This is a genomic window from Parapusillimonas sp. JC17, from assembly GCF_052180245.1.
GTDB lineage: Bacteria > Pseudomonadota > Gammaproteobacteria > Burkholderiales > Burkholderiaceae_B > Parapusillimonas.
On sequence record NZ_CP197474.1, the window covers coordinates 3449982 to 3504606 of the forward strand.

The 54625-nt window shown below is 61.8% G+C and carries 56 protein-coding genes, 1 tRNA gene and 2 pseudogenes (1 of these 59 running past the window's edge); 28 read left to right on the plus strand and 31 right to left on the minus strand.

Annotated elements, in window-relative coordinates:
* Positions 1 to 53 precede the first annotated feature (53 nt).
* A complete protein-coding gene (locus ACSBPU_RS16645; protein ID WP_442593012.1) occupies positions 54 to 554 on the plus strand; it encodes a GNAT family N-acetyltransferase in 501 nt (166 codons plus the stop codon).
* A gap of 39 nt (positions 555 to 593) precedes the next feature.
* Here ACSBPU_RS16645 and ACSBPU_RS16650 read toward each other — a convergent pair whose 3' ends face one another.
* Positions 594 to 1487 carry a DMT family transporter gene (locus ACSBPU_RS16650; RefSeq protein ID WP_442598384.1) on the minus strand — a complete coding sequence of 298 codons (894 nt, stop codon included), beginning with the start codon at positions 1485 to 1487 and terminating at the stop codon, positions 594 to 596.
* A 12-nt stretch (positions 1488 to 1499) separates the two neighbouring features.
* On the minus strand, positions 1500 to 2549 hold the full coding sequence (locus ACSBPU_RS16655; protein ID WP_442593013.1) for an NAD(P)-dependent alcohol dehydrogenase: 1050 nt from the start codon (positions 2547 to 2549) through the stop codon (positions 1500 to 1502).
* Positions 2550 to 2655: 106 nt separating this feature from the next.
* On the opposite strand from ACSBPU_RS16655, the gene ACSBPU_RS16660 reads away from it, so the two are divergent.
* Complete coding sequence (locus tag ACSBPU_RS16660) at positions 2656 to 4527, plus strand: ABC transporter ATP-binding protein (protein ID WP_442593014.1); 1872 nt, start codon at positions 2656 to 2658, stop codon at positions 4525 to 4527.
* Between the two features lie 43 nt (positions 4528 to 4570).
* On the opposite strand, the pseudogene ACSBPU_RS16665 reads toward ACSBPU_RS16660, so the two are convergent.
* Positions 4571 to 5627 (minus strand): annotated as a pseudogene (locus ACSBPU_RS16665) (MFS transporter).
* Entirely contained in the window at positions 5620 to 5994 is a 375-nt protein-coding gene (locus ACSBPU_RS16670; protein WP_442593015.1) for a hypothetical protein, read from the minus strand. Before ACSBPU_RS16670 ends, ACSBPU_RS16665 begins: the two are co-directional and overlap by 8 nt.
* 38 nt (positions 5995 to 6032) lie before the next feature.
* Here ACSBPU_RS16670 and ACSBPU_RS16675 point away from each other — a divergent pair.
* Positions 6033 to 6614 (plus strand): annotated as a pseudogene (locus tag ACSBPU_RS16675) (LysR substrate-binding domain-containing protein); the annotation flags it as partial.
* Between the two features lie 90 nt (positions 6615 to 6704).
* Here ACSBPU_RS16675 and ACSBPU_RS16680 read toward each other — a convergent pair.
* Together ACSBPU_RS16680 and ACSBPU_RS16685 are read right to left on the minus strand one after the other, a co-directional pair.
* Entirely contained in the window at positions 6705 to 7541 is an 837-nt protein-coding gene (locus ACSBPU_RS16680; protein ID WP_442593016.1) for an isocitrate lyase/PEP mutase family protein, read from the minus strand.
* Positions 7542 to 7640: 99 nt separating this feature from the next.
* A complete protein-coding gene (locus tag ACSBPU_RS16685) occupies positions 7641 to 8867 on the minus strand; it encodes an MFS transporter (protein ID WP_442593017.1) in 1227 nt (408 codons plus the stop codon).
* A gap of 197 nt (positions 8868 to 9064) precedes the next feature.
* On the opposite strand from ACSBPU_RS16685, the gene ACSBPU_RS16690 reads away from it, so the two are divergent.
* Complete coding sequence (locus tag ACSBPU_RS16690; RefSeq protein ID WP_442593018.1) at positions 9065 to 9733, plus strand: 7-cyano-7-deazaguanine/7-aminomethyl-7-deazaguanine transporter; 669 nt, start codon at positions 9065 to 9067, stop codon at positions 9731 to 9733.
* 27 nt (positions 9734 to 9760) lie between these two features.
* On the opposite strand, the gene ACSBPU_RS16695 is transcribed toward ACSBPU_RS16690, so the two are convergent.
* From ACSBPU_RS16695 to ACSBPU_RS16730, 8 genes are all read right to left on the minus strand, one after another.
* Positions 9761 to 10531 (minus strand): class I SAM-dependent methyltransferase, encoded by a 771-nt coding sequence (locus ACSBPU_RS16695; protein WP_442593019.1) that lies wholly within the window; start codon positions 10529 to 10531, stop codon positions 9761 to 9763.
* Positions 10532 to 10633: 102 nt separating this feature from the next.
* Entirely contained in the window at positions 10634 to 11485 is an 852-nt protein-coding gene (locus ACSBPU_RS16700) for a class I SAM-dependent methyltransferase (protein WP_442593020.1), read from the minus strand.
* A gap of 92 nt (positions 11486 to 11577) precedes the next feature.
* Complete coding sequence (locus tag ACSBPU_RS16705) at positions 11578 to 12984, minus strand: 3-deoxy-D-arabino-heptulosonate 7-phosphate synthase (RefSeq protein ID WP_442593021.1); 1407 nt, start codon at positions 12982 to 12984, stop codon at positions 11578 to 11580.
* A 14-nt stretch (positions 12985 to 12998) separates the two neighbouring features.
* Entirely contained in the window at positions 12999 to 13967 is a 969-nt protein-coding gene (locus tag ACSBPU_RS16710; RefSeq protein WP_442593022.1) for a tripartite tricarboxylate transporter substrate binding protein, read from the minus strand.
* A gap of 40 nt (positions 13968 to 14007) precedes the next feature.
* Positions 14008 to 14439, minus strand: a complete 432-nt coding sequence (locus ACSBPU_RS16715; RefSeq protein WP_442593023.1) for a nuclear transport factor 2 family protein — start codon at positions 14437 to 14439, stop codon at positions 14008 to 14010.
* Positions 14439 to 15536 carry a class I SAM-dependent methyltransferase gene (locus ACSBPU_RS16720; RefSeq protein ID WP_442593024.1) on the minus strand — a complete coding sequence of 366 codons (1098 nt, stop codon included), beginning with the start codon at positions 15534 to 15536 and terminating at the stop codon, positions 14439 to 14441. Before ACSBPU_RS16720 ends, ACSBPU_RS16715 begins: the two co-directional genes overlap by 1 nt.
* The gene (locus ACSBPU_RS16725; protein WP_442593025.1) at positions 15533 to 15739 is read right to left on the minus strand and encodes a hypothetical protein; all 207 of its coding nucleotides are present in this window, start codon (positions 15737 to 15739) and stop codon (positions 15533 to 15535) included. Before ACSBPU_RS16725 ends, ACSBPU_RS16720 begins: the two co-directional genes overlap by 4 nt.
* Before the next feature lie 277 nt (positions 15740 to 16016).
* Positions 16017 to 16412: an acyloxyacyl hydrolase gene (locus ACSBPU_RS16730; protein WP_442593026.1), complete on the minus strand. Its 396-nt coding sequence runs from the start codon at positions 16410 to 16412 to the stop codon at positions 16017 to 16019.
* A 400-nt stretch (positions 16413 to 16812) separates the two neighbouring features.
* On the opposite strand from ACSBPU_RS16730, the gene ACSBPU_RS16735 reads away from it, so the two are divergent.
* The 3 genes from ACSBPU_RS16735 to ACSBPU_RS16745 all read left to right on the plus strand — a co-directional run bounded on the left by ACSBPU_RS16735 (position 16813) and on the right by ACSBPU_RS16745 (position 18860).
* Positions 16813 to 16886: transfer RNA gene (locus tag ACSBPU_RS16735), tRNA-Cys, on the plus strand.
* A gap of 225 nt (positions 16887 to 17111) precedes the next feature.
* The gene (locus tag ACSBPU_RS16740; RefSeq protein ID WP_442593027.1) at positions 17112 to 18152 is read left to right on the plus strand and encodes a sensor domain-containing diguanylate cyclase; all 1041 of its coding nucleotides are present in this window, start codon (positions 17112 to 17114) and stop codon (positions 18150 to 18152) included.
* Positions 18153 to 18200: 48 nt separating this feature from the next.
* Positions 18201 to 18860: an O-methyltransferase gene (locus ACSBPU_RS16745; protein ID WP_442593028.1), complete on the plus strand. Its 660-nt coding sequence runs from the start codon at positions 18201 to 18203 to the stop codon at positions 18858 to 18860.
* Positions 18861 to 18926: 66 nt separating this feature from the next.
* Here the strand turns inward: ACSBPU_RS16745 and ACSBPU_RS16750 are convergent, their stop codons facing one another.
* Positions 18927 to 19727, minus strand: coding sequence for an outer membrane protein (locus ACSBPU_RS16750; protein WP_442593029.1), 801 nt, complete (start codon positions 19725 to 19727; stop codon positions 18927 to 18929).
* A 200-nt stretch (positions 19728 to 19927) separates the two neighbouring features.
* Here ACSBPU_RS16750 and ACSBPU_RS16755 point away from each other — a divergent pair, with 200 nt between their 5' ends.
* From ACSBPU_RS16755 to ACSBPU_RS16780, 6 genes are all read left to right on the plus strand, one after another.
* Positions 19928 to 20587 (plus strand): ABC transporter permease subunit, encoded by a 660-nt coding sequence (locus ACSBPU_RS16755; protein WP_442593030.1) that lies wholly within the window; start codon positions 19928 to 19930, stop codon positions 20585 to 20587.
* Positions 20588 to 20631: 44 nt separating this feature from the next.
* Complete coding sequence (locus tag ACSBPU_RS16760) at positions 20632 to 21258, plus strand: DUF2946 family protein (RefSeq protein ID WP_442593031.1); 627 nt, start codon at positions 20632 to 20634, stop codon at positions 21256 to 21258.
* Between the two features lie 55 nt (positions 21259 to 21313).
* Positions 21314 to 21904, plus strand: coding sequence for an NUDIX hydrolase (locus tag ACSBPU_RS16765; protein ID WP_442593032.1), 591 nt, complete (start codon positions 21314 to 21316; stop codon positions 21902 to 21904).
* A gap of 66 nt (positions 21905 to 21970) precedes the next feature.
* Positions 21971 to 22666: a leucyl/phenylalanyl-tRNA--protein transferase gene (gene aat, locus ACSBPU_RS16770; RefSeq protein ID WP_442598386.1), complete on the plus strand. Its 696-nt coding sequence runs from the start codon at positions 21971 to 21973 to the stop codon at positions 22664 to 22666.
* 40 nt (positions 22667 to 22706) lie between these two features.
* A complete protein-coding gene (locus tag ACSBPU_RS16775) occupies positions 22707 to 23426 on the plus strand; it encodes an arginyltransferase (RefSeq protein ID WP_442593033.1) in 720 nt (239 codons plus the stop codon).
* A gap of 19 nt (positions 23427 to 23445) precedes the next feature.
* The gene (locus tag ACSBPU_RS16780) at positions 23446 to 24483 is read left to right on the plus strand and encodes a quinone-dependent dihydroorotate dehydrogenase (protein ID WP_442593034.1); all 1038 of its coding nucleotides are present in this window, start codon (positions 23446 to 23448) and stop codon (positions 24481 to 24483) included.
* Between the two features lie 138 nt (positions 24484 to 24621).
* On the opposite strand, the gene ACSBPU_RS16785 is transcribed toward ACSBPU_RS16780, so the two are convergent.
* Complete coding sequence (locus ACSBPU_RS16785) at positions 24622 to 25203, minus strand: TIGR01841 family phasin (RefSeq protein ID WP_180066392.1); 582 nt, start codon at positions 25201 to 25203, stop codon at positions 24622 to 24624.
* A 344-nt stretch (positions 25204 to 25547) separates the two neighbouring features.
* On the opposite strand from ACSBPU_RS16785, the gene ACSBPU_RS16790 reads away from it, so the two are divergent.
* The gene (locus ACSBPU_RS16790; RefSeq protein ID WP_442593035.1) at positions 25548 to 26525 is read left to right on the plus strand and encodes a tripartite tricarboxylate transporter substrate binding protein BugD; all 978 of its coding nucleotides are present in this window, start codon (positions 25548 to 25550) and stop codon (positions 26523 to 26525) included.
* An 88-nt stretch (positions 26526 to 26613) separates the two neighbouring features.
* Here ACSBPU_RS16790 and ACSBPU_RS16795 read toward each other — a convergent pair whose 3' ends face one another.
* From ACSBPU_RS16795 to ACSBPU_RS16805, 3 genes are all read right to left on the minus strand, one after another.
* Positions 26614 to 27450: an IclR family transcriptional regulator gene (locus tag ACSBPU_RS16795; protein WP_442593036.1), complete on the minus strand. Its 837-nt coding sequence runs from the start codon at positions 27448 to 27450 to the stop codon at positions 26614 to 26616.
* A 63-nt stretch (positions 27451 to 27513) separates the two neighbouring features.
* Entirely contained in the window at positions 27514 to 28317 is an 804-nt protein-coding gene (locus tag ACSBPU_RS16800) for a competence/damage-inducible protein A (protein ID WP_442593037.1), read from the minus strand.
* A gap of 25 nt (positions 28318 to 28342) precedes the next feature.
* Positions 28343 to 29137 (minus strand): EI24 domain-containing protein, encoded by a 795-nt coding sequence (locus ACSBPU_RS16805; RefSeq protein WP_442593038.1) that lies wholly within the window; start codon positions 29135 to 29137, stop codon positions 28343 to 28345.
* Positions 29138 to 29195: 58 nt separating this feature from the next.
* Here ACSBPU_RS16805 and ACSBPU_RS16810 point away from each other — a divergent pair, with 58 nt between their 5' ends.
* On the plus strand, positions 29196 to 29576 hold the full coding sequence (locus ACSBPU_RS16810) for a thioredoxin family protein (protein ID WP_442598388.1): 381 nt from the start codon (positions 29196 to 29198) through the stop codon (positions 29574 to 29576).
* 65 nt (positions 29577 to 29641) lie between these two features.
* Here ACSBPU_RS16810 and ACSBPU_RS16815 read toward each other — a convergent pair whose 3' ends face one another.
* The 3 genes from ACSBPU_RS16815 to ACSBPU_RS16825 form a co-directional block, all read right to left on the minus strand.
* A complete protein-coding gene (locus ACSBPU_RS16815; protein ID WP_442593039.1) occupies positions 29642 to 31012 on the minus strand; it encodes a DEAD/DEAH box helicase in 1371 nt (456 codons plus the stop codon).
* Between the two features lie 169 nt (positions 31013 to 31181).
* A complete protein-coding gene (locus ACSBPU_RS16820; protein WP_442593040.1) occupies positions 31182 to 31523 on the minus strand; it encodes an AzlD domain-containing protein in 342 nt (113 codons plus the stop codon).
* A complete protein-coding gene (locus ACSBPU_RS16825; protein WP_442598390.1) occupies positions 31520 to 32233 on the minus strand; it encodes an AzlC family ABC transporter permease in 714 nt (237 codons plus the stop codon). The genes ACSBPU_RS16820 and ACSBPU_RS16825 overlap by 4 nt, the downstream gene beginning before the upstream one ends.
* 121 nt (positions 32234 to 32354) lie before the next feature.
* Here ACSBPU_RS16825 and ACSBPU_RS16830 point away from each other — a divergent pair, with 121 nt between their 5' ends.
* Genes ACSBPU_RS16830 through ACSBPU_RS16845 form a run of 4 tightly spaced genes read left to right on the plus strand, consistent with a single transcriptional unit; the run spans position 32355 to position 35101 of the window.
* Positions 32355 to 33275, plus strand: coding sequence for a branched-chain amino acid transaminase (locus ACSBPU_RS16830; protein WP_442593041.1), 921 nt, complete (start codon positions 32355 to 32357; stop codon positions 33273 to 33275).
* Positions 33276 to 33318: 43 nt separating this feature from the next.
* Positions 33319 to 33528 (plus strand): zinc-finger domain-containing protein, encoded by a 210-nt coding sequence (locus tag ACSBPU_RS16835; RefSeq protein WP_180066408.1) that lies wholly within the window; start codon positions 33319 to 33321, stop codon positions 33526 to 33528.
* A 52-nt stretch (positions 33529 to 33580) separates the two neighbouring features.
* Positions 33581 to 34000, plus strand: a complete 420-nt coding sequence (locus tag ACSBPU_RS16840; protein WP_180066410.1) for a nuclear transport factor 2 family protein — start codon at positions 33581 to 33583, stop codon at positions 33998 to 34000.
* A gap of 9 nt (positions 34001 to 34009) precedes the next feature.
* Positions 34010 to 35101, plus strand: a complete 1092-nt coding sequence (locus tag ACSBPU_RS16845) for a YheT family hydrolase (RefSeq protein ID WP_442593042.1) — start codon at positions 34010 to 34012, stop codon at positions 35099 to 35101.
* A 120-nt stretch (positions 35102 to 35221) separates the two neighbouring features.
* Here ACSBPU_RS16845 and ACSBPU_RS16850 read toward each other — a convergent pair whose 3' ends face one another.
* The 4 genes from ACSBPU_RS16850 to ACSBPU_RS16865 all read right to left on the minus strand — a co-directional run bounded on the left by ACSBPU_RS16850 (position 35222) and on the right by ACSBPU_RS16865 (position 38771).
* Positions 35222 to 36736, minus strand: coding sequence for a M48 family metalloprotease (locus ACSBPU_RS16850; RefSeq protein WP_442593043.1), 1515 nt, complete (start codon positions 36734 to 36736; stop codon positions 35222 to 35224).
* 7 nt (positions 36737 to 36743) lie between these two features.
* On the minus strand, positions 36744 to 37607 hold the full coding sequence (locus ACSBPU_RS16855) for a cytochrome c oxidase assembly protein (protein WP_180066414.1): 864 nt from the start codon (positions 37605 to 37607) through the stop codon (positions 36744 to 36746).
* A gap of 28 nt (positions 37608 to 37635) precedes the next feature.
* Entirely contained in the window at positions 37636 to 37971 is a 336-nt protein-coding gene (locus tag ACSBPU_RS16860) for a hypothetical protein (protein WP_180066416.1), read from the minus strand.
* Positions 37972 to 38333: 362 nt separating this feature from the next.
* Positions 38334 to 38771, minus strand: a complete 438-nt coding sequence (locus ACSBPU_RS16865; protein ID WP_442593044.1) for an NINE protein — start codon at positions 38769 to 38771, stop codon at positions 38334 to 38336.
* Positions 38772 to 38913: 142 nt separating this feature from the next.
* Between ACSBPU_RS16865 and ACSBPU_RS16870 the strand changes: the two genes are divergently transcribed.
* From ACSBPU_RS16870 to ruvA, 6 genes are all read left to right on the plus strand, one after another.
* Positions 38914 to 40083, plus strand: a complete 1170-nt coding sequence (locus ACSBPU_RS16870) for an FAD-dependent monooxygenase (RefSeq protein WP_442593045.1) — start codon at positions 38914 to 38916, stop codon at positions 40081 to 40083.
* A 75-nt stretch (positions 40084 to 40158) separates the two neighbouring features.
* The gene (dusB, locus tag ACSBPU_RS16875) at positions 40159 to 41169 is read left to right on the plus strand and encodes a tRNA dihydrouridine synthase DusB (RefSeq protein WP_442593046.1); all 1011 of its coding nucleotides are present in this window, start codon (positions 40159 to 40161) and stop codon (positions 41167 to 41169) included.
* Between the two features lie 33 nt (positions 41170 to 41202).
* Complete coding sequence (locus ACSBPU_RS16880; RefSeq protein WP_180066425.1) at positions 41203 to 41442, plus strand: helix-turn-helix domain-containing protein; 240 nt, start codon at positions 41203 to 41205, stop codon at positions 41440 to 41442.
* Positions 41443 to 41466: 24 nt separating this feature from the next.
* Positions 41467 to 43059, plus strand: coding sequence for a bifunctional phosphoribosylaminoimidazolecarboxamide formyltransferase/IMP cyclohydrolase (gene purH, locus ACSBPU_RS16885; protein ID WP_442593047.1), 1593 nt, complete (start codon positions 41467 to 41469; stop codon positions 43057 to 43059).
* On the plus strand, positions 43059 to 43604 hold the full coding sequence (ruvC, locus tag ACSBPU_RS16890; RefSeq protein ID WP_442593048.1) for a crossover junction endodeoxyribonuclease RuvC: 546 nt from the start codon (positions 43059 to 43061) through the stop codon (positions 43602 to 43604). The genes purH and ruvC overlap by 1 nt, the downstream gene beginning before the upstream one ends.
* Before the next feature lie 27 nt (positions 43605 to 43631).
* Positions 43632 to 44213 (plus strand): Holliday junction branch migration protein RuvA, encoded by a 582-nt coding sequence (gene ruvA, locus ACSBPU_RS16895; protein ID WP_442593049.1) that lies wholly within the window; start codon positions 43632 to 43634, stop codon positions 44211 to 44213.
* Positions 44214 to 44339: 126 nt separating this feature from the next.
* Here ruvA and ACSBPU_RS16900 read toward each other — a convergent pair whose 3' ends face one another.
* A complete protein-coding gene (locus ACSBPU_RS16900) occupies positions 44340 to 45305 on the minus strand; it encodes a threo-3-hydroxy-L-aspartate ammonia-lyase (RefSeq protein WP_442593050.1) in 966 nt (321 codons plus the stop codon).
* A 157-nt stretch (positions 45306 to 45462) separates the two neighbouring features.
* Between ACSBPU_RS16900 and ruvB the strand changes: the two genes are divergently transcribed.
* Positions 45463 to 46566, plus strand: a complete 1104-nt coding sequence (gene ruvB, locus ACSBPU_RS16905) for a Holliday junction branch migration DNA helicase RuvB (protein WP_442593051.1) — start codon at positions 45463 to 45465, stop codon at positions 46564 to 46566.
* A 40-nt stretch (positions 46567 to 46606) separates the two neighbouring features.
* Here the strand turns inward: ruvB and recQ are convergent, their stop codons facing one another.
* The 3 genes from recQ to ACSBPU_RS16920 form a co-directional block, all read right to left on the minus strand.
* Positions 46607 to 48430 (minus strand): DNA helicase RecQ, encoded by a 1824-nt coding sequence (gene recQ, locus ACSBPU_RS16910; protein WP_442593052.1) that lies wholly within the window; start codon positions 48428 to 48430, stop codon positions 46607 to 46609.
* A gap of 2 nt (positions 48431 to 48432) precedes the next feature.
* On the minus strand, positions 48433 to 49503 hold the full coding sequence (locus ACSBPU_RS16915; RefSeq protein ID WP_442593053.1) for a hypothetical protein: 1071 nt from the start codon (positions 49501 to 49503) through the stop codon (positions 48433 to 48435).
* A 115-nt stretch (positions 49504 to 49618) separates the two neighbouring features.
* Positions 49619 to 51400 carry a ClcB-like voltage-gated chloride channel protein gene (locus tag ACSBPU_RS16920; RefSeq protein WP_442593054.1) on the minus strand — a complete coding sequence of 594 codons (1782 nt, stop codon included), beginning with the start codon at positions 51398 to 51400 and terminating at the stop codon, positions 49619 to 49621.
* A gap of 108 nt (positions 51401 to 51508) precedes the next feature.
* On the opposite strand from ACSBPU_RS16920, the gene ACSBPU_RS16925 reads away from it, so the two are divergent.
* Together ACSBPU_RS16925 and ACSBPU_RS16930 are read left to right on the plus strand one after the other, a co-directional pair.
* Complete coding sequence (locus ACSBPU_RS16925) at positions 51509 to 52210, plus strand: response regulator (protein ID WP_180066443.1); 702 nt, start codon at positions 51509 to 51511, stop codon at positions 52208 to 52210.
* Positions 52211 to 52213: 3 nt separating this feature from the next.
* On the plus strand, positions 52214 to 53623 hold the full coding sequence (locus ACSBPU_RS16930) for a HAMP domain-containing sensor histidine kinase (protein WP_442593055.1): 1410 nt from the start codon (positions 52214 to 52216) through the stop codon (positions 53621 to 53623).
* Positions 53624 to 53676: 53 nt separating this feature from the next.
* On the opposite strand, the gene ACSBPU_RS16935 is transcribed toward ACSBPU_RS16930, so the two are convergent.
* Positions 53677 to 54625, minus strand: partial view of a cytochrome d ubiquinol oxidase subunit II gene (locus ACSBPU_RS16935; RefSeq protein ID WP_442593056.1) — the 3' portion only. Its footprint extends 101 nt past the window's final position; the window shows 949 of its 1050 coding nt (coding positions 102-1050); the start codon falls outside the window, past its right edge — the gene reads right to left on this strand; it ends in the stop codon at positions 53677 to 53679.

Below are 54625 nucleotides of genomic sequence, written 5' to 3' on the forward strand. Positions count from 1 at the left end.
CAATCTAGGCGATTTCTTCTGGATCGCTACAATGCCACCATCTATGCATCAGCATGGATGGCAGTTTTACCTACAAACCAAGAATGATCAAAGAGGCAAAAATGAATGGCTATTCAATCAGGGCGGTAAAAAGCAGTGATCGGTCCCAGTGGGACAAGCTGTATGCCGGGTACGCTGCATTCTATGGCGTTGATCAAAGCTCCGAAATGCGTGACATTGTCTGGTCCTGGCTGCACGACGACCTCAAGGAAACCTGCGGGTTGGTTGCCGAAGGCAATGACGGAAAATTGATCGGCATCGCCCATTTCCGGCCGTTCGCCCGCCCTCTTTCGGCAACGACCGGCTGTTTTCTTGATGATCTCTTCGTTCTGCCCGATGCGCGGGGAGCCAAGGTCGCTGATGCCCTGATCCACCGGATTCGCGAAATCGCGGCCGAAAAAGGGTGGTCTATGGTCAGGTGGATCACGGCCGACAATAATTACAGAGCGCGGGCCGTCTATGACCGCCTTGCCGTCAAGACCAGCTGGGTCACCTACGACATCAAAATCGAGTAAGCGTCCATTGATCCTTTCATTCAAATCCGTCGCAAGCGATCACTTTCGTCTACTCAGCTTTCGCCCGCTAAACTCCGCCAAGCCAATCCCCACAAGAATCATCGCCAAGGCCGCTGCGTGATAAAGGTGAAATTGCTCGCCGATCAGGCTGACCGCCAGCAATGCTCCCCATACGGGCAACAAGTTGATGAACAGGCCCGCCCTGTTTGCGCCGATCAACTCTACGGCCCGAATGTAGAACACTTGGCTGATCAGGGATGGAAAGATGATGATGTAGGCGATCGCCGTCCAGCCACGCATATCCGGAAGCACGGTCTTGCCATGAACCGCTTCCACGGCCAGCATGGGTAGGGACGCCAGCGTCGCCCCCACGCACAAAATGAATATCAGGCTCGTCCAGTGGATCTGGGGCTTGCTGCGCAGCGCGGCGGTATAGATGCCGTAGGCGATGATGGCAATAAGCATCAGCGCGTCGCCGAAGTTGATGCCAAGCTCGATCAAGTTGATCCATTCGCCGCGCACGGCGATGACGATCACACCCATGAAAGACAATGTGAAACCGATCGCCTGCCCCCATCCGATGCGGCTGGAAAAGAGAACAAAGCTTGCCGCGAAGACGAATAGCGGCATGCCGCCTTGGAGGATGCTTGCGTTGATGGCGGTGGTATAGACGAGCGCGTAATAAAGCGCCACGCTGAACACTGTGAAGCCCACTGCGCCGAGCAGCAGCAGATAGGCCAGCTTTGGCCGCATCGCCGGCCAATCGGCGGCAATCTGCTTTCTTTTGAATAGGTACAGCAACGCCATTACGCCCGCCCAGCGAACCGCGACAAGAATCATCGGTGAGGCATGTCCGACCGCCCACTTGCCCGCAATCGAATTACCGGCCCAGAAGAGCGTTGTCAGCGCCAGGAGCGCATAGGCTTTATAGATGACGGTCCCCGGTCAGGCAGCAAGACTGGCGCAATCAATCACGAATCGGTATTTGACCTCGCCTTTCAGCATGCGATCGTAGGCGTCGTCGATTTCCTGGGCGCGTATCATTTCGATGTCCGCGACAATACCGTGCTGCGCGCAGAAGTCCAGCATTTCCTGCGTCTCGGGGATTCCGCCTATCATCGACCCCGCCAGGCTGCGGCGCTTCATGATCAGGTGGAACACGCCGGGGGAAGGGTGCGGCGAAGACGGTGCACCCACCAGCGCCATCGTGCCGTCGCGTTTTAGCACTGCAAGGTATGCATCCAGGTCATGGGCTGCGGCGACGGTATTGAGGATGAAATCCAGGCTCTTTGCGTGCGCCGCCATTTCACCGGCATTGCGCGAGACCACGACCTCGTCGGCCCCCAGCGCCCTGGCCGCTTCACGCTTGGATTCGGAAGTGGTGAATGCCACCACATGAGCGCCCATCGCGTGAGCCAGCTTGATTCCCATGTGGCCCAGGCCGCCGATGCCGACGACGCCAACCTTCTTGCCCGGCCCAACTTTCCAGTGGCGCAGCGGCGACCAGGTAGTGATGCCCGCGCACAGCAAAGGGGCAACGGCCGCCAGTTGCGCCTTGGGATGGCGGATGCGAAGCACGTAGCGTTCATGCACCACGATTTTCTGGGAATAGCCGCCCAGTGTATGGCCGGGCGCATCCGGGGTCGCGGAATTGTAGGTGCCGACCATGCCGTCGCAGTAGTTCTCCAGGCCGGCGTCGCACTCTTCGCAATGCTGGCAGCTGTCGACGATGCAGCCTACTCCGACGAGATCGCCGATTTGGTAGGCCGAGACGTGGTCGCCCACGGCGGAGACATGGCCGACGATTTCGTGGCCCGGCACGCATGGGAAGCACGTGCCAGCCCATTCGGCGCGCACTTGGTGAAGATCGGAATGGCACACGCCACAATAGGCGATGTCAATCTGGACATCATGGGGGCCCGGAGCTCGACGGGTAATCTCCATGGATTCCAGCGCTTGGTCGCCCGCATGGGCGCCGTAGGCTTTGATGGTCATTGTGTTCTCCTTCTTGAAAGCGAGTTTAGCAGGGGGTTCATGCCGGCAAGGTAAGCCGGCTCGTGTTTAATTAATATAGATATATTTCATCGTTTTGGAGATTCGCTTGCTTCGCCGGTTTGAACGCCTGCTCGACCCTTTCCCCCCTCAGGAGCCAACCCTGCCTCCCAAGGGTCTGTTTTCTTTCCTGTGGGCCTGCACACGCGGATCGCGCCGCTACCTCGCCGCGCTGGCGCTGCTCAGCGCCAGCGTGTCGATCTACGAAGCTTGGCTATTCGCCTTTCTTGGGCAAGTGGTGGACCTGCTTTCGACCTGGCAAACAGGCGAGGCGATATCCGCTCACGAACGCCGCGTGCTGTGGGGCATAGGCATTGTGCTGCTGGCCAGCGTTGGCCTGGTGGCCGTGCGCACCATGGTGCAGCATCAAGTGCTGGCCATCAATCTGCCACTGCGGCTACGCTGGAATTTCCACCGTCTCATGCTCAGGCAAAGCCTGTCTTTTTTCTCCGACGAGTTCGCGGGGCGCGTCACAGCCAAAGTCATGCAGACGGCGCTGGCGGTGCGCGAAGTGCTCATGACGCTCACCGAGATCGTGCTGGGCATCAGCGTGTACTTCATCACCATCGTTGCACTGGCCGGGGGGTTCGATCTGCGGCTGATGCTGCCCTTCATTGGCTGGATCGTGCTGTACGGCCTGGCCATGCTGTTTTTCGTGCCGCGGCTGGGCAAGGTGGGGCAGGAACAGGCTCATGCCCGCTCTTCCATGACCGGACGGGTCAGCGACGCCTACTCCAATATCGCGACCGTGAAGCTGTTCTCGCACACCAGGCGCGAGGCCCAGTTCGCCCGCGCCGCGATGGAAGACTTCAAGGACACGGGCTTTCGCCAGATGCGCCTGGTCAGCCAGTTCGAGATCGTCAACCAGGCTCTGGTGGCGACCTTGATCTTCGCAGCGGGCGGCTACGCGCTGTGGCTGTGGCATGGCGGCCAGATCGGCATCGGGGCGGTGGCCGCGGTCTCGGCCATGGCCTTGCGCGTCAATGGAATGTCGCAGTGGATCATGTGGGAAATGACCTCGCTGTTCGAGAACATCGGCACCGTGCAGGACGGGATCGCCACCCTTTCGCGCGCCGCCAAGGTGCAGGATGCGCCGGACGCGCCGCCGTTGCGCGTTACGCAAGGGAAGGTGGAGTTCGACCAAGTCTGCTTCAACTACAATGGCGAGCGCCAAGTGCTGGACGGCTTGAGCCTGACGGTGCGCCCCGGAGAAAAGATCGGGCTGGTCGGGCGGTCGGGAGCCGGCAAATCCACGCTGATCAATCTCTTGCTGCGCTTCTACGATGTGGACAGCGGCCAGATACGCATCGACGGACAGGACATTGCGCACATAACACAGGACAGCCTGCGCGGCGCCATCGGCATGGTCACCCAGGACACTTCTTTGCTGCATCGCTCCATCCGCGACAACATCGCCTACGGGCTGCCGGACGCCGGCGACGCCGAAGTCCGCGCCGCTGCCGTCCGCGCCCAGGCCGACGAATTCATCCGGCACCTGAGTGATCCGCAAGGCCGCAGCGGCTATGAGACCCTGGTGGGAGAACGCGGCGTCAAGCTATCGGGCGGTCAGCGCCAGCGCATCGCCATTGCCCGCGTCATGCTCAAGAACGCCCCTATCCTGCTGCTCGATGAAGCCACCAGCGCGCTGGATTCCGAAGTGGAAGTCGCCATCCAGGAGAGCTTGAAGGAGATCATGGAAGGCAAGACCGTGATCGCCATTGCTCATCGCCTTTCCACCATTGCCGCCATGGACCGCCTCGTCGTCATGGATCACGGGCATATCGTCGAAGAAGGCAGCCATGCCGAACTGCTGAAGAGGAACGGTATCTACGCCCGGCTGTGGCGCCATCAGAGCGGCGGCTTTCTGGGCGACGAAAGCGACGATGAGTCCGCAATCGGCAACGCGAGCAGCGCCGCATGAAGCGAGGCATTGCCTGCGTTGCCACCCGCGCCGGCTGCACGCTTCAGTCGGCGCGGGCCGGCGCTTGCCTTTTCATTGCCAATGCGAGCGCCACGACCGATAGGGCGAGCGGTGCAAAGGATACCCACAACACGGTATTCCAGCCGTAGGCCGACAGCAGGCCGCCCGATGAAAAAGACCCGACCGCCATCAAGCCGAAGACAATGAAATCATTGAGCGATTGCACCCGCGTCTTCTCCTCGGGTCGGTGACATTCCAGGACCAGCGCCGAAGCGCCCAGGAATCCGAAGTTCCATCCCACCCCAAGCAAGATCAGCGTCCACCAGAAGTGCATGACATCGATTCCTCCCAGCCCGACGGCTGCGGAAAGGCCGGTCAACAGCAAGCCCACCGTCGCCACGCGTCCCGCGCCGAAGCGCGAAATCAGGGCGCCGGTGAAGAAGCTGGGCGCATACATTGCAATGACATGCCATTGCAGGCCAAGATTGGCCGACTCCTGCGAATGCCCGCACATATGCATCGCCAGCGGCGCAGCCGTCATGAGGAAGTTCATCAGCATATAGGACACTGCGCCCGCGATCACCGCGGCGACGAAGCGCGGCTGCCTTGCGATGGCCGTGAGCGGACGCCCGCCGGCCATGACCAACGACAGCGCCCGGGCGCGCCGCTTCGGGGCCACCCCATCGGCGGCCGCGAAGCGGAATGACAACACCACGGCGGCATAGCCTCCCAAAGAATGTCGCGAGGCAGAATAGCCAGAACCAGCCCATGATGACGGCAAGCGTGGCGAGCAGGCCGGTGAGCACGCCGGCGCCGGTTCCCGCCAGAAAGGCGGCACGCCGTCCATGATGCTGCGCGATCTTGCCGGCTGGCAGGATGCACGCCGCCATGCCCACCACGAAGATGGAAATGGGCAAGGTGGCCAGCATCGGCGTCGGGGCGAGCATGTTGCCGACGATGGCCCCCGTAGCGTAGACCACCACAGAGTTCGCACCGGCCAGCGCCTGAGCGATAGACAGCCGCCAGATGTTTCCGCGCTGCACGTGTTCAGGGAGTATGGAGGAGAAGCCGCTCACGGCGGCAGTATTGGCATCAGTCATTTATCACCGAGTCGATTCGAAAAGGCCGGGGCTCTCTTGCCATGGTCAACACCATGCGGAACTTGACGTTGCCGGACTTCATCTTCTGGTAGGCCTCGGTGGCCCGCTCCAGCGGTATCGTCTCGATTTGCGGTAGAGCGTTCACGAGCACGCTGAAGCTCAAGGCTTCCTCGTTGTCGTGGGGTGTACCCGTGATCGATCCCAGGACGCTGCGCTGCCCTCCGACGAGGAGGCCGCCAGGCATCTGCAAAGGACACTTGCCCGGATTGAGCACGACCAAGCGACCTTCGGGCGCCAATCCGTCCAGCGATGCCGACACGGCGCCGGCATCGTCGATCGTGCTCAAGACGGCCTGTGCTCCGCGCATGCTCTTGAGCCTTGCCGCGGCGTCCTCTTGCCGGGTGTCCACATAGACAGAACTTCCACGCCCTTCACCCCGGGACCGACGTGCGCCTCGATACCAGCCTGAGGCTCATGGATTTCGCGGCGCAGGGAATAGATGTCGGCGTGCGATACGGCAGAGGCGTGTGGCCTGGCCTAGCGTCGGAAAAGCTCATGGACGAGCGGATCTATCCTGTCTGCTCCCCCGATTGGCTCGCCAGAAACGGCCCAATGGCGACGCCGCAGGACCTAGCGGGAAAGCCATTGATCCACGACCTGTCGGTCGACACCCGCATTGGATTCGCTTCTTGGAGCGCCTGGCTGGTGCACGCAGGCGCGGCGGAAGTGAATACCGGCAGAGGAATGCAAGTCAATAATTCGGCGGCGGTGCTGCAGGCAGCGATCGACGGCCACGGCATTGCCTTGGCACGCAGCGTCATGGCTCATGACGACATGATCGCTGGCCGGCTGGTTCCGTTGTTCCCCGAGGTGAAGCAGCGCTCGGAGCTGGCCTATTACATCGTCTATCGCTCGGAATGCGCTTCGCTGCCTAAACTGCAGGCATTTCGGGAATGGCTGATACAGGAAGCATCCACGTTCTCATGATGCTGCGCGCTTTCCCGCCTGCGCCAAGTCCAGACACTGCTCCTTCAAGTCCAGACACTGCTCCTTCAAGTCCAGACACTGCTCCTTCGTTTATTCCAGATATTTCGCAAAGCGCTGGTTCAGTTCAGCATTGCTGACCACCCCGGCAAAATCGTCGAAACGCCCTTCTCCGGCGATGCGTTGCGCGGCGTGCAGAAAGCTGTCCATGGCCAGCCGGGCCAGCGTGCCGCCCACGCTGATACGCCCCACGCCCATTTGCGCCAGATCATCCACCGTATAGCCGAACGCGGCGCTATTCAGGAAATTGACCGGGCGGCCGTCGGCGGCCTGGACGACGGCGGCAATCTCTTCCCTGGTCTTGATGCCGGGCGCATACAGGCAATCCGCACCGGCTTCGCCGAATGCCCTCAGGCGCCTGGCCGTTTCCTGGATATCGGGAGCGCCGCGTATGTATCCTTCCGTCCGGGCCGTAAGCAGTACGCGCCGGCCTGTCTGGTCGATGGCGGCGCGGGCTGCCCGCACGCGAGCAACGGCAGTGGAAAAATCGTATAGCCCGGTTTCCTGCCCTTGCGGCGCGTCTTCGATGGACAGGCCCGCCACGCCTGTGGCCACGCAGCGGAAAATGTTGTCGTGCAGACCTTGCACATCTTCCGCGAAGCCATTCTCGAAATCGGCATTGAGTGGAATATCCACTGCGGCGGCCATTGCTTCGTAATGGGCGAGGACCTCTTCCAGCCCCTGCGCGCCATCAGGCAGGCCATTGGCATGGGCGTGCCCTGCGCTGGTCGAGGCGATCGCCTTGAAGCCCAGGTCTTGCAGGATGCGGGCCGTTCCGATGTTCCAGGGGTTGGGGATGACGAAGCAGCCTTTCTCATGCAGCTGGAAAAAGAGATCTCTTCTTCGGGCGATGCTCTGGGATTCAGTCATAGGGCGCCTTTGGGTGAATGATGACGGCAGGCCAGGCACAGCATGCGCAGCCTTGCGTCATCTTACGCCCGACCGTGGCCGCTGCGCCAGGCCGAGCGCTTACGCCCCGCCGCGCAGCCCTGCGGCCAAGCCGGCGCGCCGCCTGGCCTGGGCATGCCATTCCTGGCCTAGCGTCAGCATGACCGTCAGCACCATGAAGCCCGCAGCCGCCCAGAAGATGCCGCTGAATCGGCCTTGGTCCAGCAGCCAGCCGAACATGACGGGCCCTGCCGCGCCGCCGATATTGAACCCCGTCATGACGATGCCAAAGGCCTTGCCCTCGCCGCCGGCGGGCGCAGCCGCCCGAACCAGCATGTCGCGAGAGGGGGCGATGACGCCGGTCAGGAAGCCGGCCACCCCAAGCAGCACGACAATGGCGAGATCGGCCAGCGGAACGGTGGCGACGATGGCGACCACCACTGCGGCCATGCCGAACGCGGCGGCCGCCACGAAACCGTGATGCTGGGTGCGGTCAGCAAGGGAACCACCGGCCAGCACTCCCGCCGCACTGGCGAACAAAAAGGCCGTCAAGGCGATGTTCGCCCAGGAAAGCGGGACGCCGTATCCCTGCACCAGGGCGCTCACGGAGAACCGATCGATCGCGCCGGTGCTCAGGTTCAACAACACGAAGAGCAGGGTCAATACCATGATGGCCGGCGTGAAGACCGCCACCGGCCGCGCGGTCGCCGGGTTTTTGGAGGGCGCAGCGGCAGGCCGGGCGTCGGATGGATGCGGTTCGGTTTTTGGCATGCCTACCACCAGCATGGCCAGTCCGCCGATCAATGCGGTGACAAGGAAGGCGGCCTCGACGTTCAACAGCGTAGCCACGCTCATCAGCACGACGGGCGCGATGGCCCCGCCCAGATAGCCCGAAAAGGTATGGATGGAAAACGCCCGCCCCATGCGACCCGGAGCGATCCCCCTGGACAGCAGCGCATAGTCGGCCGGGTGATAGACGCCATTGGCGACCCCGGCCAGCGCCATGGCCGCCAGCAGCCATAGATAGTTGGGCGCAACGGCCAGGGACAGATAGCTTGCGCTGCCCAGCGCCAGCCCGCAAAGCAGGACCAGGCGCGGCCCGTAGCGGTCTACCGCAAAGCCAAGCGGCGCCTGCACCAGGGCGGAAATCACATTGAAGACACTGATGGCGATGCCAAGCTCGACAAAGCTGACCCCCATTTTGGCCGGCAGCAAGGGCAGCAGCGCCGGTATCGCCATGATATGAAAATGGCTTACAAGGTGAGCCGCCGAGACCTGGGGCAACACGCCTATCGTTGGACGCGACACAGTATTCGAATCTCCATGATGCACGGCGGCGCGGCTTGTGAACGATGGCCGGCCGCCCCTTTACTTCCGTCGCTTCCCTGCGACCGACATGATATGAATAGTACCCCTTCCGCGGATTTCGGGCGCGGCAACGCGTATAATGCGTGCTCGCATTTCCTTCATGGGTTCCCTAACCCCATCCATCAAAAAGGCTCATCATGACGTCGGCATCCCTCCCGCAACCGCGGGTTCCGTTCTACCTTGCGCTGCTGGTAGCGTTCCATATCCTCATCATCATTGCCAGCAATTATCTGGTGCAATTGCCCATTGATCTGTTCGGCTTCCATAGCACGTGGGGCGCCTTCAGCTTTCCCTTCATTTTCCTGGCCACCGACTTGACCGTGCGCCTGATCGGCAAGGCCGAAGCGCGCAGCGTCATTGCGCGGGCCATGGTGCCGGCGCTGATCGCCTCCTACATCGTTTCGGTGCTCTTCCACGAAGGCCGCTTCAACGGCGTCGGCGCGTTGGGCGAATTCAACAGCTTCGTATTCCGCATCGCCTTCGCCAGCTTCGCCGCCTACGTGCTGGGCCAGTTGCTGGATGTTCAGGTGTTCGACCGCATGCGCCGCGGCTACGTGCAATGGTGGGTGGCGCCGGCGGCATCATCCGTCTTCGGGCAGGCGTTGGATACGGCGGCCTTCTTCAGCATTGCGTTCTGGCGCAGCACCAATCCCTTCATGGCTGAACACTGGGGTGAAATCGCGGTCGTGGACTATGTCATCAAGCTGGCCGTCAGCCTGCTGCTGTTCGTGCCGATGTACGGCATCGCCCTGAGCGCCATCGTTCGGGCCATGAAGCGGCGCGGCGCCATATTGGCGCAGGCTTGATTCGCCGCCCGGCCCGACCGGCCGGATTCAGGCCTTCGCCCACCACAGCCCCGTCCTCATCGAAAAAGAGCCATCGTCCTCGATGGCCAAGGCCTGCCGCAGCTCTGACGGCGCTTCACGCTGGACCGTCCGTATCATCGCGATGCGCTCGGGGCTGGTTCGCATGCGCGTCACCCATGGCTCGAACTCGAGCCGCGTCACCCAGTTCTGGTGGTGGATCTCCGAAAAGCCGGCATCGGTGATGAGCCGGGCCCATTCCGAGGGCGAGCGATCGCGGATATGGGAGCGGTCCCGCAGTATCTCTATGGTCTGCAGATGCGTATCCACCAAGGGATTTTCATCGCCCTCGACGTCTATCATGAGCAAATGGCCGCCTGGCTTGACTATGCGGCGCATTTCCTTGAGCGCAGCCGGCAGATCGAGCCAGTGATGGGCACTGTAGCGCGACGCGACCACACAGAACCGGCCGTCGTCGAACGGCATGGATTCAGCGCTGGCCTGAATGGTTTGAATGTTGGCCAGCCCTTTTTCAGCCGCGGCCCGATCGACCGTCGCAAGCATATTGGGCGAGGGATCCACCGCGACCACGCTTGCCAGCTTTGGGGCGACGGCAAAGCTCAAGTGCCCCGCGCCACACCCCACGTCAACCAGCCCGCCCGCGGCGTGGGGAAGCGACCGGCTGATCAGATCAACGGCGCAAAGCAGATCCGGCCCGGCGGCATGCACGGCGCTTTGCAAGTAGGCTTGAGCCTGCGGATCGAATTGCGACTGGACGGTTTCACTATGATTGGCCCGCATGTTCTTCCTTGTTCCTTGGCAAAAGATGATCACGATATCGGACAATGCATGCCAGTACAAGATTGCTGGATATCCTGGTATCGGGACTAATGCCCAGGGCGCTCAAGGTTGCCGCATAGCGTTCCAGGCTTTGCCGTTGCTGTCGCTGCCGGTCATTCGATCGGCATTGACCTCTCCGGTGAATTGCTGCCCGTTGGCCGTGAAGGTAATGCGTGGGCCCTGCATTGCGGCCTCGCTGATTGCATGCTGCGCCCCATCCATTGCCAGATAACCATCCAGCTTCTGATAGGTCTGGTTGAGCGTGAGCGTGGCCTTGTTGTCCAGTGTCCAGGTGCCTTCCACCTTCGCGGGAACAATCCACTTGTATGCGCGGCAGTAGGACTTGCATTCAAGGGCGGCCTCGGCGGAATCGTCCGGCGCCCAGTCGTCCATGTCGAAGGAGTTGGAAACAATACGCGTACCGGGCTTCATGTCCAGAAGCAAGGGCCGCAGGCGCAGGTTGAGGTCGGGCAGCAGGAACAGCGTGACAACAGTGGCATCGGAAAAATCAAACTCGAAAATATCGCCCTCTGTAAAGGTCGCCCTGTCGGCAACACCGGCATTCTGTGCCGCTTGGCGCGATAGCCTGACCATGTCGGCGTTGAATTCCACGCCGTGTGCGCGGGTGCCGCGCTGCGCCGCCGTGATTACCGTACGGCCATCGCCGGAACCTAGGTCGACCAGATAATCCTCGGGGGTTATTTCGGCCATGCGCAGCATTTGATCCACGAGCGACTCTGGTGTCGGCACCCATACTACGTCTTTGCCTGCCTGCCCGACAGTGGGTTCGTAAGCAGCCGCTTTTGAGCCTGGACCGGCTTGCCCGTCTTTTGCATGGGCGCCGCCTAATGCCAGCGCGAACATGGAAGCCGCAAGAAGGAGTTGGAAAGCGAGGCGTCGATTCGATGATGTCATAGGGATGTTCTCGTCAAAAAAACAATGGTCATGAAACGGCCCATTCAGCATACAACAGGCTTGAATTCCGCATTAAGCTTTTATTCAGTTTTTTACGTTCGGCCGGTGTTGTCTATTGCGGCCAGCAGATCGTCGGTGTGAACCATCAGTTGCCGAACCTGGCGCAGCGTCGCGTACTGTTGCAGCACACCTTTCCATTCGGGTGCTTTCATCAAATCATCCCACAGGAGCGCCAATGCTCGAGAGTCAGCGCGATGCCCATCGGCCAGCGCACCGGCAAAATCCAGGCTGGCACGCGCGGACAACAGCTGCATGCGGCTGGCCGCGCTGAGTAGACGCGGGCTCTCTTCGGCAGGCACGTCACAGCAATAAAGCACCGCGCTTGCAAGGCTGCTCTTGTCGGTGTGCAACTTTGCCAACGACGCGCCGCGGATATGAACCGTTCCTTGCTGAGTCTGAAACGAATAAACAGCGCTGCCGTCGGCGCCGGCCAGCAGGCGCAGGCCGCGCAGCAGCCTTGGAAGGTCGGTGGCTGCAGCGTCCACGGATGCCTTGGCTTCTGCAAGCAGGCAAATATCCCACTGCGGCGCATCCGCACCCGCCCTGTGCAGCAGCACCACGTCCCATTCAGTCTTGGCGCGTCCGGAAGCGCCCGGTATCGAAGCGGGCACGCGCATCGACGTCACGACGCGGTACGCCGCCCGTTCGCCTTCCGCTTCATTCAGCCGCCGTGCCCAGGCTTCAAAGGCTCGCGCCGCGGACGCCTCGACGGCAGCGCCGCGCCGCTGCGAGACGGCGCCCTGCGCAATGGCAGTGGCGCTCCCCGATCGCGGACCCTGCCGGTTCCAAAGCTCTTGATACCGCCGCACGGATTCGTCCGACGCCAGAATGCCTAGGCGCTGCAAGTGTTCCAGCGCCGGATGGCCCACCAGCTCCGTCAAGCCGCTCTCGAATGCCGGTTCGCTCATGGTCTTCGGCGCAGCCAGGAGGTGCAGCGCTTCAGCGTGGAGCTCCGGCCACGAAGCAGCCGCCGCCAGCGCATGCAGGCGGCCCATCGCCTTACGCAGCTGCTCAGTCGCAGCGCGCTGCTGCTTGGCCGGATGGGCGATCCGGTTCACGATCGCCTTGACCGCGCGACGATCCCGATCGGCGTGCGCGGACAATGAAGCGTACTCGCGCACTTGCACTACACGATGCCGAAGGACCATGGCCTGGAAGGCGGGATCTCCGCCATCCTTTTTCATCGCGTTGTGTATCAGCCGCGCGAGCGCTCCGGTAAAGCGCATCTCCAGTGCCACATCCGGCAGGTTGCCCCGCTCTTCCGCCCTACGGGCTTGCTCGATGACAAGTGCAAGCACCGTCTGCGGATCGCTGCCAGGCCCCGGATCGCTGTCAGGCCCCGCGAGGGCGTCAACGAACGGCGGCAGGCGATACCGCCGATCGACGATCCGCAACGTCTCGTCGATCAGCGTCGAACCCGGCGGTGCGCGCTTGGCCACAGCCGGGTACTTCGTTACTTGTTCGCCAGAGGCAGCTTCGGCACGATGCGGGAGTATATGTCGCGCTCCTGATCAACCAGCCTCTGATAATCGCTTGAGTCCAGGTATCCGGGGCTGGACAATGCGCTGGTCACCGATCTCCGGAAATCCTCGGACTCGACTGCGACCTTGATGGCGGACTCCAGCTTGGCAATCACGTCTGCCGGAGTATCTTTTGCCACGAAGAAGCCGAAGTCGGCACTCAACGCAAGATCGACGCCCTGCTCCCGTACCGTGGGTATGGACGATAGCTCGTTGGTCCGCTTCGCACCCAATTGAGCCAGCGCAATCAGGCGACCGCCCTGGATCTGCGGGTTGATGGCGCCAGGTGCGCCAAAGACGAGGTCCACGAATCCGCCTGATGCCGCAGTGACCGCTGGCGCCACTCCCCGGAAAGGCACGTGGCTGAGCTGAATGCCGGCAGCATCCGCAAAAGCTTCTCCGGCCAAGTGGACCGCCGTGCCGCTGCCAGGGCTGCCAAAGGTGACCTTGCCGGGATTGGCCTTCGCATAGGCGACCAGTTCCGGTATGGTTTTGAAGGGCGCATCCGCTCGCGCGGCGACCATATGCGGAATGATATTGACGCGGGCAAGCGCCTTCAGGTCCTCGTATTTATACTGAGCCGCTCCCGTCAAGGGTGCAACAGTAATCACCGCCGGAGCGCCATAAAGCATGGTGTGGCCGTCCGGCTTCGATAAAGCCACATATTGGGCGCCTATCGTTCCCCCGGCGCCGTCACGGTTCTCAACGACGACCGGTTGACCTAGTTCCTTGGAAGCTATTTCCGCTATTTGTCGCGCCTGCCTGTCGGTCGCTCCCGCCGCATAAGGCACGACTATCGTCAAAGGACGGGATGGAAAGCTTTGCGCCGCAGCGGGAGCCGCTACGCCAACGACGGTGGCAAACAGGCAGCTCCGGATGAAGTGCTTGTATATGATTGACATTGTCTTCCTCGTATTTGTATTGAAATGACTCAAGGTGCTTTCAGGAAGCTTGCGAAACTTCACGCATGCGGTGCTCCGCAGTGTCGTTCCAGACTTCCTGTTTGGTGATCAATCCGCCCCGTAGTTCGAATCGATCAATGAAGCGTATGCCGCTAAACGTACGGCCGTCCGGCCATTCGCCGTGCAATGTTCCGATGCAGTAAACCACCACGACGCCCTCGCTCGGCGACAACGCATCGAAATGGCCAATGTGTTTGCCTATCCGGCGATACCGGCGTGCGGAGTTGGCCACTATCCCCTCAACGGATGCGGCCATGCCACCTCCTGGGCCGGTGATCTGAACGTCCTTGGCAAGGCAGGCGCCAGCAACCGCAATATCGCGCGCCTCAAGCGCTTGAAGATAGGTTGCGACCATTGCGATCGGCGTCTCGAATTCGGACCTCGCAGTGTCCCCTGTATGCTTGGTGCTCATCAAGCCTCCTCTTTAACAGCCAAAATGATCTTCCACGGCAGGCGCCAACTGTGAGGCGGATCTGCCCGCGCATGCTCATCCTCGGCGAAATCATGGATCTCGACCGAGCGAAAGCCCGCTGCCTTGTACGCGGATGCCAAGTCGATGCGACTGTGCTCGAGCAGGTATGGCTCATTGTTCCGCTCTGCATGTCCCTCATAGACGAGTCTGAGCAAAGGATCGGACGGGGGCAGGAAGTCCAGGTGCGCCGCCATGCCGCCAGGAACCAGCAAGCGTCCAGTCTCGGCAATGAGCATATGCACGACAGCCTCGGGCATTTCATGCAGTAGCATCGTCGACGTAACCAGATCGAAGTCATTGGCCGGCAGCTTGCTTGCCAACGCATCGGCCTGCGTGAATTTCATGCGCGGCCGCAGGGCCTCCGGCGTTTCGTGTGCCGCCACGGTAACGCAACTTGCCGACAAATCAATGCCATGCACGAATGCATCCGGAAACGCCACCGCAAACGCATGGCTGCTGCGCCCAAAGCCACACCCTAGGTCCAGTACTCGTGACGGCCGGCAGCGGGACGTGAGTTGTTTTGTAAACCTCTCATGCAATGTCGATTTACCCACGACGCCGCCACGGACCGCATCCCGATAAACGTAGGCGGCCAATATATCGGCCCCGACGCCGCCCGGGTGCTGGTGAATGTCGCATGCAGTGTAATAAGCCGGCTGATCCAGCTCTGGATCAAGCTCGAGCAGGCCCTGGGGCAAAGGCTGCGCGAGTTCGGCAGCCAGATGTTCACGGCGTGCCTCCACACCGGCGACCAAGCCCCGCGGCCCGGAATACCGCATGCGCTGGAGATGCCTTTCGAACCACGCAAAAAGCTGATAAGTGGGCTGTTTCTTGACTTGCGCCTGGAATTCATCCCGACCGACGCCGACCGGGTCATCGATCTGCACTTCCACGGCAACGTGACGGCGCAATGCCGTGAACATGTCATTCGCCCAGTACCCCCGCGCAGCGGCAAGGAAGCGCTGATAGCTTTGCCGCTCCCGGTCGGCAAGCGCGGCGCTGGACGGATTTGTTGGCCCTTGCGCCGACGCCTTCATGCCGCCCCCTTCGATTGCTGTTCTCCCAGCAGCGGAGAGAGTATGTGCCGGACGAACTCCGCCGCATCCTCGTTACGCCGTCGCTCGGCGACATCGGGACTTTGAACGGCTTGATTCGTCTTGGCTGCGAGCCCGCACTCCAGGGCGTCGACCCGATCTCTAAGCACATAAACTTCGGCGGCCAATGTCATGGTCACTGCCATCAGCCGATCGAGCACCGGGTCATTGAAAAATCGCTGCTCTGGCTGGTAAGAAGAAGTCTTTGTTGCGGTGCTCCCCATTGCCATATGTCCCCATACTATAAAAATACGTTTAGGGGCATATTGGGCTGGCTGCTCAATAATGTCAACACTTAACCATTGAACATGGGTAAACCCGACTTACTTTCGTGAGCCATTAATAGCTGCAGGGCAAGCAATGGCTCTCATAAGAGTCAACACTTGCCTCACAGCGCTTTGCACCGTCGTGGTGGCCTTATCTTCAGAACCGATATGTGTATGTCAGCTGGAATATGTCCAGCCCCATATTCGGCTTTTTGATGCTGGCGTTCGAATAATGGGAATAACGGACGCCGATACGGTGCCTGTCCTGGATTGTGAAGCCTGCACCCAGATATGACCCGAACTGGAATCGCGTGCCCAGCTCGCGGCCGGCAAATTCCGAGCGGCTCATGACAGTCGGACCGACCCCTGCTTCCAGATAGACGCTGTCGTGAGGCCACCACCGCAGGATAGGAATCGCGCTGAGCTGCCACATCGATGTAGGATCTTCGTGCCTGGAATCCCAGTACGAAATGCCCAACTCCACACCCAGGTCAAGCCGCCCCCAGTCGCCCGAGAACCGATGGCTCCATAAAGCGGGCGTTTCGTAGGCCAATGTAGCCTTCCTGTACCCTGAATTGAATCCAAGCTGAAGCCCCAGACCCTGCCCGGATGAAGGCTCCCGGGTTTCGATGCCCGCACTGCCGTTTGAGCCAGCGGCATCTACAGGCTGAGCCAATATGCTGGACGGACCAAACATCGCGGCCGCCGTAAAAAACGAGCATAACAATCCAGCCCGTGCACACCAAAAGGAATCGTTTTTCGCTTTCGAATTCTTATTGATTGTTGACATATGTGGCCTTCACAGTCGATTTCAGGATTTTACCGCCATGGCTAGCAAGCACCATGCCCAGGCGGCTAATTGACGGCATTGTGAAACGACGCTAAACTAATGGTCTTTCTTAGTTCTTAAGGGAAGCTTGCGCTTCCCTTTTTCGTAAGACTGATTCATCTGCGGCGCGATGGCAGAGTGGTTATGCAGCGGATTGCAAATCCGTGTACCCCGGTTCGATTCCGAGTCGCGCCTCCAACATTCTTGTGGGCTTCGAGATATTTTTAAATAATCGATGCTTCGCAAAACAAAATTCAGCCCGCCACCCAAGCGGGCTTTTTTGCGTCGGTACGTCGTCACGCCCACGGGCTACCAGCCAGTCAAGCCCGTGGCAGCCGTGCGCATGGGGTATCCTTCGGTTTTCAGGACTGAATACCTTGCTGCGGGCACGAACGGCCCGGCAATGAAGGAGGAGTGTGTGGCATGATTGATCTTGTCGACCGCCTGTCGGAATCCATGGCCGCAGCGCGCACCCTGGAAGATCTTGCCCGTCCGATGCTGGAAATGCTGGAGGAAGTGACGGGACTTGAATCCACCTACCTTACCACCATAGACCTGGCGCAAGGCACGCAAAGCATTCTGTATGCCCGCAACACACGGACGATGCAGATTCCTGAAGGACTGACCGTGCCCTGGCAAGACACGCTGTGCAAACGAGCGCTCGATGAGGGCCGGATGTTCACTGACGATGTGGGCGATTGCTGGGGGGATTCCGAAGCCGCCGCGGCGCTGGGCATACAGACCTATCTGAGCACGCCCGTGTATGCCGGCGAAGGCATGCTGTACGGCACCTTGTGCGCGGCCAGTTCGGCACGACACAAGATGAACAACCATGCTCGCCGTGTACTGTCGCTCTTTGCGCGACTGATCGGTGGGCAAATCGAGCGCGAATGGCTGCTGGACCAATTGCTGAGCGCCAATGCCAAACTGTCCAGCATGGCGGCGACGGACACTCTGACCAAGCTGCCCAATCGGCGGGCGCTGCTGGATTTGCTCCAGCGCCAATTGGAACAAGCGAATCGGCAGAATACGACGGTCCTGGTGGGCTTTTTGGACCTCGATTACTTCAAGGACATCAACGACCTGCACGGGCATGCCGTCGGCGATCGGTTTCTTGCGGCCATGGCCGTCCAGCTGCGCCAGACGCTGCGCACCCAGGATGTCGTCGCTCGTTATGGCGGCGACGAGTTCGTCGTCTGCGGGCCGGGACCGGATCCCGGCGCCGATGTGAATGCGGCGCTGCAAGCCTTCATTGAGCGCATAAGCCAAAGCACCGTGGGCCGGTTCAACTGCCTGGACGTCGTCATCGACTATGCCGGCGCCAGTGTGGGCGGCGTGGCGGTGCTGCCGCATACGGCAGACGCCGACACCGCCCTGGAACGCGCTGACCAAGCCATGTACCGGGTGAAGCAGGCGCGGCGCGCCGTGGCCGACAGTCGTCAAGCCGTCGCCAGGAAAGCATGAACCGATAGCTCGGCCGGCCTTACCCCGTGACCCTTTACTGGAGATGCCATGAAAAACGAATGGGCTCTTGTCGACGAATACATTGTCGACCGCCTTCTGCCGCCGGACCCGGTGATGGACAGCGTTCTGTCCGCCAATGCGGCCGCCGGCTTGCCCGCGATCGACGTAGCGCCCAACCAAGGCAAGCTGCTTCATATCTTCGCCCGCATGGTGAATGCGCGCCGCGTGCTTGAAATCGGGACGCTGGGCGGCTACAGCACGATATGGCTGGCGCGCGCGCTGCCCTCTGACGGTATCGTCGTCACGCTCGAGTCCGATCCTGGACACGCACGGGTGGCTCAGTCGAATTTGCAAGCGGCAGGCCTGATCGATGCGGTGGACTTGCGTATCGGGCCCGCGCTGGAGACTTTGCCCAAACTTGCCGACGAGCCGGCTTTCGATCTGATATTCATCGATGCCGACAAACCCAATAACCCGGCCTACCTGGAATGGGCGCTGAAGCTGTCGCGCCCCGGAACGGTGATCATCGGCGATAACGTCGTGCGCGGTGGAAAGATCAAGGATTCCAACGAGCAGGATCCAAGCATTCAAGGCGTGCGGCAGTTCTATGACCGGATGTCGGGCGAACCACGCCTCACCGCCACGGCGGTTCAGACGGTGGGCAGCAAGGGGTGGGACGGTTTTTCCATTGCGATCGTGAATGGATGAGGGGTCAGACCCCGTATCCGCTGGAAGGGGTCAGACCCCGTACGGGGTCTGACCCCAAAACAGTCTTCAAAACCGGTATTGCAGCCCGGCCACGAACAGGTTGTAATGCTGCCGCCCCATGTTGAAGCGCCATGTCGTCGTGGGTAGATGCAAGCCCGGATAATCCGTGGCGCCGAAGGTATAGCTCGTGGCATCGACGGAAAGATACCTGTATTCCGTGAACAGGTACAGGTTCTTGCTGATTTCGCCTTTGATGCCCGCCTTCAGCTGGACGGCGAAGGCGGAATCCGATGCGCCGGGGTCTGAATTGAAATGATTGATGCCGGGCTCTGACGGGTTGGCGGAATCGGAATCCTTGATGGACAGAAAGGCCATTCCCGCGCCCGCCCCGACATATGGCAGGATTCTGTCCGAATAAGGTGTCTTGAAGTTCAAGATGACGTTCGCCAGAACGACGCCTGCCGTCATGGGCGTGCTGACGTATTGCGTGCCCAAGGCGCGCGGCACGACGGGCATTTCGCCCGTAGGCGTATGCTTGCCGATATAAAAGCCTTCGAGCTCCACGGCGGGCCGCAGCGCCCACTTCGACTGCCCCAGCTCCCAACGGCTCCATTCGTAGCCCAGCTGCGCGCCGCCCAGGGCTACCCGGGTGCTGCCGCCGGTCGAGCCGTTTGCGTCGATGGGCAATGGCCTTGGCAGATTGAGGACCTGGCCTTGCTGCCGCATGTTCGTCGCAATGGAAGCGCCAAGGCCGCCAAACACACCCACATAGACGCCCTGATCGATTGCCGACGTGTCTGCCGACAAGGCCGGCTCGCAGGCCAGCACGGCGGCAAGCCCGAGTGCGATGAAGTCTGACTTCGCCATGCATCCCTCCTGGCATTTGTAACGAAAAGAAAAGTGCCCCACATACTAACTGGTTTGGCGCGGCGGCGCCATGTGGTTTTCCTGAAGCTCGCTCAACCGGTCCGGGCGCCTTATGACGTAGAGCTATGTCGGTCTAGCGATTAAGTAGTTCGCCCCAGCGGTTTGCCTCTCTACAATTTTTGTTCAAAAGAGGAGCTTTCATGTTTGCGACTTTCATCGATGCGCTCATGCAGTCATTCGGCGAGACACTGGCCATGGTGGCGGTGGCGGGCGTCAGCGGCATCATGACGGGCGTCCCGCTCGGGATGGCGCTCCATCTGGAGCGGCAACATACTGCCGCCGAAGGACGCGGCACGCTGATCGGCTTGCTGGCCCGGCTCGTCGTTCAAGGCATTCGGGCCACGCCGGCCATAGTCGTGCTGGTTGTCGCCATGACGCTCGTTCGCCAATTGCCCGTCGCGCCCGGCGGGCTTGTGGCGATGATACTTCCCCTCTCCTTGCTCTCGGCCCTGTTCATTGCAAGAAAGACGGAAGCCGCCCTGAACACGGTAGACCACAATCTGGTCGAGGCCGCCCGCAGCATGGGCGCAAACAATTGGCAGATCGCCCTCAATGTACTTTTGCCGGAGCGCCGTCCCGAGCTCATTTCAACAGCGGGGCTTGCGCTGGCGGCACTGGTGGGTTATTCGACGCTGGTGGGCGCCATTGGCGGCAGCGGCCTGGGAGCTCTGGGCATGCGCTATGGCTATCACGAATTTCTTCCGGAAGCGATGCTGGTCATCGTTGCGATATTGCTGGCTCTGGCCGAAGCGGCGCAGTCGACGGCATTTCTTCTCGCACGCCGCTTCGACAGGCGCTGAGCTCCAGACCTATACTTGTCATATCCCTTTGACGAGAAGCAACCATGGACGAGAATGTCATCGCCGCCATGGCGCGCTGGCCCGGCGTTCCTGCGGTATTCGGCTGGCTGTCGCTGAACGAACGCGGTCAGTGGCGGCTGCATCCTGCGGGCGATGCGCTGGCCGATGCCGACGCCCCGGACCCTTACGCCAGGCAAGGCACATCCATTACCAGCCCCCAGATCCTGCAATTCATGGGGCGCAACTATGAATGCGACGAGACGGGTCGCTGGTTTTTTCAGAACGGGCCGCAAAAAGTCTATGTGCGCCTGGACGCCGCGCCATTTGTCCTGCACACCGGAAACCCGGCGGATGGCAGACCCAGCCTGCATACCCACACCGGCCTGCAAGTCACGCGCGTCGCATCGTGGTGGCTGACGGAAGCCGGGCGCCTCTATGCGCTGACCGATCCCGGCCCCGGCCTGGTTGCGGGGCGCGACCTCGACTCCGTGCTCGACGCGCTACGCGCGACGGACGGCACGAAAGTGCTCGACGTCCTGGAAGCCGGCGGCGCCGCCCCGCCCGGATTAACGGTCCAGGGACCGGCCACGGACAACAGTCCACTGCATTTCTGCAAAGAGGCCGACATACCGTCCCGGCTCGGATTCGTCCGCCTTCCTCGGGCCGACTGATAGAATCGCCGCATGGGCCACGCCCGCCCCTCGGCCTTTTCGGTAGAATCTGTTCATGACATCGCACGCTCCTGCCTTCTACTTCCCCGCCCCGCGCGCGCAGAAATTCTGCAGCCAGTGCGGCACACCCATCACGCAACGCATTCCGCCGGACGACAATCGCGTCCGCGATGTCTGCGATCATTGCGGTGCCGTGCACTATCAGAATCCGCGCAATGTGGTGGGGGTCCTGCCGGTCTGGGGCGACAAGATCCTGCTGTGCCGGCGCGCCATCGAACCACGGTACAACAAATGGACATTGCCGGCGGGTTTCATGGAATTGGGCGAAACCTCCGCGCAGGGCGCAATGCGCGAAACACAAGAGGAAGCCGGTGCCCAGATCGAGTTAGGTCCCCTCTACACGGTCATCGATGTTCCGCACGCCGAGCAAGTCCATCTGTTCTACCTGGCGAAGGTGCTCAGCGAAGACCTCTTTCCCGGACCTGAAAGCCTGGAGGCAGACTTTTTCGCCATAGACGAAATTCCCTGGGGAGAACTGGCGTTTCGCACCGTCATCACCACGCTGGAACACTATGTCGAAGACCGCAAGCAGGGCGTGTTTCCGGTGCACCATTACGACATTCCCATTCCCTATCCCAAACAGTAAGGACGCATCGTGGGTAGCCTGACCTGGCTGGATGACACCACACCGTTTCCGCATCCCGACAACGCCATGCCCGAAGGTCTGCTTGCCGCGGGCGCCACGCTGACGGTGGAACGCCTGATGCAGGCTTATCGGCAAGGGATATTTCCCTGGTTCAACCCTGGCGACCCGGTCCTCTGGTGGAGTCCCGATCCCCGCATGGTGCTGGCTTGCGCGGACTTCAAGGTCTCGCACTCCATGTCCAAGAAGCTGCGCCAGACGGCCCGCCTGGAACGCACCGGAAAAGCACGCGTGCGCATCGCCACCGACACGGCCTTTTCTTCAGTCATCCAGGCTTGCGCGGAGCCACGCGCGGCCCAGCATGGCACATGGATCTCGCCAGCCGTCCAGCGCGCCTATCTCGACTGGCACCAGGCGGGCTATGCCCACAGCATAGAAACCTGGATCGATGGCCGGCTGGCGGGCGGGCTGTATGGCGTGTGCATGGGCCGCTTCTTCTTCGGCGAATCCATGTTCAGCAGGGTGCCCGACGCCAGCAAACTGGCCCTGGCCTACCTGGTTCGATACCTGCGTGCGCAAGGCATCGACCATATCGATTGCCAGCAGCAGACGGGCCACCTGGCCAGCCTGGGCGCCCGCCCAATCAGCCGCCGTGCCTTCATGGCATTGCTCGACGAACGCCTGCGCCTGCCCGAGCCCGAGTGGCGTCCGGGCCAGCTGCTGGCGGACGGCACGCTTGCGCCCATGGAAGAAACCGCCGCATAATTGTCAGCGTGAGAACGCCAAGCATCATCGAGCCCCCGCCATGAGCCATTTGTCTGAACCTGGCTTCAAGACCTTGCAGTTCTACGCCACGTCGGTGTATCCATGCAGCTATATTCCCGAGCTCGAAGCACGCTCGCAAGTGGCCGCACCGACGCATCTCATCGACAGCACCGTCTATTCGCAGTTGGTCGAGAAAGGCTTCCGGCGCAGCGGACTCTTCACTTACCGCCCTTATTGCGACAGCTGCAGAGCCTGCCTGCCCATACGCGTCGACGTGAACCGCTTCGAGCCCAGCCGGACACAACGCCGGTCCTGGAAGCGGCACAGCGGGCTCATTGCCCGGCAAATGCCTCTGCATTGGGTCCCGGAGCATTTCGAACTGTACCGGCGCTACCAGGCGGGCCGACATGCGGGGGCGGGCATGGACGAAGATAGCCAAAGCCAGTACACCCAGTTTCTTCTGACCAGCCGGGTAAGCTCTTGCCTGGTGGAGTTCAGACTGCCCGACGGCACACTGCAGATGGTGTCCATGATAGACACCCTGGACACGGGACTATCGTCCGTGTACACCTTTTTCGACCCGGAAGCGCAAGGCAGCCTTGGGGTGTACGGCATACTTTGGCAAGTGGAACAATGCCGGGCGTTGGGCCTTCCGTGGCTTTACCTGGGCTATTGGATCAAGGAAAGCCGTAAAATGGCGTATAAATCCCAATACACGCCATTCCAGATTCTGCGCAACGGCATCTGGGCCGAGCCCTAGGGCCGTTAACGCTAAAAACATGTCATTGCTATTCAATACCTATCCCCTGGCCCGCACGGCGCTTTTTTCCATGGACGCCGAGGCGGCCCACGAGCTGACCCTGGCCTCTCTTCAGAAAGCCTACGATTGCCGTTTTACACGGGGGCTCATTGCCGCCGCGCCCCGCAAGCCTTGCACCCTGCTCGGACTGCCCTGCCGGAATCCCGTCGGTCTGGCCGCCGGCCTCGACAAGAACGGCGCCCATATCGATGCCTTGGGCAATCTGGGGTTCGGTTTCGTGGAAGTGGGCACCGTCACGCCCAAGCCGCAGCCGGGTAATCCCAAGCCGCGCATGTTCCGCCTGCCCCGCGCCCAGGCGCTGATCAATCGCTTGGGTTTCAACAACCAGGGCCTGGACGCCTTCATCGCGAACGTGCGTAAAAGTCAATGGCGCAGCCAGGGCGGCATTCTGGGGCTGAACATAGGCAAGAACGCGGCAACACCCATCGAGCGGGCCGTGGACGATTATCTGATCGGACTGGAAGGCGTGTATCCGCATGCCGATTACATCACCGTGAATATTTCGTCGCCCAATACGCAGAATCTACGCGCGCTCCAGGGCGAAAATGAACTGGCTGCGCTGCTGGGTCCGCTCAACGAGAAGCGCAAGGCGCTGGCCGATCAACACGGCAGGATGGTACCCATCGTGGTGAAGATCGCACCGGATCTCGACACCAGGCAAATAGACATCATTGCCGAACAATTGCCACGTCATGGCATTGACGGCGTCATCGCAACCAATACCACGCTGTCCCGCGATGCCGTTCAAGGACTGCCCCACGCCGACGAGTCCGGCGGCCTTTCCGGCCCGCCGGTGCATGAGTTGTCTCTGGCCGTCATTGCGCGCCTACGTCAGCAATTGGGCCGTGACTACACCATCATCGGTGTCGGCGGCGTGGCGTCCGGCAAGCAGGCCCGGGAGAAGATCGCGGCGGGAGCGAATGCCGTCCAAATCTACACAGGGCTGATCTACCGCGGCCCGGCCTTGATCAGCGAGTGCGTGCGCGCGCTAAGCTGAATTTCCGATCGGCCTGCATCCTCAAGCAGGCAGCGCAAAAGCATCAAGGCCCCGGAAGCTGAACGCTTTCCGGGGCCTTGATGCTTACCGTAGCCGAAACGCCATGGAAGCGCTTCGGCTGCGCCGCTGGGTCAGTAATCAGGCGGTTGCGCGGCGAGCACGCGGAGCAACCTTGCCGGCTGCTTCGGCGGCATCCGCCGCAGCCTTGAAGCTTGCGTTGGTCGCCGCGTTGATGTTGGACTCGGCGGCGTCGGTCACCTGACGGGCAGCCTTGACGGCGCTTTCGTAGGCATTGCCGGCCGTGGCGAGAGACGATTTCATCAGGGCAACGGCGCCTTCCGAACCCGTGGGCGCATTCTTGGCCAGTTGATCGATCGCGTCGGTGACCTGCTGTTGGCCCAGGACGATTTGCTGCTCGGTCAACTTGGACAGATCGGCCTGCACCGCCGATACGATGTCATAGACGTGCTTGCCATAGGCCAGCGCCTTTTCGGCGTTAGGCTGCACGAGGCCGGACGTGAAAGCCAGGACTTCCTGGGCGTCCTTCACTTCGACCGCTTGCTGCGATTTTTCGGCCACTTCGTCAAGCGTTGCCTTGATGACTTTAAGGTTCAAGTCGGCCAGCTTCTCGAAGCCGCCAAATACCGCGCCTTGAACTGCGAGGAAATTGTCCAGCGTCGCCTTTTGAACGGCCAGAAGGGGTTGAGGGATTGCGCTCATGGTGTTTCCTTTATAAGACGAGGCCATGATGGCGGCCCCTGGGTGTCCGGGTAAGCCGGACTTGGTAAATAAAGAAGGCTAAGCAAATCACCTGACAACGTGAAAACCTTCAATGCTGCATCGCACAAATGTTATTTTACTAGGGTCTAGAGTCAAGTCAAGCTTTTTTTGGTGCATTGCAACAAAACAGGTCAGTACGCGCACGGGAAAGCCCATTTCCCGTATATGGGCTTATATAAGGGCTAAACCTAAGCGACAGCGTCGGCCGTTTGGCCTAGGATGCCAAAGGATTCTGTATCCGGCCTGAACAACAATTTACTTTGCCATAAGCAAAGGGAGACCGAATGAAACACACCTTGAAGCTTGCCACCGCCATGACCCTAGGCGCGCTTACCAGTACCGGCGCCGCTCTGGCGGCAGCCTACCCCGACCATCCCATCAATATGGTCGTGCCCTTCTCGGCCGGCGGCCCCACGGACAACGTAGCGCGCTCCCTGGCTGAAGCCATGCGCCCGACCCTGGGTCAGACCGTGGTCGTTGAAAACAAGGGCGGTGCGGGCGGCACCATCGGCACCTCTCAAGTGGCGCGGGCCAAACCTGATGGCTACAGCATCCTGTTGATGCACATCGGCTTCTCCACCGCGGCGTCGTTGTACAAGGATCCCGGCTACAACGCGTTCAGCAGCTTCGAACCCATCGGACTGGTGGTCGACGTGCCCATGACCATCATCGCGCGCAGCGACTTCCCGCCCAACAATGTCAAGGAACTGGTCGAATACCTCAAGGCCAACAAAGACAAGGTCTCCCTGGCCAATGCCGGCATCGGTGCCGCCAGCCACCTCTGCGGCACCATGTTCTCCAATGCGATCGGCGTCGACCTGCTAACCGTTCCCTACAAGGGCACGGGTCCCGCCATGAACGACCTGCTGGGCAAGCAGGTAGACGTCATGTGCGACCAAACCACCAATACAACCCAGCATATCAAGGCCGGAACGGTCAAGGCCTATGCCGTGACCAGCAAGGCGCGCGTCCCCACGCTGCCCGACCTGCCCACCATGCAGGAAGCGGGTTTCAAGGACTTCGAAGTGGGTATCTGGCACGGCATGTGGGCGCCCAAGGGCACGCCCAAACCCGTCACCGACAAGCTCAATGCCGCGCTCAAGGCCGGCCTGAACGCCCCGGAATTCCAGAAGCGCATGGCCGGCCTCGGCGCCACCGTGCTCACATCCGACGCCACACCCGAAGCACTTCAGAAGAAAGTCGAACAGCAAGTACCGCAATGGGGCGAACTGTTCAAGAAATCGGGTATCCAGCCCCAGTAAACCTGCAGCGGGGTCTGACCCCTGCCCGAATATGGCGGAATATGGGGTCAGACCCCGGACGGGGTCTGACCCCTTGGGCCTTGCGGTGCTATGGGGTCAGACCCCGTCCGGGGTCTGACCCCTCGTAGCCCAAGGCCTCGGATATCTGCTTGGCCGTGGTCAACAATACCGGTATCCATTCATCGCGCATGCGCTCCGCCGGGGCGGAAATCGACAAGCCGGCCTGCAGCTTGCCGGTGTCGTCATAGACGCCGGCGGCAATACAGCGAACCCCAAGCTCCAGCTCTTCGTTGTCACGCGAATACCCATGGCGCCGAACCAGCGCCAGATCGCGCTCTAGCTGCTCCAACTCGGTGATGCTGTTGCGCGTCGTACCGGCCAGCCCCGTACGCATGGCGTAGGCGCGGACCTGACGCGGATCGCTGACCGACAGGAAAAGCTTGCCCGTGGAAGTCAGATGCAACGGCGCCCTGCCCCCGATCGCGCGCACGACCTGCATGCCTGATCTTTCGCTCCAGGCCCGTTCTATATAGACGATTTCGTCGCCTTGCTGCAGCGAGAGATTGATGGTCTGGCCGGTGATCTTGTGCAATTCACGCATGGGATCCAGCGCGACCTCACGCACATTCAGCCTTCTCTTGACCAAAGATCCGAGTTCCAGCAGGCGCATGCCCAATTGATACAGGCCGCTGTCGACGCGTTCGACATAGCGGCCGACGACCAGGTCGTTGAGGATGCGATGCGTGGTTGAGGTATGCAGCCCCGTCGCTGCGGCCAACTCTTTCAAAGGCACGGGATCGGACTGCTTGGCCAGGACATCAAGCAAGGACATGGCCCGCTCGAGGACCTGAATTGAAACGGGCGAGCCGCTGACGGAAGGCGACGCGCCCAGCGAGGGAGGAGGCAGCGCAGTGGAACGTGACATAGTCTTATTTTGACGCAACGCAACAATTCCATAATATGAAAAAAAATGCCGACCTGGCAAGCATTATTTTTGTGGCGGGTTGAGCTGCCCTCCCATTTTCAGCGCCTCGCCGCGCAGGAATTCGAGGGCCAGGGCCGCGGCTTCGGGTTCGCCTTTCACGCCCAGATCGATATGCGGATGCCCGGTTTCGCCCATGCTGGGCAAGCTGAACGCCTTGACTCCCGGCCAGCGCCGTTCAAGTTCCTCGAGCGCAGGCGTGATGCGCGACTCGGGCAGCTTGAAGACCAGAAAGGAATGTTCCACGCGACGCTGCTTGTGATGCAGTTCGATATAGCGCGTATCGAGCGTCCATTCCATCATGGGCCAGGCCATGACCGGAAAGCCCGGCATGAAAGTGTGATCGCGAATGAAGAAGCCCGGGATCTTGTTGTAAGGGTTGGGGACGATCTCGGCGCCCACGGGGAATACCCCCATTTGCAAACGCTGCTGGTTCTCGGGCAGCGACATGTCGCCGCTGCCCTGCCCCCGGCGCTCGTTGTCGGCGCAACGTTCGGCAATCAGCCTTTCCGCCTCGGGATGCAAGGCGAGATCGACGCCCAGCGCCTCAGCGGCCGCCTGGCGTGTCTGATCGTCGGGCGTGGCGCCGATGCCGCCGCAACAGAATACGATGTCGTCCTTGCGGAAACTGCGGGCCAGGGTCTCGGCGATGACGGAACGCTCATCGGAGATGAATTCCGCGCCCTCCAGCTGCAGCCCACGCTGGCCGAGGAGCTCGATGAGTTTCGGGAAGTGCTTGTCCTGGCGGCGTCCCGAAAGGATTTCGTCTCCAATGATGATCGAACGGATCTTGCGAGTGGTCGTGCTCATTTACGGCGGTTTTCCTTTTTTTATTTCAGACGTCTACGACTTCCTGCGCACGCAGTTGCCGCAAGGCTTCGAGCATGAAATGCGCAAAGACCAGGGCTGAGAAGACCGGCAGGAACAGCCAGGCGGGGGGAAACAGGTTGATCAGGGAAAGTATGCCGCCAATCAGCCATAGCTGGCGATTATGCCGGCGCCACAACAGACGGCGCTCTTGCTGGCTGCCATGCTCGATGATGGCATCGACCCTCAGCATGCGGGTAAAGGCGAATGCCCACCAGAAAACGGGCAGCACCACGGGCAACGGAGGAATGAGCCAGAGCGGCATGGTCGCCAGCCACCCTAGCACAAACAGTATGCCGACCCAGATGGCGTTCCAGGCGCCGACGGCCGTCACGTACTGCCCCTGCCGAGAGAGGCCCTGATAATGGTGCTTTTCGAGATGCCGGAGGACGATGGGCATGACGAAGACGGCCGCGATGACAAGGCCCAGGATGCCCGACAGCGGCAGGAGTATGCCGACGGCGAGCAAAGGAATGAGATACAGCTTCAGGGAAAACAGCCCGATGGCCAGAAACCATTGATCGGCGCGATTGATGAAGTCCCATTCCGCCGCCTGGGCATTGAGCCAGGCGGTGAGCGGGTCCCAGAATCCCCAAAGCAATATAATGGCGCCCAGTAAGGCGATGATGAACGGCAGCAATATGGCCGCCAGCATTTTGGGATGAAACTGCGAAACCAGCGCACGCCTGAATGCTTGGCCGACCGCCGCCAGGCCGGTCACGGGCCGGCCGCCGGTTTTGATTGCAAGGGAGTATTCGCTCATGCGTAGCCTTTAGATCACGACATGACTATCATAGTCAAACTGGATGCTTTTTGTCTCTATGCCGGTATACGATCCACAACACCACATGCCCGCCCTGCGGGACCGATTGACGCGAGAAGGCGGCCTCGTCATCGCGTGCTATTGCGCGGCCTGGTGCGACACTTGCCGGCAGTACCGGCCCGATTTCGACAGCCTGGCGCAGAAATGGCCGCAGCATACTTTTGTGTGGATAGATATCGAAGAAAGCCCCGACCTGCTCGACGACGAGGACGTCGAGAACTTCCCGACCATTCTTGTACAGAGCCGTGCGGGAAACCTGTTCTTCGGGACCATGCTGCCCTATATTTCCCATCTGGAAAAACTGGTGCCCGGCCTTGAGGCCGCGAATCCCATCGAAGGCGGCCCGGGTCAATTGGCAGGATTGCTGGGGGATCTCTGAGCAAATCGAGCGTCAAGCCTGCCGTTCGTGATGAAACCCTGGGCGCAGGCTAAGCAAACAGCACGCTAGCGGCCGCCCAACAGCACACCCACTGCTTTCTTGCTGGTGGGCGCTGTCGTCGTTTGCTGGCTTGCAGAGCGAGCGGTGGAAGCCGGTGAAGGCACATAGGGCTTATAGAAAAATTCGTCCACGGGTTTCTGCGACGCCATGCCTGGCGTATAGCCGCGCCTGTCCCGTCCCGCGGACGGGCGCCGCGCCGAAGCCGGCACGGCCAGCTGGCCGCGGGGAATCTTTGCCTTGATCAGTTTTTCGATGTCGAGCAGATAGCGCTCTTCGTCGGGCGTGAAGAAAGCAATGGCTTCACCGCTCTTGCCTGCTCGGCCGGTACGGCCGATGCGATGGACGTAGTCTTCGGCATTGTGAGGCAAATCGTAATTGATGACGCAAGGCACGCCGGCGACGTCCAGGCCGCGCGCCGCCACGTCGGTTGCAACCAGGACCTCGAGTTCGCCCGACTTGAAGGCCTCGAGCGCCTTCATGCGATCGAGCTGGCTCTTGTCGCCATGTATGGATTCAGCCTTGACACCATCGCGCACGAGTTCGCGCGCCAGCCTGCCCGTGCCGATCTTGGTGTTCGAGAAAACGATGACCTGATTGAGTCCCTTGGACTTGACCAGGTGGACGACGGCCGCGCGCTTGTCGGCGCTGGCCAGCGGGTAGGCGACCTGGGTGACGGTGTCGGCCGTGGCGTTGCGTGCCGCCACCGCGATCTCGACGGGGTCGGTCAGGAAATTGCGTCCGAGCTTGCGGATCTCGTTGCTGAACGTGGCGGAAAACAGCAGGCCTTGCCGCTTGGCGGGCAACAGGCGGACGATGCGGTCGAGGTCGGGCAGGAAGCCCATGTCCAGCATGCGGTCGGCTTCGTCCAGCACCAGTATGCCCACTTGGCTGAGATTGACGTTTTTCTGCTCGACGTGATCCAGCAGGCGACCCGGCGTGGCAACCAACAGTTCGCAGCCACGCCGCAGGGCGTCTCGCTGCGGATTGATATCGACGCCTCCGAAGACGACGGCCGAACGCAGCGGAGTGGCTTTGCTATAGGTGGCTACGTTCTCATACACCTGGTCGGCCAGCTCTCGCGTGGGGGTCAAGATCAGCGCTCGTACGGGGTGCCGCGCCGGGGAGGCGCTGGCATTGGCGTACTGCATCAACCTGTGCAATATGGGCAGGGTGAACGCGGCTGTCTTGCCGGTGCCGGTCTGCGCGGCCCCCATGACGTCCCGGCCGTCCATGGCGATCGGCATGGCCTGGGCCTGGATAGGCGTAGGATGGGTGTATCCCGTCTCGGCTATTGCCTGAAGTATGCTTGGATGCAAGCCGAATTCGGAAAAGGTAGCAGCAGGGGTACTGGTCGGTGTGAAGGTAGTGTCTGTCATTGAAAGTGGTTTATGCCTGGCACGGGAAAACCCCAGGCCTAGCTTGTGGAACCGCTGTATTTTAGCGCACACCGTCTCGACTGCCCGGCGAGTTCGGTCCGCGACACCTGACAAAGCCAATAAAAACAGGCATTTGTCGTTAAAAGCATACGTTTCGTTACGGCGCGCCTCAGGAAACGAACAAGGCTTCCAGTATCCAGTACGCAATCATCCCGCCCACAATGACCAGCAGCGTGCTTTTTGTGCGCCAGTACAGGACCACCGCCAGCAGCGCCGCGGCCAGCTTGAGCATGGATGCCTCGCCTTCCGCACTGCCCAGGGGAATGAGGTCTGGAACGATGATGCCGACAAGCGCGGCCGTGGGCGCATAACGCAAGGCCCGGCGCACCGAATCGCTGAGCGGAAGGTAGTCGCCGAATACGTAGTAGCCGGAACGCGTGATGATGCTGCATATGGCCAAGGCCGCAATCACGCCTATGATGTAAAGATCGTATTCGAGATTTCCGGTCATTGTCTTTTCCTGGGCTTGCCACGATGCTGGAGACGCTCGGTCAGCACGCCCGCCACGATTCCGCCGATGACAGCCGCCAGCAGGCCCAGCCGCAGCGGCAGGGCTTGCCCGACCAGCGCAATGATGCCGGCCACCAGCAGGCACATGGCCATCGGCCGCGTCTTGACCAGGGGAATGACGACGGCCATCAGGGCGAGTATGGCCGCGAACTCAAGGGACCAGCTCGCCGGCACGAAGCCGCCCATGTATATCCCTATCATCGAGAAGACGTTCCAGGATATCCAGCCCGGAATGATCATGCCCAGCAAATACCAGAGCTGTTCCGTGGTGGCGGGCCCCTTGCGGTCTCCATACCGCGCCATGAAGAACACGAAGGCGATGTCGGTGCTCAGAAAGCCCAGCACCAGGCGCTTGAACCAGGGCATATGCCTGAAAAACGGCTGCAGCGCCGCCGCGAAGATGATGAAACGCAGGTTCACCACCATGCCGGCGGCGAAAATCAGCCAGATCGGCGCGGAAGACACAATGAGGGGCAGCGAAGTAAGCTGCGCCGATCCCGCATACACGAGCAACGTCATCCATGCCGCCATCGTTTCCGTGAGGCCGGACTTCACCATGGCGATGCCCGTCACGAAGCCCCATGTGCTGGTCGCGACCAGCGCCGTGAATACGTCGCGAAAGCCGGCCTTGAAGCTTTGCCGTTTATGGATGTCCGGCCACCACGATGCAAATCCCGATTCCGCCACTGCCGTCCCGACCTCGAGCCAAAAGCCGCTATTGTAAGGCCGGCACGCTTGGTACAATCAACTCACTTTTCTGGGAGAGAGCACCATGTCCATGTCTGATCGCGATGGCTTTATCTGGTATGACGGCGAACTCGTGCCGTGGCGCAATGCGACCACCCACGTCCTGACCCACTCCCTGCACTACGGCCTGGCCGTTTTCGAGGGCGTGCGCGCCTATCATACCGACATCGGCACCGCGATCTTTCGGCTCGAGGACCATACTCGCCGGCTGTTCAATTCCGCGCATATCTACCAGATGGGCATTCCTTTCGACCAGGACACCATCAACGAGGCCCAGCGCGAAGTCGTGCGCCGGAACGGGCTCGAGTCCTGCTACATCCGCCCGCTGGTGTTCTATGGCTCCGAAAAAATGGGTATCTCGCCCAAGGGTGCGAAAGTGCACGTGGCCATCGCGGCCTGGTCCTGGGGCGCATATCTGGGCGAAGAAGCGCTGCAGCAGGGAATCCGCGTAAAAGTCTCTTCCTATGCCCGCCAGCATGTCAACGTGACCATGCCCCGCGCCAAGGTAGCCAGCACCTACGCCAATTCCATCGTCGCCAATGCCGAAGCCCTGGATCATGGCTACGACGAGGCCATCCTGCTCGACACCGAAGGCTTTGTGGCCGAAGGCTCGGGCGAGAACATCTTCATCGTGAAGGACGGCGTGCTGTGCGAACCCGAAATCGCTTCGGCGCTTACCGGCATCACCCGCTCCACCATACACGCGCTCGCGGCGGACCTCGGCATTCCGCTGGTCACCAAGCGGCTTACCCGCGACGACCTCTACATCGCCGATGAAGCCTTCTTTACCGGCACGGCCGCCGAAGTCACGCCCATACGCGAAGTCGACCGCCGCGTCATCGGCAAGGGCAGCCGCGGCCCGGTTACCGAGAAACTGCAGAAAGCCTTTTTCGACCTCGTAAACGGCAAGAACGCCAAATACCACCACTGGCTCAGCAAAGTCTGAGCCTGCATCAACCGCTACAACCCATACGCTTTTAGGACCTTCAATGAGCAGCTCCGCGCCCGTCGTTCCCAAGGACGAAACCATTTTTGTCGAAGCCAAGGACTTGCCCGTCTATTGTCCGGGGCCGCATGCTCCGCTATGGAGCATGCACCCGCGGGTCTACATCGAAGTGGTCAAGACAGGCAAGGCGCTCTGCCCGTACTGCGGCGCGGCCTATCAATTGAAGGAAGGCGAAAAAGTCCACGGACACTAACAGCCTTCTCCACCATTTCAGCCCGTCATAAGCAGACGCCAGGTAACGGACCATGTTCACCACGCCCGAAGAAGCCGAGCAAGCATTTTACGAAGCCATGCGCACAGCAGATCTTGGCATGATGATGCGCGTCTGGGCAGACGAGGAAGTGATCTGCGTGCATCCGGGCGGCTTGCGCACAGTAGGTCACGACGCCCTCCAAAGCACGTGGCAGCAGATCTTCGCCAGCGGCCCGATCCAGGTCATGCCGCTGCAACCCATGATCATCACCAGCGTCATGAGCTCCGTTCACGTACTGATCGAACAGATCACCGTCGATACGCCACAAGGCAGGCAAACCTCCTTGTGCTATACCACCAACGTCTTTCATAAAAGCCCGTCGGGCTGGAAGATGATCCTGCATCACGCATCCCAGGCGCCACAGGAAGCGGGGCTGTTCGATCTGCAGGATCGTCCCGATACTTTGCACTGAAGGCGGTCCGTGTCAGCAAAGATCGATACCTCGCCCTGTCCGACCCCGCCCTGGCTGCCCGGAAGCCATCTGCAAACGCTGTACGGCGCGCTCGCGGCGCGCTACCACCGCATTGCTTTCGTACGCGAGCGCGTGGATACGCCGGACGGCGATTTCCTCGACTTCGACTGGACCGGTCCCGGACTCTTCGCCGACCGTCTTGCCAATGGGCAATTGACCAAACCCGACCCCGCACTGGCCCATACCGCCGCGCATCGCTGGATGCTGGATGACGACTGGAGCACAGTGCCCGCCGCGTCGGACATCCCGGCCCTCATCCTGTTCCATGGGCTCGAAGGCAGCAGCCGCAGCCACTATGCCCAATCGATCGCGCAGCATTTCCGTGCCCGCGGATGGATGGTCGTCATCGCTCATTTCCGCAGTTGCTCGGGTTTCCCGAATCGCATGGCGCGCGCGTATTTTTCCGGCGACTCGGAAGACGTCGACTTCATGCTGCAAACGGTACGCCGACGCCTGCCTCACGCGCGCTGGCATGCCATCGGCGTGTCCCTTGGCGGCAACGCGCTGCTGAAGTACCTGGGGGAACAAGCCGACAATGTGAATTGGCTGAATGCCTGTGCGACCGTGTCCGTCCCCATGGACCTGGTTGCTTGCGGTGTGTGCCTATCCGAGACACGAGCCGGAAAACACATCTATTCACGCTACTTCTTGCGCACCATGAGGGTCAAGATCCAGGAAAAGGCCAAGCGCTTTCCCGGAAACATCGATGTCTTCCGGATCAGCCACGCGAAGTCGCTGCGCGAGTTCGATGACTTGTACACGGCGCCCATGCACGGCTACAAGAATGCGCTGGATTACTGGACGCGCGCATCGAGCAATCGCGTGCTGAAAACGATTGCCGTTCCGACGCTGATTCTGAATGCCCGCAACGACCCGTTCGTTCCCGCGCCTTCATTGCCGGGTTCGGCTGACTGCTCCGGCAGCATCCTGCTTCACCAGCCGGCGGAAGGCGGCCATGCAAGCTTCGTCACGGGCCGGTTCCCGGCAGATCTTGGCTGGCTGCCCATCCGGCTGGCGCGCTTTTTCGAAACTGGGACTTGATCGTAGATCTTAGGGTCAGACCCCATGCGGGGTCTGACCCTCTTTCTTCTGTGGCCGGGGTCAGACCCAATTGGGTCTGACCCCCTTCCTGCTGAGGCGGGGTCGGCCCCCCCAACCTTTCTAAGACTTGAATCGCTCGAGCAGTTCACGGTCGGATTTCAAGCGATCCTTGAGCGTCCGGATCTGCACATCAAGCTGGGACTGGACGTAGAAATCCTTGCTCAGACCGCGCGCCTGCTCCAGTTGGTCGACCGCAGTGGGCAAGGCGCCGATCAGCTCGTAGTATTTGGCCATGGTGCGCCGTGCATCGATCTGCCGGCCAAGGCGCTCGTAGCTTTGCGCCTGCAACTGATACAGCCTGGGCACTTCGGGCCATTTGCCCGTCAGTTCCGTCAGAAAGGCAACGGCCTGCTGATCCTGTGCGCTTTTTTGCATGGCCTCGACACGGGCAAGGGCCACTCCCTGGCTGTCGGGCCAGCGTCCCCAGGCTTCCGCCGCCAGCCTGGCGGCGCCCGTGTAATCGCCTTCATGCAACGCAAGCTGAATGGCGAGCCCCGCGATTTCGGGCGATTGCCTGCCACCGCTGGCGGCATTGGCAAGCCCTTGTCGCGTCCCTTCCAGGTCTTTCTTCTGCCAGGCGGCGTAAGCCAGCCCGTACCAGGCCGCAGACTGTTCGACCCCGCTGCGCTGCTGGGCATCGAGTCGCAGCTTGTCCAATGCATTGCGCATGGACTGGCTGTCTCGCGACTGCAGCACACGCAGCTTGGCGCGGACATACCAGTACGAGTCCGAGTCTTTCTTGGGCGCCGCGGCGGCTTCCCGGACACGATTCTGGATATCCGACATGCGCTGTATGGACAGCGGGTGAGTGCTCGAATAGCCGCCTCCGCCCTGCCCTTCGTTCAGGCGCGCGGCATTGCTCAACTGGTTGAACATGCGGACCATGCCTTGGGGATCAAATCCCGCCTTGCGCATCATTTCGACGCCGATCCGATCCGCCTCCTGTTCGGCCTGGCGGGAAAAACCGAGCTGCCGGTCGATGGCCGCCGCTTGGCCAAAGGCCGCAACGCCCATTGCGAGGTCTCCGCTGCCTGCCAATGCCGCGAGCAGCGCCGCGGCCATGGCGGCCATCATCACACCGCTGCTCTGCGACTTTTGCGTCATGCCGCGTGCTATGTGGCGCAGCACCACGTGGCCGATTTCGTGCGCCACCACTGAGGCCAGTTCGGATTCGCTCTGCGACGAGACCACCAGGCCGCTGTTGATGCCGATATAGCCGCCGGGAAGCGCGAATGCGTTGATTTGCGGGTCTCGCACGCCGAACACGTTGATACGCTGGTCGGTCCCGCCCGGTGCATGCCTGACCAGGTCGCGTCCCATGTCCGTCAGGTATTGGTTGACATCGGGATCGGGGATATAAGTGGGGTCCCGCCTGCCCTGCTCCATGATGGCGTCGCCCAGCGTGCGTTCGAGCGAAGGGGAAAGCTCGGCCGACGATGCGGACCCCATGCTGGGTATGCCCATGGGTTGCGCCCACGCTGCCGGAGCGACCGGCCAGATGAGCGCGCTTGCCAATACCGCGCACAACACCCGCGCTCTCCGCCTGCTGAATGATGTGGGGTGTGGGCTCGTCATGCGTACGTCAGGATGCGGGCGCCGCCACCGACTGACGGCGTCGCCGGCGGTCCTGTTTGTTGGGTAAACGATTTCTGGCCGAAAGGCGCATCAGTGTAGACAACGCGAACAACAGGCCGAAGACTTCGACGAATCCCGCCAGGACCCACATGGTCAGGCCGCCTATGGCCTGATCGGTGACCGCCGTCATGCCCGGGATGGCGCGGCCGCAAAGATCGAATATGGGATAGAGGTCGTATTCGGTGAAAGTGATGATGGCGCCGACGATCATCTGCGGCACCATGGTGACCACGGGCGAGATGATGCGGCCGCCCGGCGACAGCACTGCCGGCGGACTGGGCCGCCTGTCGAGAATGAGGTTCCAGTACATGAAACCGCTGATGACCACCGACCAGTTCATGAACCGGTACAGGCGCCAATCGAGCATGGAATAGAACTGGACGGTCGGGATAAGGAAACCCAGCACCAGGATCACGAACAGAAAGGGTACGAAGATCTTGTTGGTGAGTACCGCTTCAAGCGCCCTGCCGCCTCGGGTAAGGCGGAAGTCGCGCAGGCGGTAGCGCCATTTCATGGGCAGGCCCGCCCTGAGCACCTGGCCGGGATAGGCGCCCATGATGAGCAAGGGCCCAAGGTGATGCAGCACCAAGTGCTGCAAACGGTGTATGAAGAACATGCGTTCCGCATAGTAGTCGATGCGGGTGTGCATGGACAGATACAGGAACGCCACGCCTGTCCAGAAAAAGACCTGGCGTGCCAGCGTCACGCGATGCACGCGCTGGCCACGTATAAACAGCCAGCCGCCCACAATGAACATCAGCACCAGCGTTGGAGAAAATTCCCAAGGCGTAAGCCAATCGATGAGACTCATGGGCGACCGGATCCAATAAAAAACAGTTCTAGTTTAAAGCAATCTGCCGCTTGTCACCCCAATGCACCTGATGTACGCCGGGAGAAGCTCGCAGCAGCCGGGCCTGGTTCATCAGGGCCGGCCGCAGCTCGGGCGGACAGTGCACCGTAATGCACGCGCTGGCCATGTCGTGCCGCGATGCATGGTCGACCATGAGCGCCTGCACAGGCAGGCCGGCCGCTTCGAAGTCGGCGTATATCTGCTTGCGGATGTCGGCAAGCGAATGACGCGGACAGATGACCGTGAGACGCGACAGGCCGCTGGGTGCGCGAAGGGCGGCGGGCTGAACGCCCGCACGGCGCAGGAATAGATTGAATAAACGCATGAAAGCCCCCTTTCTACATACCGGCGCGCCGCGAACGCGGCACGCGGTCCGTTGCCGAGCAATGGACTTGAGATGAAATACGACGGGGGGTCGAATACCAAACGGTATTCTTGAAACCACCACGCCCATGTAACCCAGGGGCGTGGCGTAGCTATGCTTGGGTGAGCCTGACTACTGCCGGAACGCGCCTGGAAATGATTCAGCCGATCTGCACGATCGGCCGCTACTATCGCCGGGGTCTGGATTCACCACACAGCTCCTATAAAACAAAGGTGCTGCATTGTAACCTATTGATTTATCGAGAACAAGCCCCGCAGCGGTTTTCCGTTCCCAGCCGCGGTGCCTGTAATTTTTTGGCCGGCTCAATACACCAGGCCGTCGAGCCAGCCCATTGCGGTATAAACGTGCATGACCGTCACGGCAATGCCGAACATCACCACGGTGCTGCCGAAAAAGGTAGTGAATATGGCGGCGATCACGGCATTCCAGCCGGTTTTCGTCATCCGGCGCGAGCCGGAGTTGTAACGCGCGTCGAATTTTTCGTCCGGCATCAAGGCATAGACCAATGCGTCGATATAGCCTGCGGTGGTTGGTATGAGCAGCAGTAAAAAAGGCGGATTGTCCCACCAGACAGGATAAAGCTGCGCCAAGACGATCATCAACAAGGAAAATGCCGTCACGGCCCAGGCCCAACGGCGTCCCATGTACCACCAATGCGCCCCGAACATGCCAAGCAGGCATGCCAGCCAAGCGGCCGCGACTTTGCTGCGATGGGGAACTGGAGTGGTAAATTCAGTCATAATCGTTCTCGAGGGGTCAGACCCCAACCCGGGGTCTGACCACAATTGAAACACGCGGGGCCTGACCCCAGCTTGAGGGGACAGACCCCGTTCGGGGCCTGTCCCCAGTCGAAACATTCGGGGCCCGGCCCCGGGAGTGGACATGAAACCGCCCACCTATGATATCGCCATTATGGGCGCCGGCCCGGTAGGCAGCGCGCTTGCATTGATGCTGGCGGCCAAATCGCGCGAGCCCGATCGCATCGCCCTGATCGGACAGCAATTCAGCGTGGCGCCCGCCGTGCGCAGCGGCGCCGGCGCAACACCCGATCCGCGCACCTTGGCGCTGAACCAGGGCAGCCGCGTACTGCTGGAGCAAATCCAGGCGTGGCCCATGGAGTCCGCCGACATCAGAACGGTACATGTGTCGCAACGCGGCCGATTAGGCAGGACGCTGATCGAGCATGCGGAACTGAATGTACCGCGGCTGGGCAGCGTGGCGGCCTACGATGCCGTCCTGCGCAGCCTGCACCATGCCGTCGAGCGCAGCGGGATCACGCTGATCGACGGCGCGCCGCCTCAACATGTGCATGGCGGCTGCGTGCGGTTCGAACCAGACTCCGGCTCAGCCTTCAGCAGCCGCCTGCTCGTTCAATCCGACGGCGCCCGGCCGCGCGGCCTCGAGCGGCAGTACGACCAGCACGCCCTGTTGGCCACGGTCCGCGCCGCCCGCCCACGTTCCGGCTGGGCGTACGAACGCTTCACACGGCAGGGGCCGCTGGCCTTCCTGCCTCATCCCCATGGAGAAGACCTTTACAGTATCGTCTGGTGCAGCCCGCCGGACGAGGCCCAAAGGCGGATCGAACAGGAAGACGATGCCTTCATCACCGAACTGCAAGCCAGCTTCGGCGATAGGCTGGGTCAATTACGCAACGTCGGTGTCCGGCACGTCTTTCCCCTTAGCTTGCATGCCGGCCCGTCGCTGGTGAACCCCTATACCATCGCCATCGGCAATGCGGCCCAGACCCTGCACCCCGTCGCCGGCCAAGGCCTCAATCTCGGCTTGCGCGACGCCGCGCAGCTGGCGCAGGCGCTGGCGCCGTGGCTGGTGCGCCCCGAAGAGGATGCGGCGCCTCTGATGTCGGCATACGCCCGGAGACGCCGGGCAGACCGCTGGATAACGATGGGCGTCACCGACTTTTTGCCGCGAGTGTTCTCCACCGGCAATCCGCTGGTGGAGCATGCGGGCGGGCTTGCGCTGCTGGCCATGGACGCCTTCGCACCGCTGCGCGCGCCCCTGGCTCGGCAATTATTGCAGGGCCTGCGCAGCTAGGGTCTGTTAACGCTAAAAGGCCCTAGGCCTATTAACGACAAGCCGGCAAACCGCAGGAGGGTTAAAATCCCTGCCATGCGCATCGGCTCCTGGCTTCTTCCCAATCCTGTTTTCGTCGCCCCCATGGCGGGGGTGACCGATCGTCCCTATCGCAAATTATGCAAAGCGCTGGGGGCGGGATACGCCGTATCCGAAATGGCCGCGAGCAATCCCCGGCTGTGGGACAGCGTGAAAACTTCCCGCCGACTGAATCATGAGGGCGAGATCGACCCCATCGCCGTCCAGATCGCCGGCGCCGATCCCGACATGATGGCCGAGGCCGCCGCATTCAACGTCGGCAAAGGCGCACGCATCATCGACATCAATATGGGTTGCCCGGTAAAGAAGGTATGCAACGTGGCTTCGGGCTCTGCGCTGCTGCGCGACGAAGACCGCGTGCTGCGCATACTGCGCAGCGTAGTCGAGGCCTGCACGCCCCTGGGCGTGCCTGTAACGCTCAAGACTCGCACGGGCTGGGACCGGAATTCGCGCAACGCAGTCAGAATAGCCACGCTGGCGCAAGATGTCGGCATCGCCGCCATTACCCTGCACGGCAGGACCCGCAGCGACCTGTATCAGGGCGAGGCGGAATACGACACCATACGCGACGTCAAAAGCGCCGTTCAAATTCCCGTCGTTGCCAATGGGGATATCGATAGTCCCGAAAAGGCAAAATACGTACTAGAGTATACGGGTGCCGATGCCGTCATGGTTGGGCGAGCGGCCCAGGGGCGCCCATGGATTTTCCGGGAAATCAGCCACTACCTGAAAACCGGCGAGCATCTTCCGCCGCCCACTTTCGGGGAATTGCGCGCCCGCCTGCTGGACCACCTCGAAGAGCATTATCGATTCTACGGGGAATTCACCGGCGTGCGCTCGGCGCGCAAGCATATAGGCTGGTATTTGTCGGCGCTACCCGACGCCGCCGAGTTTTTACCGCGCATCAACGAAATTTGCAGCACCAGCGAGCAAACCCATGCCATCGAGCAGTGGTTTGCCCGCCATCCACCCAACGAGCCAATGATGGCCACGGCGGTTCCGGCTTGACCGGAATTCGCCACGAAACTACCACCAACGATTATGAGCAATAAAAATCCCCTGGAACAATCCGTTCGCGATCAATTACAGCGCTATCTGACGGATCTGGGCGAATCGGAGCCGCGCGACATGCTCGCCATGGTCATCAACTGCGTCGAACGTCCAGTTTTGCAAGTTGCCCTCGAACAATCGCACGGCAACCAGTCCAAGGCCGCCGAAATGCTGGGCATCACGCGCAGCACGCTGCGCAAGAAACTGCTTGCCCACAACCTGCAACCCTGATTCAAAACCCTAGACCTTTATTCCATGAAAATCCAGACCGCCCTACTTTCGGTTTCCGACAAAACCGGTATTGTTGACTTCGCGCAGGCGCTTGCGCAGCGTGGCGTACGCCTGCTGTCCACCGGGGGCACGGCTAAGCTGCTGGCCGATGCCGGCCTGAGCGTAACCGAAGTGGCCGCCCACACAGGCTCGCCCGAGATCCTCGATGGCCGGGTGAAAACACTGCATCCCAAGATACACGGCGGCCTGCTGGCGCGCCGCGACAGCGCCGAGCATCTTGCCACCATCGAGCAGCACGGCATAGACCGCATCGACCTGCTGGTCGTCAACCTGTATCCGTTCCGCGAAACCATCGCCAAACCCGGCTGCTCGTTCGCGGACGCCGTCGAGAACATCGACATCGGCGGCCCCGCCATGCTGCGCGCGGCGGCCAAGAATCACGGCACGCCCGAAGGCGGCGTCACGGTCGTCATCGACCCGGCCGACTACCCGCGCGTACTGGCCGACATGGACGGCCCGCAAGGCGGCCCATCATACGGGCTGCGGCTGGAACTGGCCACCAAGACCTACGCCCACACGGCCGCGTACGACGGCGCCATCGCCTCTTACCTGAGCAGTCTCGCCACTGCGGAACCCGCCCAGGACCAAGCGCCCGAGCGCGATGCCTGGCCCAGCACGCTTACGGTGCAAGTGAAGCGGCATCAAGTGCTGCGCTACGGCGAGAACCCGCACCAGTCCGCCGCCTTCTATACCGATCACCCGGTCAAGGCCGGCCTGCTGGGCAGCTATCGCCAACTGCAGGGCAAGGAGCTTTCCTACAACAACATCGCCGACGCCGACGCCGCCTGGGAGTGCGTGCGGAGTTTCCAGGCCAGCGCCTGCGTCATCGTCAAGCACGCCAACCCCTGCGGCGTGGCGGTCGGAAACGGCCCGCTCCATGCGTATCAGCAAGCCTTCAAGACCGACCCGACATCCGCCTTCGGCGGTATCATCGCCTTCAATCGCCCGGTGGATGAAGCCACCGCGCAGGCGGTCAGCGGCCAGTTCGTCGAAGTCCTGCTGGCGCCGGGCTATTCATCCGAGGCGCTGGCCGTCTTCGCCGCCAAGAAGAATGTGCGCGTGCTCGAAGTCCCGCAAGGCGACGGCCACAACGACTTCGACATCAAGCGCGTGGGAGGAGGATGGCTGGTTCAGAATCCCGACGATTACCAAGTCCCCCAGGACAGCTTCAAGGTGGTCACCAAGCTGGCGCCCACGACCGAACAGATGCAGGACCTGGCCTTCGCCTGGAAAGTCGCCAAGTACGTCAAATCCAACGCCATCGTGTTCGTCGGCAACGGCATGACGCTGGGCGTCGGAGCCGGGCAGATGAGCCGTATCGATTCCGCGCGCATCGCCTCCATCAAGGCGGAAAACGCCGGACTTTCCCTGAAAGGATCGGCCGTGGCGTCCGATGCCTTCTTCCCGTTCCGTGATGGCCTGGACGTCGTCGCCGACGCCGGCGCGGGCTGCGTGATCCAGCCCGGCGGCAGCGTGCGCGACGAAGAAGTGATCGCCGCGGCCAACGAACGAGGCATCGCCATGGTGTTCACCGGCACCCGCCACTTCCGCCACTGATGCGCATTCTGGGCATCGACCCCGGCCTTCGGCGGACCGGTTTCGGCGTCATCGACGCAACCGCCGGCCGCCTGGCCTATGTCAGCAGCGGCACCATCGTGGTGCCGGCCGACCGCCCCCTGGCGGACCGCCTGAAGATCATTCTCGACAACATCCGCGAGATCGTCGCCTCGACGCAGCCCGACGTCTCCGCCCTCGAGAAAGTCTTTCTCAATACCAATCCGGCTTCCACCCTGCTTCTGGGACAGGCGCGGGGTGCGGCCTTGTGCGCCCTGGCGGACAGCATGCTCAGCGTGCATGAATACACCGCCCTGCAAATCAAGAAGTCGGTCGTCGGCAACGGCCATGCGGCCAAAGAGCAGGTTCAGAAAATGGTGCAGTATCTTCTGAGCCTGAACGGCCTGCCCGCGGCAGACTCGGCCGATGCGCTCGCCTGCGCAATCTGCCATGCGCATTTCAGTCCGATTGCCAGTCGCCTCCAAGGCGCGGGCCAGCTAGGCAGCGCGGCGGGCCGGCGCATACGCGGTGGACGCATACTCGGTTGACCGCGGACCGTATAAATAGGAATCCCCATGATTGGACGCATTACCGGCATCCTGCTCGAGAAATCCCCCCCCATGGTCTGTATCGACGTGTCGGGTGTGGGCTACGAAATCGACGTGCCCATGAGCACGCTTTACAAGCTGCCCGAAAATGGCGCCAAGGTGACGCTCTATACCCATTTGGCCGTGCGCGAAGATGCACACATTCTTTACGGGTTCTCATCGCCGTCCGAACGCAGCGCCTTTCGAGCCCTGATCAAGGTGACAGGCATCGGCGCACGCACGGCGCTGTCGGTGCTGTCGGGCATGAGCGTCGAGGAACTGGCCTCCGCCATCACGCAACAAGAGACCGGGCGCCTGACGCGGGTGCCGGGCATAGGCAAGAAGACGGCGGAACGCCTGCTTCTTGAGTTGCGGGGCAAGCTGGGGGCGGACCTGCCCGCTGGCGCGGGCGCTGGTCCGGCCAGCGCAGGGCGCGACGATATCGCCAATGCCTTGATGGCGCTGGGATACTCCAGCAGCGAATCCCAGGCCGCGCTGAAACAATTGCCCGAAGGCGTGGAAGTGACCGAGGGAATACGCTTGGCGCTCAAGTCGCTGGCGCGCGGCTGAGCAGTGGCCGAGGGGTCGGACCCTATGGGTCCGACCCCGTTTCGGCGACGGGTGTGGGGGTCAGACCCCGTACGGGGTCTGACCCCTGATGTTCTTTTGGGTCGGACCCTATCGGGGTCCGACCCCTCAACCCTGCAAATACGCCGCATACGCCTTCAGGTCGACGTTGCCGCCGCTAAGCAGGACGCCGACGCGTTTGCCCTTGATGGGTACCACTTCATTGAATACCGCGGCCGCGCCCAGGCAGCCGGTGGGCTCCACAACGATTTTCATCCGTTCGGCGAAGAATTTCATGGTCTGGATCAGGTCTTCGTCCGTCACGGTAAGGATGTCGCGCGCGTATTTGCGAATGATGGGGAAGGTCAAGCTGCCCAGCGCCTGGGTCAGTGCCCCATCGGCAATCGATTTTGGCGGCGCGATGCGCACCACCGAACCGCTGCGGAATGACTGTTGCCCATCCGAGCCGGCACGCGGCTCGACCCCGTATACGTCACAGACGCAGCTGAGGGCATGTGCGGCCAGCAAGGAGCCCGACAATAGCCCGCCGCCGCCCAGGGGCACGAACAAGGCATCGAGCTCGCCCACCTCTTCGAACAGCTCTTTGGCCGCCGTACCCTGCCCTGCGATGACGTCCGGGTGATCGAAAGGAGGAATGAGCGTCAGGCCTTCCTTTTCGACGAGTCCGCGAGCGATCTCTTCACGGTCCTGCGTCAGTCGGTCATAGGACACCACGCGTGCGCCATAGCCAAGCGCGGCTTCCTTTTTTGCAACGGGCGCGTCATGCGGCATGACGATGGTGGCGGCCACCCCGAACATGCTGGAGGCCAAAGCCACCGCCTGCGCGTGGTTGCCGGAAGAAAACGCGACCACTCCGGCCTTGCGCTGCTCGTCCGTCAGGCCCGCCAGGGCGTTGTAGCCCCCGCGAAACTTGAACGCACCCATGCGCTGGAAGTTCTCGCACTTGAAGAAGACCTGGGCATCCAGCTTGGCGTTGATGGTGTGCGAGGTGAGGACGGGTGTGCGGTGCGCAACGCCGATCAGCGCATTACTGGCCTGCATGACGTCTTCGTAGGTCGGTATGCGGTCACTCATGGAAAAAACCTTTGAAATGGAATGGGAAAGGACCCGGAAGCGGATATTGAAGGTAACGTATCCGCGCCGATGTTGCAATTGGGTGGCTCGTTGAAATTCCGCCGTGGTAGAGTACGGTTAGCATCGTAAACACTGTAGATATACTCAGCATCTCATCATGGCCATACACTCCGACTCCTTGTCCAGCATTCCGGCCCCGCAACGCATCGTGGCGCCTCAAAGCGCATCGCCGAACGAGGAATCCATCGAGCGCGCTTTGCGCCCGAAGGAACTGAACGAGTATATCGGCCAGCATCGCGTCCGCGAACAACTCGAAATCTTCATCGCCGCCGCCAGGAACCGCAACGAAGCCCTGGACCACGTCCTGTTGTTCGGCCCGCCGGGCCTGGGCAAGACGACACTGGCCCATATTATTGCGCACGAAATGGGCGTGCAGCTGCGGCAGACATCCGGCCCCGTACTCGAGCGCGCCGGCGACCTCGCCGCCCTGCTGACCAATCTGGAAAAGAACGATGTGCTCTTCATCGACGAAATTCATCGGCTTTCGCCCGTGGTGGAAGAAATCCTGTATCCGGCTCTCGAAGACTTCCAGATCGACATCATGATCGGCGAAGGGCCGGCCGCGCGCAGCGTGAAGATCGATCTGCAGCCCTTCACGCTCGTGGGCGCCACCACGCGCGCCGGCATGCTCACCAACCCCTTGCGCGACCGCTTCGGAATCGTATCGCGGCTGGAATTCTATAACGCCGACGACCTCACCCATATCGTCAGGCGCAGCGCGCATCTGCTGAATGCCGAAACCACGCAGGACGGCGCCAAGGAAATCGCCAGGCGTTCCCGCGGCACGCCCCGCATCGCGAACCGGCTGCTGCGCCGCGTGCGCGACTATGCCGAAGTCAAGGCGAACGGCCGCATAGACACCGACATCGCCAGCGCCGCGCTTGCCATGCTGGAAGTCGACCCGCAAGGCCTGGATCTCATGGACCGGAAACTGCTCGAGGCCATCATCCATAAATTCGACGGTGGACCGGTCGGCGTCGACAGCCTGGCCGCCGCGATCGGCGAAGAACGCGACACCATCGAAGACGTGATCGAACCCTTTCTCATCCAGCAGGGGTTTCTGCAGCGCACGCCTCGCGGCCGCATCGCCACCCAGTCCACTTGGCGCCATCTGGGGCTCGCGCCTCCGCGTTCAAGCGGCGCCACCGGCGAATTGTTCGGGGGCGGGGGGTCGGACCCCATGCGGGGTCCGACCCCTTAGATGCGCGCCGGGGTCAGACCCCATGCGGGGTCTGACCCCTTCAACACATGCCAAGGCAGCGCAGGATTTCTTCGCCATACGCTTCAAGCTTGCGCGCCCCCACACCGCTGACGCGGCCGAGATCGTCAAGCGTTTGCGGGCACTGCATTGCGATCTCGCGCAGCGTGGCGTCATGAAAAATCACATATGCGGGTACGCCGTGCCCGCGGGCCACCTCGGAGCGCCATACACGAAGCCCCTCGAAGCGCCGCTGTGCTTCGGCCGGAAGATCCAGCACCGGGCCCTTCGCGCGGGCCCCTGCGGCGCGCGATGAGCTGCGCGCCTTTTTCTCGGGCTCCCGCCTGAACATGAGCTTGTGCTCGCCCTTCAGCACCGCGCGGCTGCCGTCGGTCAGCGCCAAGGTGCCGTATCCTTCATGATCCACGGCCAGGAGGCTCTGCGCCAGCAACTGGCGAAGTACGCCGCGCCATGCCTGCTCGGACAGATCCGCCCCGATACCGAACACCGACAGTGTCTCGTGTCCGTACTGCGTGATGCGGTCCGTCGACTTGCCGCGCAGAATGTCGATGAGATGGCCTGCGCCGAACCGCTGGCCGCGCTCGCGCCACAGACGGTAGACCGCGGACAGGATCTTTTGCGCCGCAACCGTGCCATCCCAGGCCTGAGGTGGCTCGAGACAGGTATCGCAATTGCCGCAGGGTTCGATCTGCTGATCGAAGTATGCCAGCAGACGCTCGCGGCGGCATCCCACCGTCTCGCACAGGCCCAGCATGGCATCCAGCTGCGAACCCAACCGGCGCCGGAACGCCTCGTCGCCCGCCGACTCGTTGATCATGCGGCGCTGCTGCACGACATCCTGCAGACCATAAGCCAGCCAGGCCGTCGCCGGCAGGCCGTCGCGGCCGGCACGGCCTGTTTCCTGATAATAGCCCTCGACCGACTTGGGCAGATCGATGTGCGCGACGAAACGCACGTCGGGCTTGTTGACGCCCATGCCGAAAGCAATGGTGGCCACCATGACGACGCCCTCCTCCCGGAGGAAGCGCGCCTGGTTCTGCGCTCGCACCGCCGCGCTCAGGCCGGCATGGTAAGGCAAGGCGGGTATGCCGTTGTCGCACAGAAAGGTCGCGGTTTCTTCTACGCGGGCGCGCGAAAGGCAATACACGATGCCGCAATCGCCTTCATGTTCGGCCCGGATGAAAGACAGAAGCTGCTTGCGCACCTCATTCTTTTCGACGATGCGGTACTGGATGTTGGGCCGGTCGAAGCTGGCAACGAAATGCGGCGCCTCGTTCAATTCCAGGCGTTGGGCGATTTCGCGCCGTGTCGCCGCGGTCGCTGTGGCCGTCAGCGCCAGACGCGGCACGTCGGCCCAGCGCTCATGCAGCACCGATAGCCCCAAGTACTCAGGCCGGAAATCATGCCCCCATTGCGAAACGCAGTGCGCCTCGTCGATGGCGAACAGCGAGACCCGCCCTTGCGTCAGCATGTCCATGCAGCGGTCGGTCAGCAAACGCTCCGGCGCGACATAAAGCAGATCCAGGTCCCCCGCCAGGAAGGCGTGCTCGACATCGCGCGCCGTCCGCCAGTCCTGGGACGAGTTCAGGTAGGCCGCCTTGACACCCAGTTCGATCAGGGCATCCACTTGGTCCTGCATCAGCGCGATCAGGGGAGACACCACCACGCCGGTGCCGGGCCGCACCAGCGCCGGTATCTGATAACACAGGGACTTGCCGCCGCCTGTGGGCATCAGGACCAGTGCGTCGCCTCCGTGCACGACGTGTTCGATAATGGCCTTTTGATCGCCACGAAAGGAATCGTAGCCAAAGACCCGTTGCAAGGTTTCAAGGGGAGAAGCCGACATGCTCAATATATGGGGACTGAAAAGCGAATCCCTATATCATAGTCGCCGCTGACGATCTCCCGCTCGGCACGCAGGCCGATACGCAGATTCGGGCTGTACCAGAACTGCTGCGTCAGTCCGAAGCTGCGCCTCACCGCGCCCGAGCTGCTGCTTTCGTTCTCGAACGTACCGCTCAGGTCGCCCCACCGTCCCAGAAGCATTTTTGCCGAAAGCGCCTGCACCGTCCCCCCGCTCGACAAGTCCGCCCCATAGCGGCTGAGATCGACGAAACCCGGCGTATAGCGTTCGTTACGCCAACTGACTTCCAGATCGTCCAGCACGTTGACGGTATACGCCGCCTGGTAACGCCACCCTTTGTACAGGCCCTGGGTAGCCCTGGCCACGCCGGCGCTCCATGCCCCCCAATCGGTTTCGTACTTTCCGCCCACGCCGTGCGCCACCATTTCCGGCGCCACCTGCGTCTGGGATTCGATGCTCAGGTCTTTATTCACGCCATAGCGCAACACCAGGTTGCCGGCGGTCTCCCCATATTCCAGATCGCCCTGTTCGGCTGTGGACCGGTCCAGCGCGCCCAACGACAGCGAATACTGCCAGGAGTCGACATAATCCGAGCTGACCAGCGAAGACTGGCTCAGGCTGACGCCGCCCAGGCGCACGGCGCGTCCCCATGCGGGGATCTCGATTTCTTCGTTTCCCAGGGTGACGTCCAGCCCCTCTGCATCGGAATATCGCCAATTACGGCTGCCAAGCGTCCAGGGATCGGTGGATGCTGTCGGAAGCCAGCGGCTGCGGGCCGCGAACTTGCGCTTCCGTTCCAAAGGACCAACGAGTCCTGTGCCGGATACGGAATAAGAGGCTTGGCGGCCCGACGCCCAATCGTCTCCGGTCCAGAAATAATCGTAAGGAACGTCCGGAACATCAGGAAGGATGGAATAAGCCTCAGGCGCAGCCGAGCCCGGTTCGGGCAGCGGCATGGGCGCTTCCACGGAAGGCAGCGCGACAGGATACAGCTTGACGGGCGCGAGATCGCTGAGCTGGGGCCCCGACGCCGCTGCCGCTGCCGTTGCAGCCATGCATAGCGCCAGCGCGCCGCAGCCGCGTAACGGGCCCGAGCCCTTTTTGTTTGAAACCTTGAAATGCATCACAACGCTAGGACTTGTTAACGCTAAAAGGTAGGCGGCACTGGCCCTAGTTCTTTCGCACTGGAAACGCCAGCATGTCTTCCGGGCTGGCGTCGGCCATTTTCTTCAGCGCGCTGAATTTTTCCAGGACGGCGGATTTATACACCACGCCCAACAGGCGGGGCTGCTCGTCCCTGCTGACCACGGGGAGGCGCTCACCACTGAAATGCACCAGATGCTCTTGCGCTTCATCCAGGTTCATGTCCATGTACAGTGTCTTGACGAAATCCAGCCTCAGGACTTCTCCGGCACGCATCTTCTGGATGTCGCCTTGGCTCAACAATAAACTGGTGAGGTCTTGTTGGGCAATAACCCCTTGGTAAACATTCTTTTCATCCACCACGTAGAGATACTTGACGGGATACTCGACGAACATCTGCAGGGCGTCGCGCACGGGCGCGGTGGTGGAGACGACTGTCACCGCCGGGCGCACCAGATCGACGATGGTGGTGTTGCGCAGGCGCTGCCTGAGCGCGATATCCCGCTCGCGGACCACCGTGACTTCATACATGGCCACTTCAGCAACCGCCCGCGAAACGAAATGCGCCACCACGCAAGCCAGCATCAGCGGCAGCACGACGTGATAGCTGAGCGTCATCTCGAAAATCATCAGAATCGCCATCAGGGGCGCGCTCGTGGCCGCGCCCAGGAAACACCCCATTCCAACCAAGGCATACACGTAGACAGGCACGGACAATTCCGGCAGCAGCGCCTGCAAAGCGATTCCAAACAAAGTGCCCAGGGCCGCGCCCACGAACAAGGCGGGGGTGAACACCCCGCCCACGGCGCCTGAACCGGCGGTGAGCGCGGTTGCCAGCACCTTGCAAGCCAGCACGAGCAGCACGGCGTGCCAGGTCCAGGACGAATGCAGCATGGAGTGAACCACATTGTCGCCGTTGCCGGCGACCTCAGGCATGGCGATCAGCAACAGCCCCAGTAGCGCGCCCCCCAGCCCGAGCCGCGCAGGCAGGGGCAGGCCGGTGCGCTGGAAAGACCGCTTGGCAAAGTCCAGGAACTTCAGGAACAGAGGAGCGCACAGGCCGCCGGCCAAGCCCAGGACCACGAAAGGCAGAACGACGATGCCGGACAGCGATGGGACGTCCGGCATGGCATATAGCGTGTGATAGTTTCCCGTCATGCGCATGACGATATTCGCCGTCGCGGCGGCCACCAGCATGGGTCCCAGGCTATGCATCCGCATGGTGCCGAGAACGATTTCCCCGACGAAGAACGCCGCCGCAATGGGCGCGCCGTATGCCGCGGAAACGCCGGCGGTAGCGCCGCAGGCTACGAGCAGGCGCAATCGCGCCGTATTGAAGTAAGTGAAGCGACCGATCGCCGATGCGCTGAGCGCCGCCAAGTGAACCATGGCCCCTTCGCGCCCTATCGACCCGCCCGATGCGACCGTGAACAGCGAGGAGATAGAGCGCAGCATGCCTTGCCGGATGGAAAGGCGGCCATCGCCGATGGCCACCGCTTCCATGTAGTCCGAATTGCTGCCGGCCTTGATTTTACGCGCGGCCAGCAGCAGGAAGCCCGCCACGACGCCGCCGAGCGCGGGAAAGGCCAGGCGCCCATACCACGGCAGGTTTTCGGTGACGCCCGCGATCGTGCCGCTGCTGCCCGTCGCCGCTTGTTGCACCAGATGCATGCCCTGGTGAAACGCAATGGTGGCGAAGGCGCCGAGAGCACCCACCAGTGCGGCCCAGCACAGCATGGCGGGAAGATCGGATAGCCACGAATAAGCGCCAAGCCGCTGGCGCACCGACCGCAGGGAAGACTGAATCATGCTGTTTCTGAGAAAATGGAGTCCCGCCACCTTACGCTTGCAACCCAAGTATTTCAATCCGTTTCCCGTGCTTGCCAGGCCAAGACGCTTGCAGGCACACTGGCAGCCATGGAAAACCCTTTAGTAAAAGTGCTGGTCGTCGACGACGACCCCGCCCTGCGCCAATTGCTGGCCGATTACCTGAATCGCCATCACTACGACACGCTGCTTGCGCCCGACGCCAGCGATCTGCCCGCCCGGATACAGCGCTACTCACCCGATCTGATCGTACTGGACCGCATGATGCCCGATGGCGACGGCGCAGAGGCCTGCCGCCGCCTGCGCCAGTTGGGGGAAGACATTCCCGTCATTTTACTCACCGCCCGGGATGAAACGGTGGACCGCATCATCGGCCTGGAAGCCGGCGCCGACGACTATCTGGGCAAGCCGTTCGACCCTCGCGAACTGCTCGCCCGCATCGAGGCGGTCCTGCGCCGCAAGAAAGGCGCTTCGGCTCTCACCAAGGACAGGCCGGTGGAGTTCGGTCCCTTCATGTTCGATCCCGCGACGCGGCAGCTCTTCAAGAATCAGGTTCCCATCAAACTGACCGGCGGGGAAGTCAATTTGCTGGAAGCCTTGGTCAACAATCCGGGAAAACCGCTATCCAGGGATCGCCTGCTTGCTTTGGCGCGCGATGACGACGAGGGCGAGCGCAATGACCGCGCCATCGACATCGCAGTCCTTCGCCTGCGCCGCGCCATCGAGGACGACCCCAAGCAACCCCGGTGGATCCAGACGGTCTGGGGCGTAGGCTACCGGTTTTCGCCCTGACTCATGATTCGTTTCCTTATTCCGCGATCCTTGCATGCGCGCATGGTGCTGCTCACGCTGGGCACCATCCTGCTGGTTCAGGCGGCTACCTTTGCAACGGTTTCGCACTACCGCAAGAAGTTCAACGAGGAAGTGGCCGTCGAGCTGACGGCCACCACCATCCGCACCCTGCGTGCCGCCCTGGCCGAGATCCCCGCCGAACAGCGCGCGGGCTTCGTGCAGGTGGCGTCGCAGAATCAATGGCGTTTGTGGTCCCGGAGCCTGCCCTCCGACGCCAGTCTGGAAGAGCGTCGCCCTCCTCCAAAACACCGTCATGACCGGCCGTCCCGTCCGCCCAACGACATACGCAACAACCTGCGCGCCTTCGTCGATGCGCTGAACAAGCGCCTGGACGACGATACGCGCGTCGCGCTTTCCCGCGGCCCCGAACCCAGGCTCTACATCTCGCTGCTGCCCAATCCTGAAATGGAAGACGGGCCCGCCAGCCGGGAATGGCTGGTCATCCGGCTGGACCGCATCGCCCCCCCGGTTTCCACGCCGATGATCGCCGTCTGGCTGGGCGGCATGGGGCTGCTTCTCCTGCTGTCCGCCGCTTTTTCGTGGCACATTACACGCCCTCTCACCCGCCTGGCCAGCGCCGCGGACCAATTGGCGGCCGGCCAGCCGCAACGCGTCACGCCGTCAGGCCCCACCGAAACACGCATACTGGGCGAGCGCTTCAACGCCATGCTGGACACACTGGCCGAAGCCGACGCGGTGCACCGCACGCTGCTTGCAGGGCTTCCACATGACTTGAAGGGGCCGCTTTCGCGCATGTGGCTGCGCATAGAAATGCTGGACGACGCCCATTTCAAGGACGGCATGCGCAAGGACCTCCAGGACATGCAGCGCATGGTGGACCAGTTCATTGGCTTCGTCCGCGGCACGGATAGCGGCTCTTACCGCTTCGAACCGCTGCCGTTGAATGCCTGGCTCGAAGAACAGCTTGCCGCGTGGACCAGCACCGGCAGCGATGTGCGCTATATCGACGCCGGCCCGGCGGACGTGATGCTGAATGCCGACAGGATGGCATTGGGCCGCCTGCTGGACAACCTCATCACCAATGCCTTCAACCATGGCAAGCCACCGGTGGAAGTCAAGCTGGAAGCAACCGCCGACGCCGTTCTCATCACGGTATCCGACCACGGCCCCGGCATCAGCGCGGAACGACGGGCGGAAGCGCTGCGCCCCTTCTCGCGCTTGGACGACGCCCGTACCCGTACGGGGTCGGTGGGCCTGGGACTCGCGCTGGCCGAAGCCATCGTCCGCGCGCACGGCGGCAGCCTGGCTCTTGAAGACGCGGCGGCCGGCGGCTTGCAAGTCCGCGTCCGCTTGCCTCGTCCGTTAGGGGGTCAGACCCCATCCGGGGTCTGACCCCGTATCCGCTTTTGTGGGGTCAGACCCCGTACGGGGTCTGACCCCTCCCCTCAACCCGCATATTCAGGCGGCGATGGAGGAATGGACAGGCCGAACATGCGCCGGTACACCCATATGTTGAAGATCAGGGCGACCGGCAGCGCGATGATGGCGCCCGAAAGGATGAGCCTCAAGGAGCCGACCGATGCGGCCGCATCCCAGATGGTGACGTCGTCCAGCACCAGGTAAGGGAAGAAGCTATAGCCCAGGCCGCCCAGTACAGCCAGAAAGATCAGCAGGGTCAGGACGAAGGGCAGCGCCGTGGTCCGATAGCTGCGGTTGATCATGCGCTGCAGGCACATTTCAATGGAGACGAAGCTCAACAATATGGCGCCCCACAATACGGCGATCTTGTGCCAGCGCGGCCCGTCGCTCCATTTCAGGAAGACACCCGGATTGTCGAATGCCAGAACCACCGATACCGCTACAGCTCCGGCGGCCGCCCAGCGCACCGCCCTGCGCCCCCACATCACGGCTCGCGCGCGCAGCTCTCCGGCCACCCGCATGATCAGCCACGCCGCGCCCAATAGGCAATAGGCAGCGACCGCACAGCAACCGACGAACAAGGTGAACCACAGATAACCCGGCCGCGACTGATAGGTCACCACCAACTGCGCCAACAGGAGGCCATGCGCAAACGCCGTCATGAGCGACCCAACCGCAAACCCCGTCAGCCAGCGCTCCTGCAGCTCCTTGTGGGCACGAAGACGCATCTCGAACGACACCGAACGCAGCAGAACGCCCAGGGCCAGCAGGCACATCGGCAGATACAGCGCGCTCATGACACGGCCCCATGCATTGGGGAAGGCCGTGACGAACAAGCCCATGCCCAGAAACAGCCAGAACTCGTTCGCATCGCGCCAGGGGCTGAGCAGGGACAGCATGCGGGGACGCAGTTCGCGCGGCGCGAACAGCACGAGACAGCCCACGCCAATGTCGAAACCGTCGAGCACCGTTCCG

Bases quoted from the DNA above. Each gene is read 5' to 3' on its own strand.
- ACSBPU_RS16645 (WP_442593012.1), top strand. From the start codon at position 54: ATGGATGGCAGTTTTACCTACAAACCAAGAATGATCAAAGAGGCAAAA.
- ACSBPU_RS16655 (WP_442593013.1), bottom strand. From the start codon at position 2,549: ATGACCATCAAAGCCTACGGCGCCCATGCGGGCGACCAAGCGCTGGAA.
- ACSBPU_RS16670 (WP_442593015.1), bottom strand. From the start codon at position 5,994: ATGCGCGGAGCACAGGCCGTCTTGAGCACGATCGACGATGCCGGCGCC.
- ACSBPU_RS16680 (WP_442593016.1), bottom strand. From the start codon at position 7,541: ATGACTGAATCCCAGAGCATCGCCCGAAGAAGAGATCTCTTTTTCCAG.
- ACSBPU_RS16690 (WP_442593018.1), top strand. From the start codon at position 9,065: ATGACGTCGGCATCCCTCCCGCAACCGCGGGTTCCGTTCTACCTTGCG.
- ACSBPU_RS16695 (WP_442593019.1), bottom strand. From the start codon at position 10,531: ATGCGGGCCAATCATAGTGAAACCGTCCAGTCGCAATTCGATCCGCAG.
- ACSBPU_RS16700 (WP_442593020.1), bottom strand. From the start codon at position 11,485: ATGACATCATCGAATCGACGCCTCGCTTTCCAACTCCTTCTTGCGGCT.
- ACSBPU_RS16710 (WP_442593022.1), bottom strand. From the start codon at position 13,967: ATGTCAATCATATACAAGCACTTCATCCGGAGCTGCCTGTTTGCCACC.
- ACSBPU_RS16715 (WP_442593023.1), bottom strand. From the start codon at position 14,439: ATGAGCACCAAGCATACAGGGGACACTGCGAGGTCCGAATTCGAGACG.
- ACSBPU_RS16720 (WP_442593024.1), bottom strand. From the start codon at position 15,536: ATGAAGGCGTCGGCGCAAGGGCCAACAAATCCGTCCAGCGCCGCGCTT.
- ACSBPU_RS16725 (WP_442593025.1), bottom strand. From the start codon at position 15,739: ATGGCAGTGACCATGACATTGGCCGCCGAAGTTTATGTGCTTAGAGAT.
- ACSBPU_RS16740 (WP_442593027.1), top strand. From the start codon at position 17,112: ATGATTGATCTTGTCGACCGCCTGTCGGAATCCATGGCCGCAGCGCGC.
- ACSBPU_RS16745 (WP_442593028.1), top strand. From the start codon at position 18,201: ATGAAAAACGAATGGGCTCTTGTCGACGAATACATTGTCGACCGCCTT.
- ACSBPU_RS16750 (WP_442593029.1), bottom strand. From the start codon at position 19,727: ATGGCGAAGTCAGACTTCATCGCACTCGGGCTTGCCGCCGTGCTGGCC.
- ACSBPU_RS16755 (WP_442593030.1), top strand. From the start codon at position 19,928: ATGTTTGCGACTTTCATCGATGCGCTCATGCAGTCATTCGGCGAGACA.
- ACSBPU_RS16760 (WP_442593031.1), top strand. From the start codon at position 20,632: ATGGACGAGAATGTCATCGCCGCCATGGCGCGCTGGCCCGGCGTTCCT.
- ACSBPU_RS16765 (WP_442593032.1), top strand. From the start codon at position 21,314: ATGACATCGCACGCTCCTGCCTTCTACTTCCCCGCCCCGCGCGCGCAG.
- aat (WP_442598386.1), top strand. From the start codon at position 21,971: ATGCCCGAAGGTCTGCTTGCCGCGGGCGCCACGCTGACGGTGGAACGC.
- ACSBPU_RS16775 (WP_442593033.1), top strand. From the start codon at position 22,707: ATGAGCCATTTGTCTGAACCTGGCTTCAAGACCTTGCAGTTCTACGCC.
- ACSBPU_RS16780 (WP_442593034.1), top strand. From the start codon at position 23,446: ATGTCATTGCTATTCAATACCTATCCCCTGGCCCGCACGGCGCTTTTT.
- ACSBPU_RS16785 (WP_180066392.1), bottom strand. From the start codon at position 25,203: ATGAGCGCAATCCCTCAACCCCTTCTGGCCGTTCAAAAGGCGACGCTG.
- ACSBPU_RS16790 (WP_442593035.1), top strand. From the start codon at position 25,548: ATGAAACACACCTTGAAGCTTGCCACCGCCATGACCCTAGGCGCGCTT.
- ACSBPU_RS16795 (WP_442593036.1), bottom strand. From the start codon at position 27,450: ATGTCACGTTCCACTGCGCTGCCTCCTCCCTCGCTGGGCGCGTCGCCT.
- ACSBPU_RS16800 (WP_442593037.1), bottom strand. From the start codon at position 28,317: ATGAGCACGACCACTCGCAAGATCCGTTCGATCATCATTGGAGACGAA.
- ACSBPU_RS16805 (WP_442593038.1), bottom strand. From the start codon at position 29,137: ATGAGCGAATACTCCCTTGCAATCAAAACCGGCGGCCGGCCCGTGACC.
- ACSBPU_RS16810 (WP_442598388.1), top strand. From the start codon at position 29,196: ATGCCGGTATACGATCCACAACACCACATGCCCGCCCTGCGGGACCGA.
- ACSBPU_RS16815 (WP_442593039.1), bottom strand. From the start codon at position 31,012: ATGACAGACACTACCTTCACACCGACCAGTACCCCTGCTGCTACCTTT.
- ACSBPU_RS16820 (WP_442593040.1), bottom strand. From the start codon at position 31,523: ATGACCGGAAATCTCGAATACGATCTTTACATCATAGGCGTGATTGCG.
- ACSBPU_RS16830 (WP_442593041.1), top strand. From the start codon at position 32,355: ATGTCCATGTCTGATCGCGATGGCTTTATCTGGTATGACGGCGAACTC.
- ACSBPU_RS16835 (WP_180066408.1), top strand. From the start codon at position 33,319: ATGAGCAGCTCCGCGCCCGTCGTTCCCAAGGACGAAACCATTTTTGTC.
- ACSBPU_RS16840 (WP_180066410.1), top strand. From the start codon at position 33,581: ATGTTCACCACGCCCGAAGAAGCCGAGCAAGCATTTTACGAAGCCATG.
- ACSBPU_RS16850 (WP_442593043.1), bottom strand. From the start codon at position 36,736: ATGACGAGCCCACACCCCACATCATTCAGCAGGCGGAGAGCGCGGGTG.
- ACSBPU_RS16855 (WP_180066414.1), bottom strand. From the start codon at position 37,607: ATGAGTCTCATCGATTGGCTTACGCCTTGGGAATTTTCTCCAACGCTG.
- ACSBPU_RS16860 (WP_180066416.1), bottom strand. From the start codon at position 37,971: ATGCGTTTATTCAATCTATTCCTGCGCCGTGCGGGCGTTCAGCCCGCC.
- ACSBPU_RS16865 (WP_442593044.1), bottom strand. From the start codon at position 38,771: ATGACTGAATTTACCACTCCAGTTCCCCATCGCAGCAAAGTCGCGGCC.
- ACSBPU_RS16870 (WP_442593045.1), top strand. From the start codon at position 38,914: ATGAAACCGCCCACCTATGATATCGCCATTATGGGCGCCGGCCCGGTA.
- dusB (WP_442593046.1), top strand. From the start codon at position 40,159: ATGCGCATCGGCTCCTGGCTTCTTCCCAATCCTGTTTTCGTCGCCCCC.
- ACSBPU_RS16880 (WP_180066425.1), top strand. From the start codon at position 41,203: ATGAGCAATAAAAATCCCCTGGAACAATCCGTTCGCGATCAATTACAG.
- purH (WP_442593047.1), top strand. From the start codon at position 41,467: ATGAAAATCCAGACCGCCCTACTTTCGGTTTCCGACAAAACCGGTATT.
- ruvC (WP_442593048.1), top strand. From the start codon at position 43,059: ATGCGCATTCTGGGCATCGACCCCGGCCTTCGGCGGACCGGTTTCGGC.
- ruvA (WP_442593049.1), top strand. From the start codon at position 43,632: ATGATTGGACGCATTACCGGCATCCTGCTCGAGAAATCCCCCCCCATG.
- ACSBPU_RS16900 (WP_442593050.1), bottom strand. From the start codon at position 45,305: ATGAGTGACCGCATACCGACCTACGAAGACGTCATGCAGGCCAGTAAT.
- ruvB (WP_442593051.1), top strand. From the start codon at position 45,463: ATGGCCATACACTCCGACTCCTTGTCCAGCATTCCGGCCCCGCAACGC.
- recQ (WP_442593052.1), bottom strand. From the start codon at position 48,430: ATGTCGGCTTCTCCCCTTGAAACCTTGCAACGGGTCTTTGGCTACGAT.
- ACSBPU_RS16915 (WP_442593053.1), bottom strand. From the start codon at position 49,503: ATGGCTGCAACGGCAGCGGCAGCGGCGTCGGGGCCCCAGCTCAGCGAT.
- ACSBPU_RS16920 (WP_442593054.1), bottom strand. From the start codon at position 51,400: ATGATTCAGTCTTCCCTGCGGTCGGTGCGCCAGCGGCTTGGCGCTTAT.
- ACSBPU_RS16925 (WP_180066443.1), top strand. From the start codon at position 51,509: ATGGAAAACCCTTTAGTAAAAGTGCTGGTCGTCGACGACGACCCCGCC.
- ACSBPU_RS16930 (WP_442593055.1), top strand. From the start codon at position 52,214: ATGATTCGTTTCCTTATTCCGCGATCCTTGCATGCGCGCATGGTGCTG.